The organism is Arthrobacter sp. NPDC058130 (assembly GCF_042884475.1).
Taxonomy (GTDB): domain Bacteria; phylum Actinomycetota; class Actinomycetes; order Actinomycetales; family Micrococcaceae; genus Arthrobacter.
Genome location: NZ_JBHVTV010000002.1, coordinates 328,407 through 384,438, shown reverse-complemented (window position 1 = coordinate 384,438; position 56,032 = coordinate 328,407). Strand labels below are relative to the sequence as shown.

General features: G+C 67.7%; 52 protein-coding genes and 1 tRNA gene (2 of these 53 only partly in view). 23 read left to right on the top strand and 30 right to left on the bottom strand.

Annotated elements, in window-relative coordinates:
* Positions 1-1,064, bottom strand: the 5' portion of a protein-coding gene (locus ACFVTM_RS05875) for a M20/M25/M40 family metallo-hydrolase (protein WP_390202447.1). It extends 253 nt beyond the left edge of the window; 1,064 of the gene's 1,317 nt are visible here — the first part of the coding sequence; it begins with the start codon at positions 1,062-1,064; its stop codon lies beyond the left edge, outside the window.
* A 164-nt stretch (positions 1,065-1,228) separates the two neighbouring features.
* On the opposite strand from ACFVTM_RS05875, the gene ACFVTM_RS05870 reads away from it, so the two are divergent.
* Positions 1,229-1,311 (top strand) — tRNA-Leu (locus tag ACFVTM_RS05870).
* A 276-nt stretch (positions 1,312-1,587) separates the two neighbouring features.
* Here ACFVTM_RS05870 and ACFVTM_RS05865 read toward each other — a convergent pair.
* The 4 genes from ACFVTM_RS05865 to malQ form a co-directional block, all read right to left on the bottom strand.
* Entirely contained in the window at positions 1,588-2,730 is a 1,143-nt protein-coding gene (locus tag ACFVTM_RS05865; protein WP_390202446.1) for an AI-2E family transporter, read from the bottom strand.
* A 30-nt stretch (positions 2,731-2,760) separates the two neighbouring features.
* Positions 2,761-4,281, bottom strand: coding sequence for a CHAD domain-containing protein (locus tag ACFVTM_RS05860; protein WP_390202445.1), 1,521 nt, complete (start codon positions 4,279-4,281; stop codon positions 2,761-2,763).
* A gap of 254 nt (positions 4,282-4,535) precedes the next feature.
* A complete protein-coding gene (locus ACFVTM_RS05855) occupies positions 4,536-5,303 on the bottom strand; it encodes an alkaline phosphatase family protein (protein ID WP_390202443.1) in 768 nt (255 codons plus the stop codon).
* Between the two features lie 409 nt (positions 5,304-5,712).
* Positions 5,713-7,974: a 4-alpha-glucanotransferase gene (gene malQ, locus ACFVTM_RS05850; protein WP_390202442.1), complete on the bottom strand. Its 2,262-nt coding sequence runs from the start codon at positions 7,972-7,974 to the stop codon at positions 5,713-5,715.
* Positions 7,975-8,140: 166 nt separating this feature from the next.
* Here malQ and ACFVTM_RS05845 point away from each other — a divergent pair, with 166 nt between their 5' ends.
* The 4 genes from ACFVTM_RS05845 to ACFVTM_RS05830 all read left to right on the top strand — a co-directional run bounded on the left by ACFVTM_RS05845 (position 8,141) and on the right by ACFVTM_RS05830 (position 11,606).
* Positions 8,141-8,494: a TraR/DksA family transcriptional regulator gene (locus ACFVTM_RS05845; protein ID WP_390202441.1), complete on the top strand. Its 354-nt coding sequence runs from the start codon at positions 8,141-8,143 to the stop codon at positions 8,492-8,494.
* Positions 8,491-9,255, top strand: coding sequence for a M50 family metallopeptidase (locus tag ACFVTM_RS05840; RefSeq protein ID WP_390202440.1), 765 nt, complete (start codon positions 8,491-8,493; stop codon positions 9,253-9,255). Before ACFVTM_RS05845 ends, ACFVTM_RS05840 begins: the two co-directional genes overlap by 4 nt.
* Before the next feature lie 64 nt (positions 9,256-9,319).
* Positions 9,320-10,387 (top strand): glutathione S-transferase family protein, encoded by a 1,068-nt coding sequence (locus tag ACFVTM_RS05835; RefSeq protein ID WP_390202439.1) that lies wholly within the window; start codon positions 9,320-9,322, stop codon positions 10,385-10,387.
* 79 nt (positions 10,388-10,466) lie between these two features.
* On the top strand, positions 10,467-11,606 hold the full coding sequence (locus tag ACFVTM_RS05830) for an aromatic acid exporter family protein (protein WP_390202438.1): 1,140 nt from the start codon (positions 10,467-10,469) through the stop codon (positions 11,604-11,606).
* Here ACFVTM_RS05830 and ACFVTM_RS05825 read toward each other — a convergent pair.
* The 3 genes from ACFVTM_RS05825 to ACFVTM_RS05815 are packed head-to-tail and all read right to left on the bottom strand — an operon-like array spanning position 11,590 to position 15,252.
* Positions 11,590-12,504: a MaoC family dehydratase gene (locus tag ACFVTM_RS05825; protein ID WP_390202437.1), complete on the bottom strand. Its 915-nt coding sequence runs from the start codon at positions 12,502-12,504 to the stop codon at positions 11,590-11,592. The two genes, ACFVTM_RS05830 and ACFVTM_RS05825, sit on opposite strands and share 17 nt — an antisense overlap.
* Entirely contained in the window at positions 12,501-13,841 is a 1,341-nt protein-coding gene (locus ACFVTM_RS05820) for a 3-oxoacyl-ACP reductase (protein ID WP_390202436.1), read from the bottom strand. The genes ACFVTM_RS05825 and ACFVTM_RS05820 overlap by 4 nt, the downstream gene beginning before the upstream one ends.
* 10 nt (positions 13,842-13,851) lie before the next feature.
* The gene (locus ACFVTM_RS05815; protein WP_390202435.1) at positions 13,852-15,252 is read right to left on the bottom strand and encodes an acetyl-CoA C-acetyltransferase; all 1,401 of its coding nucleotides are present in this window, start codon (positions 15,250-15,252) and stop codon (positions 13,852-13,854) included.
* Between the two features lie 61 nt (positions 15,253-15,313).
* On the opposite strand from ACFVTM_RS05815, the gene ACFVTM_RS05810 reads away from it, so the two are divergent.
* Together ACFVTM_RS05810 and ACFVTM_RS05805 are read left to right on the top strand one after the other, a co-directional pair.
* The gene (locus ACFVTM_RS05810) at positions 15,314-16,090 is read left to right on the top strand and encodes a TetR family transcriptional regulator (RefSeq protein ID WP_390202434.1); all 777 of its coding nucleotides are present in this window, start codon (positions 15,314-15,316) and stop codon (positions 16,088-16,090) included.
* A gap of 60 nt (positions 16,091-16,150) precedes the next feature.
* Positions 16,151-18,313 carry an acyl-CoA dehydrogenase gene (locus ACFVTM_RS05805; protein ID WP_390202433.1) on the top strand — a complete coding sequence of 721 codons (2,163 nt, stop codon included), beginning with the start codon at positions 16,151-16,153 and terminating at the stop codon, positions 18,311-18,313.
* 78 nt (positions 18,314-18,391) lie between these two features.
* On the opposite strand, the gene glgA is transcribed toward ACFVTM_RS05805, so the two are convergent.
* Positions 18,392-19,597: a glycogen synthase gene (glgA, locus tag ACFVTM_RS05800; protein ID WP_390202432.1), complete on the bottom strand. Its 1,206-nt coding sequence runs from the start codon at positions 19,595-19,597 to the stop codon at positions 18,392-18,394.
* A gap of 102 nt (positions 19,598-19,699) precedes the next feature.
* Between glgA and glgC the strand changes: the two genes are divergently transcribed.
* The 3 genes from glgC to ACFVTM_RS05785 all read left to right on the top strand — a co-directional run bounded on the left by glgC (position 19,700) and on the right by ACFVTM_RS05785 (position 23,268).
* On the top strand, positions 19,700-21,106 hold the full coding sequence (glgC, locus tag ACFVTM_RS05795; protein WP_390202431.1) for a glucose-1-phosphate adenylyltransferase: 1,407 nt from the start codon (positions 19,700-19,702) through the stop codon (positions 21,104-21,106).
* Between the two features lie 62 nt (positions 21,107-21,168).
* Complete coding sequence (locus tag ACFVTM_RS05790) at positions 21,169-22,707, top strand: SDR family NAD(P)-dependent oxidoreductase (protein WP_390202430.1); 1,539 nt, start codon at positions 21,169-21,171, stop codon at positions 22,705-22,707.
* 93 nt (positions 22,708-22,800) lie between these two features.
* The gene (locus tag ACFVTM_RS05785) at positions 22,801-23,268 is read left to right on the top strand and encodes a pyridoxamine 5'-phosphate oxidase family protein (protein WP_390202429.1); all 468 of its coding nucleotides are present in this window, start codon (positions 22,801-22,803) and stop codon (positions 23,266-23,268) included.
* A gap of 43 nt (positions 23,269-23,311) precedes the next feature.
* Here the strand turns inward: ACFVTM_RS05785 and ACFVTM_RS05780 are convergent, their stop codons facing one another.
* The gene (locus tag ACFVTM_RS05780; RefSeq protein ID WP_390202428.1) at positions 23,312-23,749 is read right to left on the bottom strand and encodes a universal stress protein; all 438 of its coding nucleotides are present in this window, start codon (positions 23,747-23,749) and stop codon (positions 23,312-23,314) included.
* Positions 23,750-24,086: 337 nt separating this feature from the next.
* Here ACFVTM_RS05780 and ACFVTM_RS05775 point away from each other — a divergent pair, with 337 nt between their 5' ends.
* Complete coding sequence (locus ACFVTM_RS05775; RefSeq protein ID WP_390202427.1) at positions 24,087-24,812, top strand: response regulator; 726 nt, start codon at positions 24,087-24,089, stop codon at positions 24,810-24,812.
* A 57-nt stretch (positions 24,813-24,869) separates the two neighbouring features.
* Here the strand turns inward: ACFVTM_RS05775 and ACFVTM_RS05770 are convergent, their stop codons facing one another.
* Complete coding sequence (locus ACFVTM_RS05770) at positions 24,870-26,570, bottom strand: GAF domain-containing sensor histidine kinase (protein WP_390202426.1); 1,701 nt, start codon at positions 26,568-26,570, stop codon at positions 24,870-24,872.
* A gap of 157 nt (positions 26,571-26,727) precedes the next feature.
* Between ACFVTM_RS05770 and ACFVTM_RS05765 the strand changes: the two genes are divergently transcribed.
* Positions 26,728-27,222: a pyridoxamine 5'-phosphate oxidase family protein gene (locus ACFVTM_RS05765; RefSeq protein ID WP_390202425.1), complete on the top strand. Its 495-nt coding sequence runs from the start codon at positions 26,728-26,730 to the stop codon at positions 27,220-27,222.
* A gap of 100 nt (positions 27,223-27,322) precedes the next feature.
* Here the strand turns inward: ACFVTM_RS05765 and ACFVTM_RS05760 are convergent, their stop codons facing one another.
* From ACFVTM_RS05760 to ACFVTM_RS05750, 3 genes are read right to left on the bottom strand one after another with little or no spacing between them, the layout of a single operon-like run.
* The gene (locus tag ACFVTM_RS05760) at positions 27,323-28,174 is read right to left on the bottom strand and encodes a transglutaminase N-terminal domain-containing protein (RefSeq protein ID WP_390202423.1); all 852 of its coding nucleotides are present in this window, start codon (positions 28,172-28,174) and stop codon (positions 27,323-27,325) included.
* Positions 28,171-29,097 carry an alpha-E domain-containing protein gene (locus ACFVTM_RS05755; protein WP_390202421.1) on the bottom strand — a complete coding sequence of 309 codons (927 nt, stop codon included), beginning with the start codon at positions 29,095-29,097 and terminating at the stop codon, positions 28,171-28,173. Before ACFVTM_RS05755 ends, ACFVTM_RS05760 begins: the two co-directional genes overlap by 4 nt.
* Positions 29,090-30,685, bottom strand: coding sequence for a circularly permuted type 2 ATP-grasp protein (locus ACFVTM_RS05750; RefSeq protein WP_390202420.1), 1,596 nt, complete (start codon positions 30,683-30,685; stop codon positions 29,090-29,092). The genes ACFVTM_RS05755 and ACFVTM_RS05750 overlap by 8 nt, the downstream gene beginning before the upstream one ends.
* A 196-nt stretch (positions 30,686-30,881) precedes the next feature.
* Here ACFVTM_RS05750 and ACFVTM_RS05745 point away from each other — a divergent pair, with 196 nt between their 5' ends.
* Both ACFVTM_RS05745 and pepN read left to right on the top strand, forming a co-directional pair.
* Positions 30,882-31,892 (top strand): YeiH family protein, encoded by a 1,011-nt coding sequence (locus ACFVTM_RS05745; protein WP_390202419.1) that lies wholly within the window; start codon positions 30,882-30,884, stop codon positions 31,890-31,892.
* Between the two features lie 34 nt (positions 31,893-31,926).
* Complete coding sequence (pepN, locus tag ACFVTM_RS05740; RefSeq protein WP_390202418.1) at positions 31,927-34,572, top strand: aminopeptidase N; 2,646 nt, start codon at positions 31,927-31,929, stop codon at positions 34,570-34,572.
* Between the two features lie 10 nt (positions 34,573-34,582).
* Here pepN and ACFVTM_RS05735 read toward each other — a convergent pair whose 3' ends face one another.
* The 5 genes from ACFVTM_RS05735 to ACFVTM_RS05715 all read right to left on the bottom strand — a co-directional run bounded on the left by ACFVTM_RS05735 (position 34,583) and on the right by ACFVTM_RS05715 (position 38,657).
* Complete coding sequence (locus tag ACFVTM_RS05735; protein WP_390202417.1) at positions 34,583-35,686, bottom strand: biotin/lipoate A/B protein ligase family protein; 1,104 nt, start codon at positions 35,684-35,686, stop codon at positions 34,583-34,585.
* A gap of 147 nt (positions 35,687-35,833) precedes the next feature.
* The gene (locus ACFVTM_RS05730) at positions 35,834-36,091 is read right to left on the bottom strand and encodes a type B 50S ribosomal protein L31 (RefSeq protein WP_028267311.1); all 258 of its coding nucleotides are present in this window, start codon (positions 36,089-36,091) and stop codon (positions 35,834-35,836) included.
* Between the two features lie 147 nt (positions 36,092-36,238).
* Positions 36,239-37,048, bottom strand: a complete 810-nt coding sequence (locus tag ACFVTM_RS05725; protein ID WP_390202416.1) for a TrmH family RNA methyltransferase — start codon at positions 37,046-37,048, stop codon at positions 36,239-36,241.
* A 19-nt stretch (positions 37,049-37,067) separates the two neighbouring features.
* A complete protein-coding gene (locus tag ACFVTM_RS05720; protein WP_390202415.1) occupies positions 37,068-37,853 on the bottom strand; it encodes a sulfite exporter TauE/SafE family protein in 786 nt (261 codons plus the stop codon).
* Positions 37,854-37,871: 18 nt separating this feature from the next.
* Positions 37,872-38,657, bottom strand: a complete 786-nt coding sequence (locus ACFVTM_RS05715) for an ABC transporter ATP-binding protein (protein WP_390202414.1) — start codon at positions 38,655-38,657, stop codon at positions 37,872-37,874.
* A gap of 132 nt (positions 38,658-38,789) precedes the next feature.
* Between ACFVTM_RS05715 and serB the strand changes: the two genes are divergently transcribed.
* Positions 38,790-39,695 (top strand): phosphoserine phosphatase SerB, encoded by a 906-nt coding sequence (gene serB, locus ACFVTM_RS05710; RefSeq protein ID WP_390202413.1) that lies wholly within the window; start codon positions 38,790-38,792, stop codon positions 39,693-39,695.
* Positions 39,696-39,783: 88 nt separating this feature from the next.
* Here serB and ACFVTM_RS05705 read toward each other — a convergent pair whose 3' ends face one another.
* From ACFVTM_RS05705 to ACFVTM_RS05695, 3 genes are all read right to left on the bottom strand, one after another.
* Positions 39,784-40,560 carry an SDR family oxidoreductase gene (locus tag ACFVTM_RS05705; protein ID WP_390202412.1) on the bottom strand — a complete coding sequence of 259 codons (777 nt, stop codon included), beginning with the start codon at positions 40,558-40,560 and terminating at the stop codon, positions 39,784-39,786.
* 150 nt (positions 40,561-40,710) lie between these two features.
* A complete protein-coding gene (locus ACFVTM_RS05700) occupies positions 40,711-41,130 on the bottom strand; it encodes an Hsp20/alpha crystallin family protein (protein ID WP_390202411.1) in 420 nt (139 codons plus the stop codon).
* Positions 41,131-41,365: 235 nt separating this feature from the next.
* The gene (locus ACFVTM_RS05695; protein ID WP_390202410.1) at positions 41,366-42,091 is read right to left on the bottom strand and encodes a beta-ketoacyl-ACP reductase; all 726 of its coding nucleotides are present in this window, start codon (positions 42,089-42,091) and stop codon (positions 41,366-41,368) included.
* A gap of 150 nt (positions 42,092-42,241) precedes the next feature.
* Between ACFVTM_RS05695 and ACFVTM_RS05690 the strand changes: the two genes are divergently transcribed.
* The 4 genes from ACFVTM_RS05690 to ACFVTM_RS05675 are packed head-to-tail and all read left to right on the top strand — an operon-like array spanning position 42,242 to position 44,334.
* Positions 42,242-42,688 (top strand): DUF3099 domain-containing protein, encoded by a 447-nt coding sequence (locus ACFVTM_RS05690; protein ID WP_390202409.1) that lies wholly within the window; start codon positions 42,242-42,244, stop codon positions 42,686-42,688.
* A complete protein-coding gene (locus ACFVTM_RS05685) occupies positions 42,685-42,978 on the top strand; it encodes a hypothetical protein (protein ID WP_390202408.1) in 294 nt (97 codons plus the stop codon). Before ACFVTM_RS05690 ends, ACFVTM_RS05685 begins: the two co-directional genes overlap by 4 nt.
* Positions 42,979-43,851 carry an SURF1 family protein gene (locus tag ACFVTM_RS05680; RefSeq protein WP_390202407.1) on the top strand — a complete coding sequence of 291 codons (873 nt, stop codon included), beginning with the start codon at positions 42,979-42,981 and terminating at the stop codon, positions 43,849-43,851. It begins immediately after the preceding gene.
* 3 nt (positions 43,852-43,854) lie between these two features.
* On the top strand, positions 43,855-44,334 hold the full coding sequence (locus ACFVTM_RS05675) for a YbaK/EbsC family protein (RefSeq protein WP_390202406.1): 480 nt from the start codon (positions 43,855-43,857) through the stop codon (positions 44,332-44,334).
* 71 nt (positions 44,335-44,405) lie between these two features.
* Here ACFVTM_RS05675 and ACFVTM_RS05670 read toward each other — a convergent pair whose 3' ends face one another.
* On the bottom strand, positions 44,406-46,004 hold the full coding sequence (locus ACFVTM_RS05670) for an ABC-F family ATP-binding cassette domain-containing protein (protein WP_390202405.1): 1,599 nt from the start codon (positions 46,002-46,004) through the stop codon (positions 44,406-44,408).
* A 350-nt stretch (positions 46,005-46,354) separates the two neighbouring features.
* On the opposite strand from ACFVTM_RS05670, the gene ACFVTM_RS05665 reads away from it, so the two are divergent.
* The 3 genes from ACFVTM_RS05665 to ACFVTM_RS05655 are packed head-to-tail and all read left to right on the top strand — an operon-like array spanning position 46,355 to position 48,467.
* On the top strand, positions 46,355-47,002 hold the full coding sequence (locus ACFVTM_RS05665; RefSeq protein WP_390202404.1) for a biotin transporter BioY: 648 nt from the start codon (positions 46,355-46,357) through the stop codon (positions 47,000-47,002).
* Positions 46,999-47,832 carry an energy-coupling factor ABC transporter ATP-binding protein gene (locus tag ACFVTM_RS05660; RefSeq protein WP_390202403.1) on the top strand — a complete coding sequence of 278 codons (834 nt, stop codon included), beginning with the start codon at positions 46,999-47,001 and terminating at the stop codon, positions 47,830-47,832. Before ACFVTM_RS05665 ends, ACFVTM_RS05660 begins: the two co-directional genes overlap by 4 nt.
* On the top strand, positions 47,829-48,467 hold the full coding sequence (locus ACFVTM_RS05655; RefSeq protein ID WP_390202402.1) for an energy-coupling factor transporter transmembrane component T family protein: 639 nt from the start codon (positions 47,829-47,831) through the stop codon (positions 48,465-48,467). The genes ACFVTM_RS05660 and ACFVTM_RS05655 overlap by 4 nt, the downstream gene beginning before the upstream one ends.
* A gap of 57 nt (positions 48,468-48,524) precedes the next feature.
* Here the strand turns inward: ACFVTM_RS05655 and ACFVTM_RS05650 are convergent, their stop codons facing one another.
* The 3 genes from ACFVTM_RS05650 to ACFVTM_RS05640 form a co-directional block, all read right to left on the bottom strand.
* Positions 48,525-49,580 carry a DNA polymerase IV gene (locus tag ACFVTM_RS05650; RefSeq protein ID WP_390202810.1) on the bottom strand — a complete coding sequence of 352 codons (1,056 nt, stop codon included), beginning with the start codon at positions 49,578-49,580 and terminating at the stop codon, positions 48,525-48,527.
* A 519-nt stretch (positions 49,581-50,099) separates the two neighbouring features.
* Entirely contained in the window at positions 50,100-51,362 is a 1,263-nt protein-coding gene (locus tag ACFVTM_RS05645; RefSeq protein WP_390202400.1) for a thiolase family protein, read from the bottom strand.
* Positions 51,355-52,758 (bottom strand): class I adenylate-forming enzyme family protein, encoded by a 1,404-nt coding sequence (locus ACFVTM_RS05640; RefSeq protein WP_390202399.1) that lies wholly within the window; start codon positions 52,756-52,758, stop codon positions 51,355-51,357. Before ACFVTM_RS05640 ends, ACFVTM_RS05645 begins: the two co-directional genes overlap by 8 nt.
* A gap of 58 nt (positions 52,759-52,816) precedes the next feature.
* On the opposite strand from ACFVTM_RS05640, the gene ACFVTM_RS05635 reads away from it, so the two are divergent.
* A complete protein-coding gene (locus ACFVTM_RS05635; protein WP_390202398.1) occupies positions 52,817-53,704 on the top strand; it encodes a neutral zinc metallopeptidase in 888 nt (295 codons plus the stop codon).
* Between the two features lie 48 nt (positions 53,705-53,752).
* Here ACFVTM_RS05635 and ACFVTM_RS05630 read toward each other — a convergent pair whose 3' ends face one another.
* From ACFVTM_RS05630 to ACFVTM_RS05615, 4 genes are all read right to left on the bottom strand, one after another.
* A complete protein-coding gene (locus ACFVTM_RS05630; protein WP_390202397.1) occupies positions 53,753-54,352 on the bottom strand; it encodes a hypothetical protein in 600 nt (199 codons plus the stop codon).
* A 192-nt stretch (positions 54,353-54,544) separates the two neighbouring features.
* A complete protein-coding gene (locus tag ACFVTM_RS05625; RefSeq protein WP_091561601.1) occupies positions 54,545-54,877 on the bottom strand; it encodes a metal-sulfur cluster assembly factor in 333 nt (110 codons plus the stop codon).
* A 13-nt stretch (positions 54,878-54,890) separates the two neighbouring features.
* Positions 54,891-55,688 carry a Fe-S cluster assembly ATPase SufC gene (gene sufC / locus ACFVTM_RS05620; RefSeq protein ID WP_390202396.1) on the bottom strand — a complete coding sequence of 266 codons (798 nt, stop codon included), beginning with the start codon at positions 55,686-55,688 and terminating at the stop codon, positions 54,891-54,893.
* 90 nt (positions 55,689-55,778) lie between these two features.
* Positions 55,779-56,032 carry the 3' portion of a non-heme iron oxygenase ferredoxin subunit gene (locus tag ACFVTM_RS05615; RefSeq protein ID WP_390202395.1) on the bottom strand. The gene runs 106 nt beyond the window's last position, so the window shows 254 of its 360 coding nt (coding positions 107-360); the start codon falls outside the window, past its right edge — the gene reads right to left on this strand; the stop codon is at positions 55,779-55,781.

The window sequence follows — 56,032 nt, the reverse complement described above, 5'->3', positions numbered from 1 at the left end:
TTGCCGGCGAAGGGCACCTCCAGCGAGACATCGTTGTGCACGTAGCTGATGTCCACACCGGTCCCCGCAAGTTCACGGACGATCTCCAGCACGTGCTCTTCCTGCCCGGGCAGGGTGCGGCAGTCGATGAGGGCCTCGGCGGATTCCGGGATGACGTTGTGCTTGTAGCCGCCCTTGAGCAGGGTGGGGTTGGTGGTGTTCTGCAGCGTGGCGCCGACAAAACGTGCCACGGTGCCGAGCTCCTTGAGGATCTTGTCCGGGTCGTCGGGATCGAATTCGACGCCGGTGAGTTCGGTGACGCCGTCGAGGAACTGCCGGGTGGTCGGTGTGAGCTCGATGGGCCAGTTGTAGGCGCCGATCCGGGAGACCGCGCCGGCGAGCCGTGTCACGGCGTTGTCGGTGTTGATCTGGGAACCGTGGCCTGCGCGGCCGTGGGCGACAAGGCGGAGCCACGAGAGGCCCTTTTCCGCCGTCTGGAGCAGATAGGTGCGCTGGCCGCCGATCGTGGCGGAAAAGCCGCCTACCTCGGAGATCGCCTCCGTGGCGCCCTCAAAGAGTTCCGGCCGCTTGTCGACGGCGTAGCGGGCGCCATAGGTGCCGCCGGCTTCCTCGTCGGCGAAGAACGCGAAGATGAGGTCCCGCTTTGGTTTGCGGCCGGTGCGGGCGAAGTTGCGTAGCACGGACAGGATCATGGCGTCCATGTCCTTCATGTCCACGGCGCCGCGACCCCAAATCAGGCCGTCCTTCAGTTCGGCGCCGAAGGGGTCCACCGACCACTGCTCGCGGAGGGCCGGGACGACGTCCAGGTGGCCGTGGACCACGAGGGCGCTGGCCGAGGGGTCCTCCCCTGCCAGCCGGGTTACCACGCTGGCGCGGCCGGGGGCGGCCTCGAAGATTTCGGCGTCCAGCCCGACTTCCGCCATGAGCCCGGCGGTATATTCGGCGGCCGCGCGTTCACCGGGGCCGGAGCCGTCTCCGTAGTTGGATGTGTCGATCCGGATCAGCTCTTGGCAGATCCTGACGACCTCGTCCTCGGGCCTGGGTTCGGTCCGGTTGTCAGTCATTGCGGCTCCTCGTGGCGGGTGGCTCAATTGCTTGCTTCAGCCTACCCACACCACCCCCGCAGACCCCGATTATTTGTTTCCGGAAAAGTCGTGCTAGAGTCTTTCTCGCTGCTTCCGAGAAAAGCAAAACGCTGAGAGGCGAAACGAACTCGGAATTACCACCTGCGCGGGTGGCGGAATGGCAGACGCGCTAGCTTGAGGTGCTAGTCCTCGAAAGGGGGTGGGGGTTCAAGTCCCCCTCCGCGCACAAGGGAAAACCCCTGGAATCCACGGATTCCAGGGGTTTTTTTGTGTCTTCACCCATGCGGGGGCCGCGCCGCCGTCGGGCACTCCACCGGCGTCGGCATCACCACCCGTCAAATACAACTGTCTACTGGCCACGGGCTTACCCGCGTTCGGCGCCCTGCGCTGCATCGATTCCGGCACCTCCCCTCGCGCCGCTGCCCGGAATGCGCTGAATCACGGACATCCGGAGTGTGACTTCGCACACAATTCCGCGATGACCAAAAAATGCGTAGCGCCGTCAGTCGACAGGGTCGCCAGCCGGCAGCTCAGGCTCAGGCAGGTCAGGTTCGGGCAGCTCAGGTTCCGTCAGTTCAGTATCGGCCAGAGGATCGCGGGCTGTCCACGTCTTGAGGACAGTCCAGGCCCCGGCCGTGATCGGCACGGCCAGCAATGCTCCGACGATGCCTGCGAGCAGAGTGCCGGCCGCCAGGACCAGCAGGATGGCGAGTCCGTGGATGCTGAGCACTTTGCCCATCAGGACCGGTTGCAGGAAGTGGTGTTCGAGCTGATTGACGCCGATGACGACGGCAAGGACGATGAGCGCCTGGATGAGGCCGTTGGAGATCAGGGCGACTGCGACGGCGAGCGTGCCCGCAACGGTGGCCCCGACGATCGGGATGAAGCCGCCCATGAAGACAAACACACCCAGCGGGAGGGCCAGGGGTACTCCCATGATGGCGAGGGTGATCCCGACGACGAGACCGTCGATGGCAGCGACAATGGCGGTGCCGCGGACGTAGCCGCCCAGGACCACAGTGCTGCGGTCAGCTGCCAGGCGTGCCCTGGCGCGGTGGTCGGCGGGAAGGAAGCCGATGAGAAACGTCCGGATCTCGGGCCCGTCCTTGAGGAAGAAGAACAGCGTCACGACCATCAGCACCGAGCCGGCGAAAATTTCCCCCACGGTGCGGGCGCCTGTGAGGGCCTCTGCACCGAAGGAGCTGGTGGTGAAGAACGCCCGCACCGAGTCGATCGCGGCCGTGATCTGTTGGTCGCTGACGGGGACTGGTCCGGTGTTGAGGAATGAGTGCAGCTGGTCAACCCCTGCCGCGGCGCGGGCTGAGAGCTCCGCCCACTGGCGGGAGACCAGGATCACGATACCGGCGATGACGCCGCCGACAACAGCCAGGATGGCCACGAACGAGGCGACGACGGCGAGGGCACGCGGCCACGAGCGCCCTGTGAGCCAGCGGACCAGCGGGGAAATTGCGGCGGCCAGGATGACGGCGATCAGGACCGGGATGACGACGAGGGACACGCGGGTCGCGGCCCAGATGATCACCCACGCGAGGGCGGCCACCGTGAGGGCCTGGACGGAACGGATGCTGGCGCGGCCCAGTCCGTCCGACCAGATGGCCGCAAAACCGGTGCGCAGTTCGGTCATAGGTGTCCCTCTTTCGCGCCGCCGTAGCGGCTAGTCCCAGTGCAGGGGCTTCGGCCTGGACTTGTGCCACGCGTCCAGGAAGTGCACCCGGGCCTCGTCGCCGCGCTGCTGCTCCATGGCGTGGAGCCTCCCGTAGGTGAATCCGCTGCCCGGGCCGGCCTCTGCGTGCGCGGCCAGCACCAGCAGGGTTTCCCGGGTGACCACGCTGTCCTGGAAGTCTCCCAGTACCTCCTGGATGTCCTCCGCGGCGCGGGCGAGGGCAGTTGCTTGTTTGCCGAAAATGGGAGAAGCCGCTTCGGCTGCGTAGCGCAGCCGCTTGGCGCTCTTCCGAACGTTGTGCAGCGCGGCATCCTGCGGCGTCCCATCCGCTCCATCGTGCAGGGAACGGACCGCTGCCTTCAGGCGTTTGCGGTCCGCCGAGACCAGACGGCCAATCGTCTCCAGCGCTTCGTTCCGGGAACGGCCGGAGAGCGGAGGTGCGGCGAGGAAGGCATCGAGCGAATCGAGGAGACGGAAGTAGCGGTCACTGTCCAGCGCCTCTAGACCTGCGGCGCGGCCCTGAAGCTGGGTGGTGCCGAGCTGCTCCTCGATTTGCTGAACCACCGGACCGATCAACAGCTCCGGCGGCTCGGCGTCGATCATTTCCTTCAGCCTCGCGCGGATTACCTCTGCGTCCCGCGCCTGGCCGACGGTGCCGGCGAGCCACTGCAGTTCGGTACGCAGGAGCTTGGACGACGACGTATCCGTGAGCTTCCGGAAGGTCGCCAGTGCCGAGCGGAGCCGGCGCGCGGCCACTCGAAGCTGGTGCACGGCATCGGGCGCGTCGCCGCGGACTCCGGGGTCATGGACCTTCAAAGCCCGAACCTGTTGGAAAATGTAGGCCAGCATGACATCCGACGCCGGGCCGCGCCGTTTCGGCTGGGGCGCCGGAGCCGGTTCCCCCGGGCAGCTGGAAGCGAGCGCCCTGGCGAGCTTGGAGGGCAGTGCGGAGACGGGGACGCCCCCTGCGGCCAGCACTTCGTCGGCGTCCTGGAGCAGCGCCCTGGGACCGTCGGCGAGTTCAATTTCCCATTCCCGCCACCGCGACGGTTCAACCGGCTGCAACAGGAATTGCGCCTCGACGCGGTCGTCGCTGAACCGGGCCAGGACTGCGCCGTCGGCGGCGTACAACAGAGTCGAGCTCCGGCTGGTCTTGATCCGTGCCACAGGCACGAGCACGTGGCTGCGTGTGTGAACCAGCACTAACTGGCGCAGACGCTCCGGCACGGCCTCCTGATCGGCTCCCAGCGGCTCCGTGATCGCCCGCCGCTCCCCCGCGGCGACGGGGAGCTTGAGGTGCCAGCCGGCATCCGGGCCTCCGGACCGGCGGCGCAGGGTGATCCGCTGGGCGGACAGCGCCAGCCCTTTGGTGTCAAAGTAGACCGCGTCCAGCTGTTCGCTGACGGGCTGCCCTACGCGATCTACGCCCTGGATTGATGCCAGTCTCGGAAGGGCGTCGGATTCGGACGGGCTGTATTTGTGTTCCACCTCAATGACTTCGGAACCAGCCATGTTCCATTCTAGGAACCGTCCAACACGGACGGCCCGTGTCCAAAGCCCCTTTATCGCAATACCCGGGCGCTCCGGTTCCGCCGGCCACGGTGCACGTGGCGAAGCTCCGGTCAAATAGCGGCTGACCGGAGCTTCGGGACCATTATGGGCACCGTTTCCTGTGTGCTCGCCGGGAAGGGGCCGGGAAGTGACCGCCGCCGTCAGGCCTCTGTGCACCGCGGTGCACAACCCGGCTGGCCGCGCAGGCAGCAGCGCTATTGGTTGAGCAAGTCGCTCATGAGGGGTGCATTGCGGACGTTCTCGGTCAGGGGCGGCAGCCCCCACGCGTCTTCGATCGTGTGCAGCAGAGAGTAATGCGAGTAGGCGGCATTGGAAGTGAAGCCTCTCCGTGCGGCCGGGCCGGCAAAGACGGTGGCGACCCGGTTGTCGTCTTTGCTTCCCTCATCCCATGTGACCACCAGCAGGGAGTTCTGCGTCATGAAGGCCGGTGACCCAAGGATCCTTGGCACTTCGCGGGAGAGCCAGTCGTCTCCGGTGCCGATGGGACAGTCGTGGGTGTCGTTGCACATGTCAGGGCTGATGAACGAGTAGTCCGGCAGGGTCGACGCCGACTGCAGGTCCTGATCCAGCCGGCCAAACGGCACAACGTGTTCTGAGCAGGAGCCGCTGTCGCCGGTCACGGCGGGGTAGTACATGAATGGATTGTGCTTCACCGCATACCGCCGGGAATCCTGCGCGGCGCAGGGTGCCGGCATGCCCTCGGCATACATTTTCCAGGTCCGGCCGGATTGCTGGATCTCCTCGGCGATGGACCGTACATCGGCGGTGCAGGACTTCGGTTTGCAGTCGCTGGTGATCCCCGCGTTGGTCCCGCTGGTCAGGACAAGGTAATTGGGAAGGCTCGGGTGCATGATCGCCCGGTAGTTGGCGGCCACTGAGAACTCTGCCGCAAGCGTGTTGAAGTAGCCCGCCTCGCTGGCGCCCATGATCTCGGAGGCCGCCTTGTTTTCCTGGACGATCACCACGATGTGCTGGATGCCGCCGCTGCCCTGCGGTCCCGGCGCGGGGTGGGGCGGCGGCTGGGCGAAATACGGGGATGGTGGCGGGGTCGCAGCGGGAGGTGCGGCTGGGCTCGACGGCCCAGGCGGCTCGGCAGGCGGGGATTCAACGGGCGCCGATTGCGTAGCTGTGGCTGCAGGAGGCGGGGCTTCAGAGGGCACAGCCGGGCCCGCCCGGAAGGGCTGCACCGAGGTGCACCCCGCCAGCATCATCGCCAGCGCCCATCCGCCGGCCAAAAAACCTCGGCCGATCCGCGTCATCGGACCATGCTAGCTCCCGGTATCGGCCCAGCCAATGCTGTCCGCAGTTCCGGTCTCAGGCCCCGCTCAGGTCGCTGGGCTTATCGTTCAGGCTTCAACTGAGGTGCCCGCGTCAGACCCCTGGATGCAGCGCCGCCCGTACCGTGCCCAGCAGGGACTGGAACCGCTCGTTCCCGGGCAGGTCATCGATCAGCACCGCGCCCTCCGGAGCGGCGAGCGGGATGCGCCAGTTTGGGTACTCGGTGCTGGTGCCTGGCTGGTTCTGGGTCCGGGTCTCCCCCACGGCGTCCACGAGCGCTACGCCCAGCAGCGAGGACGGCGCGAGCGCTGTGTACGCGTACAGCGCCTCCACTGTGGTCCGGACATCCAGGCCGTGTCTGTCCGAAGGGCAGTGCGTGTCCGTGAGCAGGCCGCGGGCCCGGACCTGGGCCAGCACGGCCTCCTGCTCGGCCGCCGCCTCGGCGCGTTCTTCCTCCACGGGGCGCCGCAACAGCCCGAGCGATTCCCGCAAGGTGACGTGTTCACCAGCGAGGTAACCGGCTGTCGGGGGCAGATCGTGGGTGTTGACGCTGGTCAGGCACTGCTGGCGGTAGTGCTCCGGCGGGATCGGGCCGCCGGCGTCGTGCTCGAACCAGAGGATCGAAGTGCCGAATATCCCCCGCTCGGCCAGGTAGTCGCGGACCCACGGCTCGAACACGCCCAGGTCCTCGCCGATCACGATCGCCCCGGCCCGCTGGGCTTCAAGGGCCAGGATGCCGATGAGGGCTTCATAGTCGTAATGGACGTACGTGCCGCTTTCCGGACCGGCGCCCTCAGGAATCCACCACAGCCGGAACAAGCCAAGGATATGGTCCACCCGGATGCCGCCGGCGTGCCGCAGCACGGTGCGGAGCATGTCCCGGTAGGCGGCGTAGCCGGATTCGGCGAGCCGGCCCGGATGCCATGGCGGCTGGGACCAGTTCTGTCCCAGCTGGTTGAACATGTCCGGCGGTGCGCCCACCGTCACGCCGCGGGCCAGGACGCCGGCCAGGGTCCACGCATCGGCACCCCCCGGTTTCACGCCGACGGCGAGGTCATGCACGACGCCGATCCCCATGCCCGCCTGGTGCGCCGAACGCTGGGCCGCCCCGAGTTGCTGGTCGCAGAGCCACTGGAGCCAGCAGTGGAAGTCGATCCGGCCTGCGAGCCTCGGCCGCTGCTCGAGGCAGTACGGCGATTCCGGGGTTGCCGCCGCCCCGGCCCATTCCGGCGCCGTCGGCGGCAGCTCTTCGGCGAGCGCACACCACAGCGCAAAGTCCTCGAGCCCCTTGCCCTGCTCGGCGCGGAAGTCCTCGAACTCCCGGGTGCGGGCCGGACCGCGGCGGACCGCAAACACGAGTTCCAGGGCAGCGAGCTTGGCCGCGTAACTGGCGTTGCGGTCAAGCAGGTCCCGGGACCGGTTGGCCGCGTGCATACCGTCAGCCAGGCGAGCTGCCTCGGCCCGGCCGGCGGCGTCGAGGTAACCGTATTCGGGGATTTCCTCGACGCGCAGGTAGAGCGGATTGAAAAAGCGCCGTGTGGTCGGCAGGTATGGGGAGTCTTCTACCGGCGGGCCGGGTTCTGCGGCGTGCAACGGGTTGACCAGCACGAAACCGGCCCCCTGCTCACCAGCAATGGTCGCGAGGTCGCTTAGATCTGCAAAGTCACCAATCCCCCAAGACCGGGAGGACCGCACAGAGTACAGCTGGGCCGTCAGCCCCCAGGTGCGGCGTCCCTCGAGCGGGGCAGGAGTCCGGAGCTGGCCGGGCGTGACCACCAGCGGACACTGCGCCGCGGCGCCGTCGGCCTCGGCTTTCAGGGTGTGCCAGCCGAGGCCGAGGTCGCCGGGAATGGCGAACGTGGCACGACCCGTGAGGACGCCGTCGACGTCGACCGGCTGGTCCCAGTTCTCCTGCTGGGTGGCCTCATGCCTGCCCCCGTCCTCGGCGTCGATCCAGACGCGGACCCCACGGCCGTGCGGGACGTGGACATTCACCTGGAACTCCTGCCCCTCCCTCAGCACCAGTACCGGGGGGAGGATGCGCCGCCAGGGTGCCAGCCGGGACTCCGCCAGTGAGCGTTGCTGCTCCTGGAGCCCGTCGGCGGGGACCCCGAGGGCCGCCAGCACGTCCCGGAGCGTGCCAGCGGCCACGGAGCGCTCAACACCGTCCCAGCCCCAGTAGCTCGTGTCGACTCCATGGGCCGCGGCGAGTTCGCGCAGGAGCGCATCGCCGGCATCAGGGTGCCCGGGGCGCCCGGGTACTCCCGCCACCGACCCCCCGATGTTCGCTGAGACGTCAAAGTTGTCGGGGTTCTCGGAGTTCTCGGAGTTCTCGAGGTAGGTGCGGTCCGCCATGCGCCCACTCTAGACGCTGCCTCCACGTCCCGCGCCTCCTCCGTGGAGATGGGATTCATCTACCAGTTCGCGGGATTCCTTCGAGGTGTTCCACTGCCCAGAAGCCCGGACGGGCCGCTCGGCCTGTTTAGGCGCCGCCGCGGCGTCCGCGCTAGCCTTGCAGTCTATGGTTGACGTCGAACGGTTCCGGATCCTCCTGCTGGAGGAACGTGACCGGAAGCTTGCCCTCCTGCCCGCCCTTCGCGGGGACATCGCCTCGGTCAGTGCCGCCCGCCGGGACTCCAACGTCGACGACGAACATGACCCCGAGGGCACAACGATCGCCTTCGAGCTGTCCCAGGCTTCTGCGCTCCTTGAGCAGAGCAAGGCCGGCCTGGCGCAGATCGACGCCGCCCTTGCCCGGATGGACGCGGGCACGTACGGGACCTGCGAGGTGTGCGGTACCCCGATTCCGGAGGGCCGGCTGGAGGCAAGGCCCTGGACCCCGTATTGCATCGAGCACGCCTCGGGCCAGGCATGACCCGGATCGGCCTGCCCGCGGAACCGAACCTTGCCGTGACGTGGTGGGAGCGGATCGTTGCGGGTTTCTCGCACGCTCCCAGCCCGCAGGTGACCAGCACCGAGCTCGTCGTCGTGATCCTGCTGGCCGTCGCCGTGTCCCTGCCCCGCCTGACCTGGCGCTACTTTGGCCTGCTCGCCACCGTGACCCACGAACTCGGCCACGCGTTTGCCGCCCTGACCACCGGCCAGCGGCTCGGCGGCATCCGGCTGGGCCTGGACCACTCCGGCACCACCACCACGTACAGCAGGAGCCGCCTCTCCGCCGCCTGGTCGACTTTCTGGGGGTATCCGGTGCCCGCCGTCGTCGGCGCCCTGATGGTGTGGTGCGGCTTCAACGGCTGGGGTCCGGCCGCGATGTCGGTGGGCACGCTGATCCTGCTGGCCTCATTCCTGTTCCTCCGCAACGGCGCCGGGCTCCTCATCACCGCGGCCGCAGTGCTGGCCGCCGCCCTCCTGGTGTTGTTTGTGCCGCCCGTGTTCAACGGACACGTGATGATCGTGCTCGGCCTGGCGCTCCTGGTCGCTGCCGTCAGAGACCTCGGCAAACTCGCCAACGTCCATCTGCGGCACCGTGAGAGGCTGCCGACATCGGATGCTTTCCTGCTGGCCCGGGCTACGTCCGTCCCGGCCGCGATGTGGATTGTCCTCTTCGCCGCCGTAGTGGCCGGCGCGTGGTGGTTTGCCTGGCAACCGATGGCGCCGCTGTTCACGGCGCTGTAGTTCAGAACAGCGTTCGGTCAGAACAGCGTTCGGACCGTTCATTGCCCGGCCTTAGGCTGGGACCATGAGCCAGAACACCCACACGGACGATCCGGGATTCAGCACCAAGGGCGCCTACGTGACCGGCGGCGCCGAATTCACCCGGGACACCAACTACATTGAGGACCGGATCACCCGGGACGGCGGCCCGGGCAGCAACGGCGAGCCGGGCTGGCCGGTGGAACCTGGCCGCTACCGCCTCATCGCGGCGCGCGCGTGCCCGTGGGCCAACCGCACGGTGATCGTGCGGCGGTTGCTTGGCCTGGAGGAAGTCATCTCGCTCGGCCAGCCCGGCCCCACCCACGACGTCCGGTCCTGGACGTTCGATCTTGACCCGGACGGGAAGGATCCTGTTCTCGGGATCGAGCGCATCCAGGACGCCTACTTCCGCCGCTTCCCCGCCTACCCCCGCGGGATTACCGTTCCGGCGATCGTGGACGTCCCGAGCGGGCAGGTGGTGACCAACGACTTTGCCCAGATCACGCTCGACTTTTCCACGGAGTGGGCACAGTATCACCGTCCCGGCGCGCCGGAGTTGTACCCGGAGCATCTGAGGGAAGAGATCGACGCCGTCAACAAGCGGGTCTTCACGGAAGTGAACAACGGCGTCTACCGGTGCGGTTTTGCCGGTTCGCAGGACGCGTACGACGCCGCCTACGACCGGCTCTGGACGGCTCTGGACTGGCTCGAGGATCGCCTGGCCGGCCAGCGCTACCTGGTGGGCGACACCATCACGGAGGCGGATGTCCGGCTGTTCACCACCCTTGCCCGCTTCGACGCCGTGTACCACGGCCACTTCAAGTGCGGCCGGCAAAAACTCACCGAGATGCCGGCCCTGTGGGCCTACGCCCGCGACCTGTTCCAGACCCCCGGATTCGGTGACACCACCGACTTCGTCCAGATCAAGCAGCACTACTACATCGTTCACGAAGACATCAATCCCACCGGCGTTGTCCCGCGCGGCCCCGAGTTGGGCAACTGGCTCTCCGAACACGGCCGCGAAGCCCTGGGCGGCCGGCCGTTCGGCGACGGCACACCGCCGGGACCGGTCCGCGCCGGCGAAGAGGTCGCCCCCGGACACGGCGCAGCCTGAGCGGTTCCGCCGCGCTCCCCCCGCCGCCGCGGGTTCGTCCACTTGTCGCAGCAACCTCACGGCCCTAGGGTGAGCCGGGATGGTCAATCCAGAAAAGACTGCCGGCAGCCCACCCTCCGCGCCGCGCCGATGGGCCCGCCATGTTTCCCGTGCCGTCTCGGTGGCGATCCTGTGGCCCCGGCTCCAGCTGGCCCTGAAGGCGGGACTGGCCGCGGGCATCGCCTTCGCGATCGCTCCCTTCATGCCCGGCTCCGCTGCCGAGTATCCGTATTACGCACCGCTCGGCGCCCTGGTGGCCATGTACGAAAACGTTGCCGGTTCCATGCGCCAGGGCCTGCAGACGCTCGTCGGCCTGGCGATCGGCGTCGGGCTGGCGTTCATGCTGTTCAGCCTCGGTTCGCCCACTCCGCTGACGGTCGCGCTGGTCATGGCCCTGGGCGTGGTCCTGGCCGGACTGCCGAAGATCGGCTCAGGCCGGGACTGGATCCCGACGGCGGCGCTCCTGGTGCTGCTGGTCGGCGGACATAATCCGGACACGTTCTCTTTCGGGTACCTCTTCCAGATGGGCGTCGGCGTCACGGTGGGCATCGTCGTGAACCTGTTGGTCTTCCCGCCACTGCATTTCCGGGCCGCGGCCCTGAGCATCGCGGAACTGCGGCAGGCCCTCGCCCAGCAGCTCTGGGACATGGGCAAGGCCCTCAGGGAAAGCTGGCCGCCGGAACACCAGGACTGGTCCCGCCGCTCCGAAGCGCTCGCAGCACACGCCCGCTCCGTGCGCCTCGCCGTGGAGAAGGCCGATGCGAGCCGCCAGGCCAATCCCCGCCGCCATCTGCATCCGCGCGACATAGACCTCGACTACCAGAGCCTGAGGGACCTCGAGCGGCTGACGTTCCACATCCAGGACGTGACGCAGGTGCTCTCCGAGGTCATCTGGGCCGACGATACCCCTTTCGTGGTCCCGGACGCTTACGCGGCGCCCCTCGGGGACGCCCTGTCCTCCGTCGGCGACGTGCTGCTTGCCATGGAAGAGGAGAACCCCGAACGCCAGGCCGAGCTGGCCGGCACCGCCGACGCGGCGATCAGCGGCCTCACCGCCCGGCTTGGCTCCGAAGAGCACATCAAGGATGCCCCGAGCGCGGTGGAATCCATCCTCCTGAGCCTGCACCGCATGCTGCGTGTGGCCAAGCCCGGCCCGCCGGCGGCTACGGCAGCGCCGTGACAGAACCGCTGAAGTGCCGGCGTCCGGACAGCGGGTTCCACGCCACGTAGTTGCAGCGCTGCCATGCGCCGCCGTCGGCCTGCACGGTGCTGATGTCCAGCGCCACGCGGGCCGGCAGGAACACCGGTGCCTCGAAGGCCACGTCCCAGCTGAACGAGTCCCCCCTGACGGCGCCGACGTCGGCCAGCGCCCGCGACGCCAAGTACATGCCGTGGGCAAGGGAACGGCGGAGCCCCAAGGCCTTGGCAGTGAGGACGCTGAGGTGAATGGGATTGAAGTCGCCTGACACGGCCGCGTAGGCCCGCCCGGTGTCGACGCCAAGCTGCCACAGGGCCGTGGGATCCGGCACCGAGAACGGCGGCGGCGTCACGGGCACCGAGGGCTTGTCGATCCCCGGCAGGAACACACCCTTGGCCAGGTAGGTCGAGACCCCGCGCCAGCGGAGGGCATCCTGCCCGGCGGCGCGGACCTCCGCCACGACATCAAATTGCGTGCCCGCCCGGTGCCCGCGGAGGTTCTCCACCCGTGCCCGGACATCCAGGGCCTGGCTGAACAGGACCGGCGCGGACTGCACCACCGTGTTGCTCAGGTGGATCATGCCCAGCAGGGGCAGCGGGAAATCGTCCCGGTTCATCACGCTCATGGACAACGGAAACGCCAGGGCATGAATGAACCCGGCGGGGAGGACATCGCTCGCGCTCTCGCCAATCAGGTGCTGGTAGGCGGTCAGATTGGCAACGTCCGCCTTCACGCCACGGACCTCGTGGGTGTAGGCCGGCAGTTCGGTGCCGCCGTGGGTGCCCAGGACCCGGCGACGTGCCGCCGAGGCCGCCGCGTTGACGTAGAGCCTGGACAGGGCAGGCATCTCGCCCAGGATGACGGTCTGGGTACCGCTCATGCGCCGACCAGGTTCTGCCCGCAGACCCGCAACACCTCTCCGGAGATTCCGCCCGCTGCGTCGCTGGCCAGGAAGGCGATGGCCTCGGCGACGTCGCCTGGCTGGCCGCCCTGCTGCAGGGAATTGAGCCGCCGGGCCACTTCGCGGGTGGCGAAGGGCATCCTGGCGGTCATCTCGGTTTCGATGAAGCCCGGGGCCACGGCGTTGATGGACCCGCCGCGCTCGCCGATCAGCGGCGCCGTGGCGCGCACCATGCCGATCACGCCGGCCTTGGACGCGGCATAGTTGGTCTGGCCGCGGTTTCCGGCAATGCCGCTGGTAGAGGCCACGGACACTATCCGGGGCGATTCGTGGAAGTGCGCCCAGGCCAGGAGTGCCTCATTGATCCGCAGCTGGGCAGCGATGTTGACGGCGATCACGGAGTTCCAGCGGCCCGGGTCCATGTTGGCCAGGAGTTTGTCACGGGTGATTCCGGCGTTGTGGACGATGATGTCCAGCCGGCCGTGGCGTGCCGCGGCGTGCTCGATCATCCGCTGGCCGGCGTCGTCACGGCTGATGTCCAGCTGCAGTGCGGTCCCGTGGACCTCGTTGGCCACCGCCGCAAGATGGTCCCCGGCAGCCGGGATGTCGACCAAGATGAGCGTGGCGCCGTCGCGGTACAGGGTGCGGGCGATCGCTGCACCGATTCCCCGGGCGGCGCCGGTCACCACCGCTACCTTGCCGGCCAACGGCTTGTCGACGTCGTCGGGAAGCTGCCCCGCGCCGGAGCTGACGGTCAGGAACTGTCCGTCCACGAACGCCGAGCGGCCCGACAGGAAGAAGCGCACTGCACCGAGTACTGCGGGGCTGGTGGTCCCGGCGCCGTCGGCGAGCAGGATGCCGTTACCGGTGGCGCCGGCACGGAGTTCCTTCGCCACGGACCGCAGGAGACCGTCCACGCCCTGCCGGGCCGCCGCCTCGGCCGGGTCGGCCGCGGAGTGGGCAGTGCGGGACACGGTGATGACGCGGCCATTCCGGGCGAGATCACGCAGTGAGGCGGCGGCGGTGAGCACCGGTATCTCCAGGTCGCCGGGGTGGGTGAGTTCGTCCAGGACCAGGATGATGGCGCCGAGTTTTTCCTTGGGTATCGCGTGGCGGCGGACGTCCAGGTTCCAGGCCAGGAGGGCGGCGGCGAGGTCGTCGGCGCCGCTGGTTGACCCCTGGATCAGGACGGGCCCTTCGATGAGGGGACGGCCGGGCTGGTACCGCCGGAGGGCTACCGGCTGCGGGAGGCCGAGCCGCTTCGCAAGGTCTTTGCCCAGGCCGTGGCTGACGAACTGCGTGTATTTGTCGCTCATCCGATGCTCCTTAGAGTGCTTCGAGGATCGCGACGACGCCCTGGCCGCCGGCGGCGCAGATGGAGACAAGGCCGCGGGCCGGGCGCCCGTTGACCTGGCCCGTGGTGTGTAGGGTCTTGGCCAGCGACGCCACGATCCGGCCGCCGGTGGCAGCGAACGGGTGTCCGGCGGCGAGCGATGAGCCGTTGACGTTCAGTTTGGCCCGGTCGATGCTGCCGAAGGCGCCGTCCAGGCCGAGGCGGGTACGGCCGAAGTCCTCGTCCTCCCATGCGGCCAGGGTGCTCAGCACCGTGCCGGCGAAGGCCTCGTGGATCTCGAAGAAGTCGATGTCCGCTAGCGTGAGGTTGTGGCGTGCGAGCAGCCGGGGCACCGCGAATGCCGGCGCCATGAGCAGCCCGTCCTTGCCGTGGACAAAGTCGACGGCGGCAGCCTCGCCGTCGACGACGGCGGCGAGCTTGGGGAGGTCGTGGGCGTCGGCCCATTCCTCGGAGGCGAGCAGCACGGTGGAGGCGCCATCGGTCAGCGGAGTGGAGTTGCCAGCCGTCATGGTCGCTTCGGCGCCAAGGTTCTTGCCGAAAACGGGCTTGAGCGTGGCCAGCTTCTCCAGGCTCGTATCGGCACGCAGGTTCGAGTCCCGGCTCAGGCCCCGGTAGGGGGTCAGGAGGTCGTCGAAGAAGCCGGCGTCGTACGCCGCGGCCAGGTTCCGGTGGCTGTTGAAGGCGAGCTCATCCTGGGCCTCGCGGGTGATCTTCCACTGCGCGGTAGTCAGCGCCTGGTGTTCGCCCATGGACAGTCCGGTCCGCGGCTCCCCCGTGTTCGGGGCATCGGGGGCCAGGTCCTTGGGGCGGAGCCGGCTGAGCACCTGCAGCTTCCGGGACACCGTCTTGGCGCGGTTAAGGTCCAGGAGCACCTCGCGGAGTCCTTCGCTGACGGCGATGGGGGCGTCGGAGGCTGAGTCGACGCCGCCGGCGATCGCGGATTCGATCTGGCCCAGCTTGATCTTGTTGGCCAGGCCGAGAACCGTTTCCAGGCCGGTGGCGCAGGCCTGCTGGAGGTCGTACGCCGGGGTTTCGGCCGAGAGGGCCGAGCCGAGCACCGCTTCCCGGGTGAGGTTGAAGTCGCGGGAGTGCTTCAGGACGGCTCCGGCAGCGACTTCGCCGATCCGCTCGTCCTGGAGGCCGAAGCGGGCGATCAGTCCGTCCAGGGCGGCGGTGAGCATGTCCTGGTTGGAGGACTTGGTGTACGCGCCCCCGGTCCGGGCGAACGGGATGCGGTTGCCGCCCACCACCACGGCCTTGCGGAGCTGCGCCGAGGCGGTGCCGGCATCGGGCACCTTCGCCGCTGCGGCAGGTGCGGCGGCTGATTCGGCAGCTGGCTGGGGGCGGGGCACTGACTGTCCGTTGACGGACATGGGCTGTCTCCTTCAATCAAAACGGTTACCGATACCCAGCGTACCTGATACGATGGGTATCGTGAACATCTCCGACGCAACCGCGCCCGACGGGAACGCCGCCGTTGACGGCCGTGCCTCCCGCTGGCAGTCCCACCGCGAGGAACGACGGCGGGAGCTCATCAAGTCGGCCCGGCGGGCGGTGCATGCCCTGGGCAGTGATGCGTCGATGGAGGACATTGCCGCTGCCGCGGGAACGTCAAAGTCCGTGTTCTACCGCTATTTCGGCGACAAAGCCGGACTCCAGCAAGCCGTCGGGGAGGTGGTCCTGAGCCAGATGCAGCGGCGCATCCAGGAGGCGGCCCAGAGCGCCCAGACTCCCCGCGAAGGCCTGCTCGCCATGGTGTCCGCGTACCTGCAGATGGCCGAGACCAGCCCGAATGTCTATACCTTCGTCACGCGCCACGCCCCGGGCGAGCCGGATGCCGCCGGCCCGCCGATTTCCACCGCCGGGGCGTTGAGCCACTTCTTCGCCGCCATCAGCGACATGATTGCCCGGCCCATGCGCAGCCACCTGGGCGGCGGTCAGGACAAGGAAGCCGTGATCGGCTACTGGCCGAACGCCGCGATCGGCCTGGTCCGGAATGCCGGAGAGCAGTGGCTGGCCAGTCCGCCCGGACCCACCAGGCCGGACCAGGAAGCCATGGCGCGGCAGATCACCGACTGGCTCTGCTTCGGAATCGCCCCCGAGCTGCAGTCAGCGGCCCCGGCACAGGCCGGTCAAACGAACCAGGCCTTTCAAACGAACCAGGCCTTTCAAACGAACCAGACAGACCCGGCGGGCCAGGGCACGGTTTAGCTCAGGCATACCGGTCCCACGCCTACGAACTGAATTGTCAGAACCAAAGAAGGAATCGACATGACTGAACTAGCCGACCGCACCACCGGCAACGGGCCCCGTCGCACCACGACATCGGCGGAACCCACAGCAGCCGTCCGTGCCGGCGCCCACGCCGGCTCCCCCGAGGCGCCCGCCGTCGACGTCGCGGCCCTCGGCGACCAGCTGCTCGGCAAGTGGGCCGACATCCGGCTGGCGTCCAGGGCCCTCGCCGGCCGCCCTGACCTGCACAAGATCGAGGGCCTGACCCACACCGAGCATCGCCAACGCGCGTTCGGCCAGCTCAAGATCCTCGTGGACAATGGCGCCGTCCACCGCGCCTTCCCGTCGTCCGTGGGCGGCTCGGATGATCACGGCGGGAACGTGGCCGGCTTCCAGGAGCTGGTCATCGCCGACCCGTCGCTGCAGATCAAGGCCGGCGTCCAGTGGGGACTCTTCGGCTCCGCCGTGAACCACCTCGGCACCGCCGACCACCACGCGAAGTGGCTGCCGGGCATCATGAGCCTGGACATCCCGGGCTGTTTCGCCATGACCGAAACCGGGCACGGATCCGACGTGGCCAGCATCGCCACCACCGCCACCTACGACCCCGCAGCCGGGGAGTTCGTGGTCCACACACCGTTCCGGGCCGCGTGGAAGGACTACATCGGCAACGCCGCCACCGATGGCCTGGCCGCCGTCGTGTTCGCCCAGCTGGTCACCAAGGGCGTCAACCACGGCGTGCACGCGTTCTACATGGACCTCCGTGACCCCGGGACCAAGGAGTTCCTGCCGGGCATCGGCGGAGAGGACGACGGCGTCAAGGGCGGCCTGAACGGCATCGACAACGGCCGGCTGCACTTCACCCACGTCCGGATCCCGCGCACCAACCTGCTGAACCGGTATGGCGACGTCGACGCCGAGGGCAACTACACCTCCCCCATCGCCAGCCCGGGCCGCCGCTTCTTCACCATGCTCGGCACGCTGGTCCAGGGTCGGGTCTCCCTCGACGGAGCCGCCGTGACGGCGTCAAAACTGGCCCTGAAAACCGCCATCCAGTACGGCACGGAACGCCGGCAGTTCAATGCTTCTTCCCAGACCGACGAGGAAGTCCTGCTGGACTACCAGCGGCACCAGCGCCGGCTCTTCACGCGGCTGGCCAGCACGTACGCCGCGAGCTTCGCCAGTGAGCAGCTGCTGCAGAAATTCGACGACGTCTTCTCCGGCCGCAACGACACCGACGAGGACCGCCAGGACCTCGAAACCTTGGCAGCCGCCCTGAAACCGCTCAGCACCTGGCACGCCCTGGACACCCTGCAGGAATGCCGCGAGGCCTGCGGCGGCGCCGGTTTCCTCATCGAGAACCGCTTCGCCTCGCTCCGCGCAGACCTGGACGTGTACGCCACTTTCGAAGGCGACAACACGGTCCTGCTGCAGCTGGTCGCCAAGCGCCTGCTGGCCGACTACGCCAAGGAATTCCGCACCGTGAACTTCGGCGTGCTGGCCCGCTACGTCGTGGGTCAGGCAACCGGTGTCGCGATCCACCGCACCGGGCTGCGCGGCGTGGCCCAGTTCGTGGCGGACTCCGGATCCGTGCAGAAAGCCGCCCTGGCGATCAAGGACGAAGCCAGCCAGCGGACCCTGCTGACCGACCGCGTCCAGACGATGGTCGCGGACGTCGCAGGAGCCCTCAAGGGCGCGAACAAACTCCCGCAGCAGCAGGGCGCCGCCTTGTTCAATGCCCACCAGCACGAGCTCATCGAAGCCGCCCAGGCCCATGCGGAGCTGCTGCAGTGGGAAGCCTTCACCGAGGCCCTCGGAAAAGTGACCGACCCCGGCACGCACAGGGTCCTGACCTGGCTGCGTGATCTCTTCGGCCTGTCCCTCATCGAGAAGAACCTGGCCTGGTACCTCATGAACGGCAGGCTGTCGATGCAGCGCGGACGCACCGTGGGTGAATACATCAACCGCCTGCTCGTGAAGATCCGCCCGCACGCCATCGACCTGGTGGACGCCTTCGGCTACGGTCCGGAGCACCTCCGCGCGGAGATCTCCACCGGCGCCGAGAAGGCCCGCCAGGACGAGGCACGGGACTACTTCCGGAAACAGCGGGCCAGCGGACACGCGCCCCTGGATGAAAAGATCCTGCTCGCCCGCGCGGCCCGCGGGACAAAAACCACCAGCGCACCAGTCCGCGGCGCCTGACCCGGGCCGCAGGACGAACGACGGCGCCGCCCCCTCAGCCGGGGCGGCGCCGTCGTCGTTCTGCCGTTTGGACGCTTGTCAGGAGTCCTTGTTGAGCACCGAGTGGTAAACCTCGAGCGTGGTCTCCGTGATGGATTCCCAGGAGAAGTGTTCCTCGGCCCGGCGCCGGCCGGCCACGCCCATGGCGCGCGCCCGGGCGGGATCGGACACCACGTCGATGAGCGCATTGGCGAAGTCGGTGACGAACTTCTCCGGGTCCAGCGGGATGCCCGTACCGTCGGTGACCTGCTCGATCGGAACCAGCAGCCCGGTCTCGCCATGCTCAACCACTTCGGGGATGCCGCCGGTGGCGCTTGCGACGACGGCGGCGCCGCATGCCATCGCCTCGAGGTTCACGATGCCCAGCGGCTCGTAGATGGACGGGCACGCGAACGCGGTCGCGTGGCTCAGCACCTGGATGACCTCCTTGCGGGGCAGCATCCGCTCGATCAGGATCACGCCACTGCGCTGGCTCTGCAGTTCCTCGATCAGGCGTGCCGTTTCGGCCGCCAGTTCCGGAGTGTCCGCGGCACCCAGGCACAGGACGAGCTGGACGTCGGCCGGCAGCTTGGCGGCGGCCCGCAGCAGGTACGGAACGCCCTTCTGCCGGGTATTCCGGCCCACGAAGACAACGCTCGGCCGCTCCGGGTCGATGCCGAGTGCGCGGATGATGTCATCGCCCTCGTCCCGGGTCCAGTGGCTGACGTCGATGCCGTTGTGGACCACCCTGACCTTGGCCGGGTCAACGTCCGGGTAGCTTCGCAGGATGTCCTGGCGCATCCCTTCCGAGACGGCGATGATGGCGGCGGCGGCCTCGTAGGCGGTCTTTTCCACCCAAGAGGAGACAGCGTAGCCGCCACCGAGCTGTTCGGCCTTCCACGGGCGCAGCGGCTCCAGGCTGTGGGCGCTGAGGACATGCGGGATGCCGTGGAGCAGCGAGGCGATGTGCCCGGCCATGTTGGCGTACCAGGTGTGGGAGTGGACCAGGTCCGCGCCTGCGATGTCCGGAACGATCCTCAGGTCCACCCCGAGGGTCTGGATGGCGGCGTTGGCTGAACCCAGGTCTTCGGGCACAGAGTACGACGTGACAGTCGCACCGTGATACCCGGGCTCGCGGGGCGCGCCGAAGGCACGCACCTGTAGGTCCACATGTTGGGCCAGCACCCTGCTGAGCTCGGCCACATGGACTCCGGCGCCGCCGTAGATTTCCGGCGGGAATTCTTTAGTCACAATGTCTATTCGCACATGCACCAAGGTAGTCGTTACGGTGGAACTGATCTAGTGTGAAGACGTTCGGGCTTGCCGGACTGTATTGGGGAGTAACGAAGGCGTTCAGGAGCGATCACCATGCCGCATCAAAAGAGAGTTTTGGCAATTGTCCTCGCAGGTGGCGAGGGAAACCGGCTCATGCCGCTGACGGCGGACCGGGCCAAGCCTGGTGTGCCCTTTGCCGGAAGTTACCGGCTCATTGACTTTGCCCTTTCAAATCTTGTGAATTCCCGCTATCTGCAAATTGTGGTGCTGACGCAATACAAGTCCCACAGCCTTGACCGGCATATTTCCGAAACATGGCGCATGTCCACCCAATTGGGCAACTACGTGGCCTCTGTGCCGGCCCAGCAGCGCGTCGGCAAGAGCTGGTTCCTCGGCAGCGCCAACGCGATTTACCAGTCCCTAAACCTGATCCATGACGCCAACCCGGACATCGTCGTCGTGGTCGGCGCGGACCACGTCTACCGGATGGACTTCTCCCAGATGGTGGCGCAGCACGTGGCCAGCGGGGCCAAGGCCACGGTGGCCGCGGTCCGCCAGCCGCTGCACATGGCGGACCAGTTCGGCGTGATCGAAACGGACGCGGACAACCCGGACAAGATTGCCGCTTTCGTCGAAAAGCCGTCCTCGACGCCCGGCCTCGCGGCTGACCCCAGCCAGTTCCTGGCCTCCATGGGCAACTACGTGTTCGACGCCGACGCCCTGGTCGAGGCCCTCCACGTCGACGCGGAGCGGCTCGACACCAAGCACGACATGGGCGGGGACATCATTCCCTACTTCGTGAACCAGGGTCAGGCCGGCGTCTACGACTTCACCCTCAACGACATCCCGGGGTCCACCGAACGGGACCGCACCTACTGGCGCGACGTCGGCACCATCGACTCGTTCTACGACGCCCACATGGACCTCATCTCCCCCGTTCCGGTGTTCAACCTCTATAACTCCGAGTGGCCGATCTACACCCGCCAGAGCATCTCGCCGCCGGCCAAGTTTGTCCGCGGCAAATCCAACACGGTGGGCACAGCACTGGATTCAATCGTGGCCAGCGGCGTCGTGGTCTCCGGCGGCATCGTGGAGGGGTCGGTGCTCTCCAACGATGTCTATGTCGGCACCTCCAGCCGGGTCCTGGACTCGGTCCTGATGGACAAGGTCAATGTCGGCGAAGGCGCCGTCATCAAACGCGCCATCATCGACAAGAACGTCAAGGTTCCTGCGGGGGCCGCGATCGGCCTCGACCCCGAACTGGACCGTGCCCGCGGGTTCAAGGTCACCGACTCCGGAATCACGGTGCTGTCCAAGGGGCAGCTTGTCCCCGATCCCAGCGACGCAGAACGGGCGCTTTCCGCGGCCAACCTGCGGCTGGTGCCCAACGCCGTCCGTACCGCCACGGAAAAGTGGCCGGAACTGCAGGAGTCGGTGGACAGGGTGGCCGACGTACAGGCGGCCGCGGTAGGCGCTGACAAGCAGTCGCCCACGGCGTAGTCCGGCGGGGGGCCCGGAACTGGCGTCAGGCCGGGCTCCCCGCACCCTGTAAAATTAGGGCAATGAGCGCCCCCGATCTGTCCTCCGATCTCCCCCCTGCCGAGTCTGGTCTTGACGAGTCTGGTCCTGCCGGACTGAGTCATGCCGGGTCCGGCCTTGCCGAGTTGACCCCGGAGGAGATTCGGGCCTGCCTGAAGGTCCTGAACACGATCCACGCCTACGACGAGGAACACCCCGACTACGTTTCGGTCCGGCGCGCCACCGGGAAGATGTTCAAGGCCGTCAAGCGCCACCGGCGGGTCAGCAAGCGCGACGAGATCGCCGAGGCGGACCGCGCCGTGATCGCACAGACGGCGACGGCGGCACCCGACAGGATCGACGACGAGACGCGCGGCAACAAGCTTGCCCCGTCCGCAACCGGCGAGATCGCCGGCCATCTGATCAGATCCCGCCCGTGCTACATCTGCAAGCAGCACTACACGCAGGTGGACGCCTTCTACCACCAGCTGTGCCCCGAATGCGCATCGTTCAGCCACACCAAGCGCGACGCCCGGGCCGATCTGACCGGCCGCAGGGCGCTCCTTACCGGCGGGCGGGCCAAGATCGGCATGTACATCGCGCTCCGGCTCCTGCGCGACGGCGCCCACACCACCATCACCACGCGGTTCCCCAAGGACGCAGCCCGCCGCTTCGCCGCGATGGAGGACAGCGCCGACTGGCTGCACCGGCTCCGGATCGTGGGCATTGACCTCCGCGACCCGTCCCAGGTGATGGCCCTGACGGATTCGCTCGACGCAGCAGGCCCGCTGGACATCATCATCAACAACGCGGCCCAGACGGTGCGCCGCTCCGGCAACGCCTACAAGCCTCTCGTCGACGCCGAGGACGAGCCCCTGCCCGCCGCCCTCCAGGCTGCCAACGGGGGCCCGGAGCTCGTCACGTTTGGCCACGCCCATGACAAGCACCCGCTTGCCCTGGCCAGCAGCGTGCTCGACCATCCCGTGCTGGCCGGGGACGCAATCACGTCCCTCGCCCTGTCCACCGGTTCCGCCTCCCTGGAGCGCATTGCCTCGGGCACCGCAATCGACGCCGGCGGACTCGTCCCGGACCTTGCCACCATCAACAGCTGGACCCAGGTGGTGGACGAGGTGGACCCGCTCGAGATGCTCGAAGTTCAGCTGTGCAACGTCACAGCTCCGTTCCTCCTGGTCAGCCGGCTCCGCGGTGCCATGAAGCGTTCCACCGCGCGGCGGAAGTACATCGTCAACGTCAGCGCCATGGAGGGCCAGTTCTCGCGCGCCTACAAGGGCCCCGGGCACCCGCACACCAACATGGCGAAGGCGGCGCTGAACATGATGACCCGCACCAGCGCCCAGGAAATGCTCGACGCCGACGGCATCCTCATGACGGCCGTGGACACCGGCTGGATCACGGACGAGCGGCCCCACTTCACCAAGGTCCGCCTTATGGAAGAGGGCTTCCACGCCCCCCTGGACCTGGTTGACGGTGCCGCCCGCGTGTACGACCCCATCGTGATGGGCGAGGCCGGCGAGGACCAGTACGGCGTGTTCCTGAAGGACTACAAGCCCAGCCCCTGGTAACCCGGCGGCCCGCAGGGCGCTGAGCACGCAGGTGCGCACCGCGGGCCTTATGGCCCTAATCGAGGTCCGGGACGATACGTAACGTGGCTCCCCATGGACACCACCACGCCCCCGCCGGACTACTCGCTGACCATGGACCAGTGCTGGGGCCTGCTCGGCACCGAAGTCGTGGGGCGCGTGGCACTGATCGTGGACAGCCATCCGGAGATCTTTCCGGTGAATTTCGTACTGGAGCGGCGGACGATCGTCTTCCGCACCTCCGGCGGGACGAAGTTGTGGGGCGCCATCACGGGCAAGCCGGTGGCATTCGAGATTGACGGCTACGACGCCAACGACGAGTCGGCCTGGAGCGTGATGGCCCGCGGCGAAGCCGGACTCATCGAAAGCCAGGAAGAGAAGGACGCGGCGGACGCCTTGCTCCTGGAGCCTTGGCAGCCGGGCGAGAAGGCCTACTACGTCCGGGTGGCGCCCAAGGCGCTGACCGGTCGACGCTTCAAGGTCAACAGGCCTGATGTGTGGACCACCCGTCTCACCGATCCGCGGCGCAACTCATTCGAGTAGCACTGGGTTCGAGGAGCGCAGGGCGCAAGGCACCGGGCCAGGCCTACTCCGGTGCGTGGACCACCAGCACGGGGCAATGCGCGTGCGCAACACAGGCGGAGCTGACCGACCCCAGCAACAGGCCGCCGAACCCGCCGTGGCCGCGGCGGCCGAGCACGAGCATGTCCGCAGACTTGCTCTCCTCGATGAGGGTAGAGCGGGGATGACCCTGGACGAGGCGGATCTCGACGTTGGCAGGAGTCGACGGGCCGAAAGCCTTCGCCACGGCCTCGTTGAGGATCTCCCCGGCCCGGACGTCGAAGTCGTCGATGCCGACGGCGACGTAGCCGTCATACACGGGCGGATAGTCCCAGCACGCCAAGGCGACCACTTTGGCGGACAGAGGCAGCGCGAGGCCTTGCGCCTGCCGCAGCGCCTCCACAGACGCCTCTGAGCCGTCTACGCCTACAACGATCGTGCCCACGTCCCTGACTGCGTTCATCGGTGATCCCTGCCTTCGTGCCGGCCGGACAACATGCCGCGCATGGCGCCGCTCCCATAATTTCGCCCCGCCCGCCAGGCGGCTAGGGCCAAAAGACATCCAGCCAAGCGTCCGGCACTGACCCGGGGCATAGCGGAAGGCAGACGGAGACACTGCGGAAGGCAAGCGGAGATACTGCGGAAGGCAGGCGGAGACACTGCGGATGGCGGGCTGGATCCGGCCAGCTGGGCACTATGACCCTTGTTCGTGGCCCCACAGTGCAGAAGAATGGCAGGGCTGGGGTAAGTCGATGCACTACAGGATCAAGCGGTCCACCACGCGGCCGGACGGGAGAATCATGATTGCCTGGGCAGACGCAGGTCTCACTGCATCCGATGGTATGCAGGCGGTGATGCGCGTCTTTATCCTTGATGACCACGAGCTCGTCAGACGCGGGCTCCAGGAACTACTCGAAGGCGAAGGGTTCGTGGTGGTTGGCAGTTCCGGATCCGCCGTGGAGGCGACCCGCCGGATTCCCGCCCTGCATCCCGATGTCTGTGTGCTGGACGCCCGCCTTCCGGACGGGACCGGCATTGAGGTCTGCCGCGACGTGCGATCAGTGGACCCGTCACTGAACTGCATCATCCTGACGAGCTTCGACGACGAACAGGCCCTGCGCGGCGCCGTCCTCGCCGGCGCGCGGGGCTACGTGCTTAAGGAGATCGGCGGCACTGACCTGATCGGCGCATTGCGGCGGGCAGCAGCAGGCGAGTCTCTCTTCGAGGAAGGCGTCGCCGCCGGCGTCGTGGACAGCCTGGTGGAGGCCGAGGAAGTTGACCCGCGTACATCTTCCCTCACACCCCAGGAACGCAAGGTATTGGAACTGGTCGGCGGCGGACTGACAAACCGGCAAATTGCTGCCGAAATGTTCCTGGCGGAAAAGACCGTCAAGAACTATGTATCCTCGCTGCTCGCCAAGCTCGGATTCGAACGCCGCACCCAGGCCGCTGTCTTCATTGCCAGCCCGGCATATCCGGTGGCCTCCGCTGGGAGCGACGGGACCCGGCCGCACAGCGTCCGGTAGCCTCGGGCCGCGCCGGCTAAACGCGCCGGCTAAAGTGGCCGGCTGCAGAGGCACGGATTAAAGTGGCACCGACCATTCAAGGTTGGTACCGACGTCGGGCTCACTCGTGATGATGCATTCGCCGTCGAGCATCCGCGCACGGTCCTCGAGATTGCTCAGCCCGTTGCGTTTTCCGGGGTGCGCGAATCCGGCGCCGTTGTCGCTGATCACCACCGTCACCCGGCCTTTGACCACGGCAACGGAGACGGAGATCGTGTCCGCCCCGGAGTGCCGGATGGCGTTGCTGAGCCCCTCTGAGACCACGGCCACGACGTTGTCCGCCTTATCCGGCGTCACGGCATCCACGGGTCCTGTGATGGTCAGGCGCGGGGCGAAGGGCATGGATTTCGAGGAACTTCGGGTGACCCGACGGATCCGGCCGCTCAGCAGTTCGGTAACGCCTGTGTTGCTCTTCAGTGAGTAGATGGTGTCGCGCAGGCTGCGGATTGCCTCGTCCAGTTCGCCTGTGATGTTGCGGATGCGCTCCGTCGCCAGCTCCTCCCGGGTGAACCGGGTGAGGCTTTGCACGCTCAGTCCGGCGGCGAACAGCCGCTGGATGACGAGGTCATGGAGGTCGCGGGCGATCCTGTCCCGGTCGGTGAAGACCAGGAGCTCTTCACGCAGCCGGTGCACGCGGGACAGTTCCAGGGCCAGGGCCACGTGGGACCCGAAGACGGCGCCCATTTCGATGTCGGTCCGGGCATAGCGTACAGAATCCTTGTTCCGTGCCAGCAGCAGCAGGCCATGGTGGGCGCCCTGGGTGCTGAGGGCCACGGCCAGCAACGGCCCGGTCACTCCGGCGCCGACTTCCCCGACCACCGCCGAAGCGTCGTCGAACAGCACCGGCTCACCGCCGTCGAGAACTTCTTCCAGGAGTTCTGAGTCCAGGTGCAATGACTTTCCCGAAAACGCAGTGCCCCGCTCACCGGCAACACCGACCACCACGTGGGCCACGCCGTTGGCCGCGGGCGCCACCAGCAGGGCGAGGTCCGACGCGGACTCCTGGAGCGCGCGGCCGGCAATGGGATCCAGGCCGCCGGAGGTGTAGTCGCGGTCGGTGCTCAACATCAGCCCCGAGACGTCCATGCAGGCCTCCAGCCAGCGGGCCCTGCGGCGGGCGTCATCATAGAGCCTGGCGTTCTCGATGGCGACGCCGGCGGCTGCCGCCAATGCGACGGCCAGGGCCTCGTCTTCGGCGCTGAAGTCCTCGCCGCCTATTTTTTCCGTGAGGTACAGGTTCCCGAACACCACGTCGCGGACGCGAACCGGGACCCCCAGGAATGACTGCATGGGCGGGTGGTGCGCCGGGAACCCGTAGGCCTCAGGGTGCTGGCGAAGATCATGCAGCCGCAGGGGCCGCGGGTCCGTAATCAGGAGGCCGAGCACGCCGTGTCCGGTGGGCAGCGGACCGATCCGACGTGCCAATACGCCATCGATACCGACGGTGATGAAGTGGCTCAGCGCGTGGTCATCACCGATGACGCCCAGTGCACCGAACCGGGCATGCAATAAACGACAGGCCGACTCGACGACCCGTTCCAGGACGGCATCCAGGCTCAGGTCTTCGGCCAGGGCGACGACCGCTTCCAGCAGGCCGGCCATGCGTTCCTTGGATTGGAGCAGTTCTTCCGCGCGGGCGCCGAAACCCTTCAGCAGTTCCTCAACGGCAGAACTTGGCGCGGAGACGGTATGGCCTGGACTCTCACCCGTTGAATGCATGTCATTGCCCCCAATCGTTCCGGCCAATGTCGACGCTGACGGCCCTATGCCAGAATACCGTGAACTGCTCAGGAAGGCCCCGGATTTCGCAGTTTTTCCCGGGTTTTGGGTCCATTTGCCCTAGCCGCCGTGAGGCCGTCCGCGTACTCTCTCCGGCATGACTGATTCGAATCCGGGCGGTCACGAGTCAAAGGACCAAGCCCACACAGTAGAAAACCTCGACCGTCACGAATGCTGGGAGTTGTTGCGCAGCGTCTCGGTCGGCAGGCTGGCGGTCTGGGTGGGTGATCATCCGGATATCTTCCCCCTCAACTACAAGGTGGACCACGGTTCGCTGGTTTTCCGGACCGCGGAGGGCACCAAGCTGCAGGCGGCCACCGGGGACACGCCCGTGGCGTTGGAAGCGGACGGCGTGGACGCCGACACCGGGATCGCCTGGAGCGTTGTGGTCAAAGGCCAGGCCGCACCCGTGCAGAACCCACAGGAAGTCATGGACACCGTAGGCCTGCTGCTGTTCCCATGGCAGGCCGGACAAAAGGAACGCTTCGTCCGGATCACACCTGACACCATCACCGGCCGGCGCTTTAAGGTGGTGCCCCCGATGACGTGGTGGACACCGCTGGACGACTCCACCCGCTCCGGCCTGGAATAACCCAAAACCCCACTTGCGCTATCAGATACGGCTGCTCTAAGGGGTTCAGAGCAGCCGTATCCGATAGCGCAAGTGGGGTCGCAACGGGGATGTGGGCCGGTCAGGCGACCCGGGTGATCTCCACGCTGACGCTCAGGGCCGATCCCCCGCCGCCGGACAGGATGCCCTTGAGCGGCGGAACGTCGCGGTAGTCGCGGCCCCGGGCCACGGTGACGTGGAAGTCCCCCGCCGGCTTGTGGTTGGTCGGGTCCCAGCTGCGCCATTCGCCGTCCCACCACTCGAGCCACGCATGGGACTGGCCGGCCACCGTCTCGCCGAGCTCCGCCGTCGAGCGGGGGTGCAGGTAGCCGGAGACGTAGCGGGCCGGGATCCCGCAGCTGCGCAAGGAGCCGATGGCGAGGTGCGCCAGGTCCTGGCAGACGCCCTGCCGTTGGGTCCAGGCCTGCTCGGCGTTGGTGGTGACGCCGGTGGAACCCTTCATGTACGTCATCTCACCGCGCATCCACTCAAAGACCGCCATGGCGGCCTCGTGCGGGGTCTTTCCCTCGACGACGCCGGGAATGATGCCGAGCACTTCGGCGCCGGGACCCGTCAGCTGGGACTGCGGAATCCAGTCGCTGAACTGGTTGAGCGTCTCCGGTGCGGCCAGGACATCCCATCCGACGATGTCGGCCTCGGCTGCGATCTTCTCGACCCGGTGCACCTCAACGGTGGTGGTGGACAGGACTTCGAGGTGCTCGTGCGGCATCTGCATGTCGAAGGCCGTCACGCGGGTGCCCCAGTAGTCGCGGTAGCTGCTCAGGGCCGCCTGCGAGGGCGAAACCTTCATGGAGGACTCGAGTACCACCTGCTGCGGGTCCGTCAGCGGGGTCATCCGGGCCTCGTTGTAGGACAGCGTGACGCGCTTGTTGTACTTGTAGGCCGTCTTGTGGACGATGTTCAGCCGGGTCATGAAACTTCTCCCACCCAGGCCAGTTCGTCTGCCTGATTGAAGTACTTACGGGATATGGCGTCCGAGGCCTGCGACACCGCCTTTTGCACACGCTCCATGTGCTCGGGCAGCTCTGCCATGAGGTCATCGGTGCGGTGGAATTCCAGGAACGTGCGGGCCTGCCCCACAATCCGGCGGGCGTCGTTGATGAACCCGACGCGCTGGGCCGAGGGATCCAGCTTGGCCAGGCACTCGTCGGCGTCGCGCAGGGCGTAGACGATGGAGCGCGGGAACAGCCGGTCCAGGAGCAGGAATTCGGCCGCGTGCTGGTCGCCGAAGGCCGCCCGGCGGGTCCGCAGGAAGGATTCGTACGCGCCGGCGCAGCGCAGCATGTTCACCCAGGACATGCCGGCCGAGAGGACATCGCGGGTGGAGAGCATGCGGGCAGTCATGTCGGCACGCTCCAGGGACCGGCCCAGGACCAGGAACTGCCAGCTCTCGTCGTGGCTGACAGTGGTGTCGGCGAGGCCGCTGACCATGGCCGTGCGTTCCAGTACCCAGTTGCAGAAGCGGTAAGTGCCCACCACGTCCTTGCGGTGCTGGTTCAGCCCGTAATAGGTGGTGTTGAGGCTTTCCCAGAGGCCGGAGGAGACGGTCTCGCGGGCGCGGCGGGCGTTTTCCCGGGCCGCGCCGAGCGACCCGGCAATGGAGGTGGCACTCTGCTTGTCGTAGGCGAGGGCGTTGAGCAGCTCGGGGAGGCCGAACTCCTCATTCTGCGCACGGGCACCCATGACGGCCAGGAGTTCCTGCGCCACGCTGCGCTGTTCCTCCATGGGCAGATGGTTGAGGCGCTCGAGGTGGACGTCCAGGATCCGGGCGGTGCCGTCTGCCCGTTCCACGTAGCGGCCGATCCAAAACAGTGACTCAGCAATACGGCTAAGCATTCGCGGTTACCTCCTGCGCCTCAGAAATCTGCTGCTGCTGCTGCTCTTTCTGGCTGTCACGCCAGTTGCTCTCCACGGGCCAGACCGAGACCCGCTCGCGGACCGCGATGGTGGGCCGCGGGATGACTTCGACCGGGACCTGCGGGGAATCCGCCAGGACCCAGGTGTCCTTGGATCCGCCGCCCTGGCTCGAGTTGACGATCAGCGAGCCCTCCTTGAGGGCCACACGGGTCAGGCCGCCGGGCAGGACCCAGACGTCCTCGCCGTCGTTGACAGCGAACGGGCGAAGGTCCACGTGCCGGGGGCCGAACTTGTCGCCGCTGAGCGTGGGCACGGTGGACAGCTGCAGGACCGGCTGGGCGATCCAGCCGCGGGGATCGGAGACGACGCGCTTGCGCAGCGCCTCGAGCTCGTCCTTGGACGCGTCCGGACCGATCACGAGGCCCTTGCCGCCGGATCCGTCGACGGGCTTCACCACGAGCTCGTCCAGGTTGTCCAGGACGTACTCCCGCGCTTCCTTCTCCTCGAGCCGGAACGTGTCCACGTTGGCGATCACGGGCTCTTCGTTCAGGTAATAGCGGATGAGGTCCGGCACATAGCTGTAGACCAGCTTGTCGTCGGCGACGCCGTTGCCCACGGCGTTGGCGATCGTGACGCCGCCGGCGCGGGCGGCGTTGACCAGGCCGGGGCAGCCGAGCATGGAATCGGCGCGGAACTGCAGCGGGTCCAGGAATTCGTCGTCGATGCGTTTGTAAATCACGTCCACGCGCTGCTCACCGGCCGTGGTGCGCATGTAGACCCGGTTGCCGCGGCAGATGAGGTCGCGGCCCTCGACGAGTTCGACACCCATCAGGCCGGCCAGCAGGGTGTGCTCGAAGTACGCGCTGTTGAACACGCCGGGGGTCAGGACCACCACGGTGGGATCATCGACGCCAGAGGGGGCCGTCTTCCGCAGGGCCGACAGCAGCCGGCGGGGGTACTCCTCGACCGGGCGGATGAGCTGCTGGCCAAAAGCTTCCGGCAGGCCCTTGGCCATGGCCCGGCGGTTCTCCAGGACGTAGCTGACGCCCGAGGGCACGCGCACGTTGTCCTCCAGGACGCGGAAGGTGCCTGCGGCGTCGCGGACGACGTCGATGCCGGAGATGTGGACGCGGACGCCGCCGGCGGGCTCGAAGCCGTGCACCTGGCGGTGGAAATGCGCACTCGTGGTGACGAGCTGGCGCGGGATGACGCCGTCGGAGACCACTGTCATCTTGTCGTAGACGTCATTGAGGAAGGCTTCGAGGGCGCGGACGCGCTGGGCCACGCCGCGTTCCAGCACGCTCCACTCGTCGGCGGGGATCACCCGGGGAACGATGTCCAGCGGGAAGGGCCGCTCTTCGCCTGCGAAGTCGAAAGTCACGCCGCGGTCCAGGAAGGTCCGCGCCATGGAATCGGCGCGGGCGCTGACGTCAGCAAGCGACAGTTCACGCAGGGCCAGGGCCACTTGCCCGTAGGACTTCCGGGCCTGCTGGCCGGGGGCAAACATCTCGTCGTAGGCGCCGGAGCGGCCGGCGGCCTCGGAGTAATCCTGGAATAGGTCAGACATGGTGACTAGCCAACCACTTTTTCGTTACGAAATCATTTCGGCGGCCCCCGCCGTGGCCCCGCCGGCCCAATCCCAGGGGCGCGACCCTGCGGCGCATTCCTGCGGCACGGTCCCGCGGCGCAATCCCGTGTGCGCGGGCCGCCTCCGGGATGGCCGCGGTTACGGCTTTTCCGGCCGCGTACGGCAAGGTAGGGGCGTGTCCCCCAAAAGATCCGTGTCCGAGGCCGCGCCCGGCCTGATCGGCGCCGCGGCGGCCGTCGCCGCCGCCGTCGCCGTCCATCTGATGCTCCCCGCGCTGCCGGTGATGACCCTTGCCGTGCTTCTCGGGCTGCTGGCGGCCAACCTGCCGGGTGTGGCGGGGTGGACGGCGGGGCCGGCGCGTCCCGGGCTCGACTTCGCCGGCAAACACCTGATGCGCGCAGGGATCGTGCTGCTGGGCCTGAAAGTCAGCCTCGGCGATGTCATGGGACTGGGCTGGGCCGCGCTGCTGCTGATTGTCGTCGTCGTGCTGGCCGCCTTCGCGGGCACCTACGGGATCAGCCGGCTCTTCCGGCTTCCGCCCCGGGTATCGCTGCTGGTGGCCACGGGCTTCGCCATCTGCGGGGCCTCGGCGATCGGGGCGATGGCCGCGGTGCGCCGCATCCGGCAGGAGGAAACCGTGCTGCCCGTGGCGCTCGTGACGCTCTGCGGAACGTTGGCGATCGGCGTACTCCCCCTGCTCGCGCACCCCCTGGGTCTCGGGCCGGAGGTCTTCGGGGCGTGGACCGGCGCCTCGGTGCACGACGTCGGGCAGGTCGTCGCCACAGCCCAAACCGCGGGCGCGGCTGCCCTCGCCGTCGCGGTGGTCGTCAAACTGACCCGGGTGATCCTGCTGGCGCCGATGGTCGCCGCCGCCGGGTTCCACCACCGGCTGGGCACCGTACCCGACGGCGCCGCGCGTCCGCCGGTGATCCCGCTGTTCGTGATCGGGTTCGTTGCCCTGGCGGGCCTGCGCACCACCGGCTGGCTCTCCCCCGCCGTCCTGGACGCGGCCGCCGCGCTGCAGGACCTGTTGCTGGGCATGGCGCTGTTCGGACTGGGTTCCGCCGTCCGCGTGGGCCAGCTGCTGCACACGGGAGCCCGTGCACTGCTGGCCGCGCTTGCGTCGTGGCTGCTGATCGCCCTGCTGGGCCTGGCGGCCGCCTTTCTGATGTTCCCGCCGGCGTGATTGGGCACACACGCTGCCGTGATTAGATAGCTGGGTGTCGAATCAGAATCTGAGCCGCGACGAGGCCGCGGCCCGCGCCGCCTTCATCACCACGCACAGCTACGACGTCTCCCTTGACGTCCGGCAGGCGGCGGACCCGAGCGTCGCCGGCTACACCAGCCGCAGCGTCATCAACTTTTCGGCCAACGAACCCGGGGCCTCGACCTTCGTGGACTTCATCGCGGGCAGCGTGCACAGCGTCTTCCTCAACGGCAAGGGCCTCGCCGTCGCCGACGTCGTGGACGGTTCCCGGATCCGGCTGGACAACTTGCAGGCGGAAAACCAGGTCACGATTACCGGTACAGCTCTCTACAGCACCTCCGGCGAGGGCATGCACCGCTTCGTGGACCCCGCCGACGGGCAGTGCTACCTGTACACCCAGTACGAACCCGCCGACGCCCGCCGGGTGTTCGCGAACTTCGAGCAACCCGACCTGAAGGCCGAGTTCACCTTCCACGTCATGGCCCCGTCAGACTGGCAGGTGTCCTCCAACGGGGCGGAGGTCCTGCGCACCCAGCTGACCAGTGATCCGGCCACGAGCCGCTGGGACTTTGCCCCCACCAAGGCGATGTCCACCTACATCACCACCGTCCTCGCCGGACCGTACTTCAAGGCCGAGGACGCCTGGAGCGGCACGCTGGGTGACGGCACGGCCTTGCACGTGCCGCTGGCGCTGTACTGCCGCGCCTCCATGGCCGCGTCCTTCGACGCCGACGCCCTGTTCCGCCTCACCCGGAACGGACTGTCCTTCTTCAACGAGCTCTTCGACTTCCCCTACCCGTGGGGCAAGTACGAGCAGGCGTTCGTGCCCGAATACAACCTCGGCGCCATGGAAAACCCTGGACTGGTGACCTTCACCGAAAGCTACGTCTTCACCTCGCGGGCCGCGGACTCGCAGTACCAGGCCCGCGCCAACACCCTCCTGCACGAAATGGCGCACATGTGGTTCGGGGACCTCGTCACCATGAAGTGGTGGGACGACCTGTGGCTCAAAGAATCCTTCGCTGACTACATGGGCACCCTGGGCGTGGACCGGACCACGGACTGGGACACAGCCTGGGTGAATTTTGCCAACAACCGCAAGGCCTGGGCCTACGTCCAGGACCAGTTGCCCACCACGCACCCGATCGTCGCCGACATCCCGGACCTGGAAGCGGCGAAGCAGAACTTCGACGGCATTACCTACGCCAAGGGCGCCTCGGTGCTCAAGCAGCTCGTGGCCTACGTCGGGTTCGACGCGTTCATTGCCGGGTCCCGCCAGTACTTCCGGGACCACGCGTACGGCAACACCACCCTCGCCGAACTGCTGGCGGCACTCAGCGCGGCGTCCGGCCGCGACCTCGGCGAATGGGCCCGCCAATGGCTCCAGACCTCCGGCATCTCCACCCTTTCCAGCGAGATCACCGAGTCCATTGGGATCACCGCGCACGCGGGCGCGCTCAGTTCGGTCGCCGTCCTGCAGGACGCCGTGGATCCCGCCACCGGCCGGCAGGAGCCCCGGCCGCACCGGCTGCGGATCGGCCTCTACGACTTTGACGACGCCGGCGCGCTGGTGCGCACGGACAGCGTCGAGACCGACGTCAGCGGCCCCCGGACCGAGGTGGCCGAACTTGCCGGCAAGGGGCGGCCCGCCCTGCTGCTAGTCAACGACGAGGACCTCAGCTACGCCAAGGTCCGGCTCGACCCGCAGTCCGAGACCACGGTGCGCGGCTCCCTGGACAAGCTCAGCGACCCGATGGCGCGGGCGTTGTGCTGGACTGCCCTGTGGGACTCGGCCCGCGATGCCGTCACGCCGGCTTCCCTCTATGTCGACGCCGTCGAGCGGTTCGGGCCCGCCGAACCCGGAATCGGCGTCCTCCTCAATGTTCTCGGCAACGCCTCAACGGCGGTCGAACGCTACGTGCCCCGGGGCCAGCGGGACGCCGTGCGCCGCGGCTTCCTCACCGCCGCCGCCGAGCAGTTGCAGGCCGCGGCGCCGGGCTCAGACCAGCAGCTGGCCTGGGCCCGGACCCTGGCCTCTACCAGCCGGTACGACGCCAGCGGGCTGGGGCTGCTCCAAGGCGTCCTGGACGGCAGCATCGTGATCGACGGCCTGGCCGTCGACGCCGAACTGCGCTGGAACTTCTGGCATGCCCTCGCCGCCCACGGCGAGGCCTCACAGGAGCAACTCGACCAGGAGCTCGCCCGGGACAACACGGCGGCAGGCAAGTCCGGGCACGCCACGGCCCTCGCCGCCCGCCCCGATCCCACCGTCAAGGCGGCCGCCTGGGAGGCCGCGGTCCACGGCACTGCGCTGTCAAACCAGCTCCTGAGCGCCACCATCGCCGGGTTCAACACCGGCGCGGCGTCGCTGCTTGCCCCTTTCATTGACCCGTACTTCGAGTCCCTGGAGCAGATCTGGACCGACCGGAGCATCGAGATCGCCAGCCGGATTGTCCGCGGCTTCTATCCTGCCGGCCAGGACCTCGACGGCCACGGCGGAACGCCGGAAACCCACGCCGTGATCGTCCGCACCGACCACTGGTTGACGGCCCATCCCGACGCGCCGCGCGCGCTGCGCCGGATCATCATCGAACAGCGCAGCCAGCTGCACCGTTCCCTCAAAGCACAGGCCCTGACCGCACAGGCCATCGACGATTAAGCCGCCGTTCTTAAGGCACCCGGTGCAGCCACTCCGCGGTGCCGAACTTGGTCTCCACCCGGCGGCCGGCGGCCTCAAGCTCGGCGTCGGTGAGCACGGACGGCGTCGCGCCATAGCGTTCGGCGAAGACGTCCATCATGGCTGCAACGATCTCGGCGCGGGCCAGGCCGGTCTGGCGGCGGAGCGGATCCACCCGCTTCTTGGCGCTCCTGGTGCCCTTGTCGGAGAGTTTCTCCTTGCCGATCCGCAGAACGTCCACCATCTTCTCGGCGTCGATGTCGTAGCTCATGGTGACGTGGTGGAGCATCCCCCCGTTGGCGAGCCGTTTCTGCGCGGCGCCGCCGATCTTCCCGTGCTCCGTGGCGATGTCATTGAGCGGCACGTAGAAGGCGCTGATGCCGACTTTTTCCAATGCCGCCATCACCCAGGCGTCGAGGAACGGGTAGGAGTCCGCGAAGCTGATGCCGTCCACGAGGGTTTGCGGAAGGTAGAGCGAGTAGGTGATGCAGTTGCCCGCCTCCATGAACATCGCTCCTCCGCCGCTGATCCGCCGGACCACGCTGATGCCGTGCCGGGCCACGCCTTCGGGGTGGAGCTCGTTGCGGACCGACTGGAAGCTGCCGATCACCACCGAGGGCTCCTCCCAGTCCCAAAAGCGTAGGGTGGGATTGCGCCGCCCGGCGCCGACTTCCTCGGTCAGGACCTCGTCCAGGGCGACGTTGATGTGGGTGGGCAGGACGGACGGGGCGATGATGTTCCAGTGGTGGTCCGCCCAGCCGGTCGCCTTCGCGAGGGCGCGGCGCACGGTGACCGCGACTGCGTCGGCGGAAAACCCAAACAACACGGCGTCCTCGGGCAGGGCGGCTGTCACGGCGGCGGCGATGTCGGCGGCGCCTGCTTCTACGGGCAGCCCGGTGAGCGCCCGGTTGATCTCCGGCAGCGCCTCGTCCGGTTCCAGGAAGAAATCCCCGCTCAGCGAGACACCGGCCAGGACGCCGTCCACGACGTCGAAATCGGCGACCACGAGTTTACCGCCCGGGACCTTGTACTCACCGTGGTGACGGGCGCCGTCGTCGTCAGTACTGGGAACGGTGGCCACGGGATGGGATGTCATGACATCCATCCTGCCGCATGCCTCCGGGAACCCGCGACACCGGGACCCGCTGTGAGGCGAAACCGCCGTGAGGCAAAAACTGCCCAGACGCAGAAAGCCCGCACCGTTGCCGGTGCGGGCTTTCTGCAAGACCTTGGGGGCAGAAAGTTACTTCTTGCCGCCGAAGCCCTTGAAGCGAGCGTTGAAGCGCTCGACGCGGCCTGCGGAGTCCATGATGCGCTGCTTGCCCGTGTAGAACGGGTGGGACTCGGAGGAGATTTCGACGTCGATAACCGGGTAGGTGTTTCCGTCTTCCCACTCGATGGTCTTCTTGGAAGACACGGTGGACTTGGTCAGGAACTTGACGCCGGAAGCCAGGTCGTTGAAAACAACAGCTTCGTACTTCGGGTGGATATCAGACTTCATAATTGGACCTTTGTTCGCACAACTGGATTTTGCCAGTTGCCAGGTATGAATGGGATGGCCGGCGGAAAGCACCGGACGGCCAGCTATCAATCATAGCCGATTGCCGGCGCACTGACGAACACCGTCGGCGCACGTCAGCAGCCCGCCTCAGTCCCTCGGGCGGAGTTCCCAGAAGGCAACCGCCGACGCCGCGGCGACGTTGAGCGAATCGACGCCCGGGCGCATGGGGATCTTGACGGCGAGGTCGACGGCGGCGAGGGTTGCCTCGCTCATGCCCGCGCCCTCCGTGCCCAGCACCAGTGCCAGCCGTTCGGGCTGGCGGGCCGCGAGCTCGTCGAGGTCGACGGCGTCATGCGTGAGCTCCATGGCCGCCACCGTGAAGCCCTGCCCCTGAAGCGCGGCCAGGCCTGCGGTCCAGTCCTCGAGCCGGGCCCATGGCACCTGGAAGACGGTTCCCATGCTGACCCGTACGCTGCGGCGGTAGAGCGGATCCCCGCAGCGCGGCGATACCAGGACGGCGTCAACGCCGAGCGCAGCCGCGGAGCGGAAAATGGCCCCGACGTTGGTGTGGTCCACGATGTCTTCCAGCACGGCCACCCGGCGGGCTCCGGCGAGCAGTTCCGCCAGCGGCACCGGGGCAGGCCGGTGCATGGCGGCCATGGCGCCGCGGTGCAGGTGGAATCCGGTGATCTCCTCCAGCAGCGCCGCGGAGCCGACATAGGCCGGGACGTCGGGGTACTGCTCGAAGACATCCGCGAGGTCCTCGGCCCACTTCTCGGCCAGGAAGAAGGACCGCGGCCGGTGCCCCGCCGCCAGCGCACGGCGCAGGACGCGGGAGGACTCGGCGATGTACAGGCCCTCGGCAGGTTCCCGGAGTTTGCGCAGGTGCACGTCCGTGAGCCGGGTGTAGTCGGAAACCCGCGGGTCGTCGGCGGATTCAAGAAAGTAAAAGGTCACGGGCAGGTCTTTTCGGGGGCTATTTGAACAGGTTGGCGATCATGAATCCCAGTGCCACCAGGCCCAGGGTGAAGATGACGCCGCGCAGGACCACCGGGGAGAGCCTGCGGCCCACCTTGGAGCCAATCACGCCGCCGATCAGGGAGCTCACGGCGATCAGGCCGACCACGCCCCAGTCGATCCGGTCGAACGCGAACAGGAGGTAGGAGCCGGCGGCGACCACATTCACGCCCAGGACCAGGATGTTCTTCATCGCGTTGGCGTTCTGGATGGTTCCGGTCATGAAGACGCCCAGGATGCCCACCAGCAGGATGCCCTGGGCCGCGACGAAGTACCCGCCATAGACGCCGGCCAGGTACACCAGCACGACAAGCAGGACGCTGTGGCGCCGGTCCCGGATGGCGTGCTCGGGGTTTTCCTCGCGGTTCTTCACCCAGCGCTGGAGCCGCGGCTGGAAGACCACCATCAACAGGGCCAGCACGATCAGGGCCGGAGCGGCGTAGTAGAAGACTTTCTCGGGCAAATGCAGCAGCAGGTAGGCGCCCGTGACGCCGCCCAGCAGCGATGCCGGCAGGAGCCGGAGCAGCTGCCTGCCACGGCCGGCGAGCTCCCTCCGGTAGCCCCAGGCGCCGGTGGCGTTGCCGGCCACAAGCCCCATGGCGTTGCTGATGGAGGCGGTGACGGGGGGATAGCCGAGGGCGATCAGCACCGGGAAGGTGACCAGGGTGCCGGATCCGACGACGCTGTTGATGGTGCCCGCCCACAGCCCGGCGATGAATATGAAGGCGCTATTGAGGAGCTCCACGCGTGGTCAGCGGCCCCGTCAGCGGCTGGCGGTGGCGGTGTACCGGCCTGCGTTGACGGTGACGTCCAGCGGCAGGCCGAACGTTTCGCTCAGGTTTTCGGCTGTGAGGACTTCCGGCAGCGGACCGGAGGCCACCACACCGCCGTCGCGCATGAGCATCGCGTGCGTGAAGCCCGGCGGCACTTCTTCAAGGTGGTGGGTGACCAGCACGATCGCCGGGGCGGCGTCGTCGCGGGCGAGCTCGCTCAGGCGCTGGACCAGGTCCTCGCGCCCGGCGAGGTCGAGCCCGGCGGCCGGCTCGTCGAGGAGCAGGAGTTCCGGATCGGTCATCAGGGCGCGGGCAATCTGGACGCGCTTGCGCTCTCCCTCGGACAGCGAGGCGAAGGGGCGGTTGAGCAGCGGGCCCATCCCCCAGTCGTTCAGCAGGCCAAAGGCGCGCCGCTCGTCGTTCTTCTCGTAGCCTTCGCGCCAGCGGCCGGTCACCCCGTACGCGGCGGTAACCACGACGTTGAGGACCTTTTCCTGCTCGGGAATCTGGCTGGCCAGGGCGGCGGAGGACAGGCCGATCCGGGGCCGGAGCTCGAACACATCAACCGAGCCGAGGACTTCCTCGAGGATGCCCGCCACTCCGGACGTCGGGTGGATCCGGGCGCCTGCCAGCTGGAGGAGAGTGGTCTTGCCGGCGCCGTTGGGTCCCAGGATTACCCAGCGTTCGCCTTCCTTGACCTGCCAATCGACCTTGTCCAGGAGGGTTTTAGCCCCACGTACAACGCTGACGCCGGCCATTTCAAGAACATCACTCATAGGAGTAGACACTAGGACAAAAAAGCGGAGGACTGATAACCGGCGCCGCGGGCCGCCGTGGAGCGTCACGCGGCGGCGGCCGGGGCGCAACGAATTCGGGCCGTCCACCGCGTGCTCGCTAGGATTGAGGCCATGAGTTCGAACGTGACCGCGGTCAGCTATGGCCTGAAACTTTCCCTTCCCGACATCCAGCGGCTGCGTTCGCTCCTGACGGCCGCGGGGCTGGGCGTCGGGGTCGAAAACCGTACCGGCGACGCACGCTTCGAGGTGCATGCGGCGGACTGTACTTTGGACGATTCCGTAGACGGTTCACTGGATGCTTCACTGACCGGGGCGCGCCGTACCCTGGCTGCCTCCGGGATCGACGGCGTGGACACCGCGCTGGTTCCCGCGGGACTGCGCAATGCGCCGCGAAAGTTCCTCATCATGGACGTCGATTCCACCCTCATCCAGCAGGAAGTGATCGAACTCCTGGCCGCCTATGCCGGCAAGCGCGAGGAAGTGACGGCCGTGACCGAGGCGGCCATGCGCGGGGAACTGGACTTCGCCCAGAGCCTGCACGCCCGGGTGGCTGTCCTCGCGGGGCTGCCGGCGGACGTCGTCGAATCGGTCCGCGCCGAGGTCAGGCTGACCGCGGGCGCTGCCGAACTGGTGGCGGCCTTCCGGGCCGCCGGCCACGCCGTGGCCGTGGTGTCCGGCGGGTTCAACCAGATCCTGCGGCCGATCGCCGAAGACCTGGGGCTGGATTACTGGATCGCCAACGAACTTGAAATCGTCGACGGCGCACTGACCGGCAAGGTGCTCGGCGACGTCATCGACCGGGCGGCGAAGGAGAAGTACCTGCGCGAGTGGGCCGCCGCAGAGGGTATCCCGATGGAGCACACGATCGCCGTGGGTGACGGCGCCAACGATCTGGACATGCTCGGCGCCGCCGGAATCGGCGTCGCCTTCAACGCGAAGCCGGCCGTCCGTGCGGCTGCGGACGCCGCCATCAGCCTGCCTTATCTCGACGCTGTACGGTACATCGCGGGGGTCTGAGGCGTTAACCGCGGGATGGCACGTCGCGGCAATGTTTGGAAAACATTGCCGCGACGTGCCATCCCGGTCGGGCCGGGGGCCTGCGCTGCTAGTGGGAGCCGGTTTCGGCAGTCGTGTCTGCGGTCTTACCGAAGTAATCCGCACCGCCGACGTATTCGGTGTGGCCGGTCTCGACGTCGGCGGTGGCCATCTTGGCGACCTCCGCGGCGAACTCCTTGACCGAGTACAGCTTGCCTGCCTCGGCGCGGCGGGCCTCGATGGCGCCGGGGTTGGACCGGTCAAGCAAAGTGGCCGTGACGGTGCCCTCGATCATGTCGCCGGAAACCACCACGAGCGAGATGCCCTTTTCCGCCAGGGCCGGCACGAGTTCGCGCAGGGCGTCCTCGCCGGCACGCTTGCTGCGGGCCACGGGCTCGTACTCGGGCATGGTGGGAACCGTGCCGATGAAGTGGGCCTGGTGGCTGGTCACGAACACCACGCGGGAGCCTTCGGGCATCAGCGGCACGGCGGCGTTGAGCATGTTCACCTGGGCGTCGCGGTTCAGCTTCAGCGCGTAGCCCTCTTCCATTCCGCTCTCCATGCCGCCGGAGGCGTTGAGGACCAGGAGGTCCAGCGAACCGAAGTTCTCCATGGCGGCGCTGGCGAGGGCCTGGACGCCTTCCTGGGTGGTGAGGTCCGCCCCGACGGCCGCCGCGCGGCCGCCCTCGGCTTCGATCTCCGAGACGACCTTGTTGGCGCGCGGCGCCTTCTGGCGGTAGTTCACGACCACGGCCGCACCTTCGCCGGCCAGGATCTTGGCGACGTCGGCGCCGATTCCGCGCGACGAACCGGTAACGATCGCAGTCTTGTTGTCCAGCAGTCCCATACGAGCTCCTTTTGTTCCAAACGTCCAAACACTGTGGGTCTGCAATCCATCATGCCAGCGGATCGTGCCTTTGCAGTTGTTGAGCGTCCACAAAGAAGCCCCGGCAGCGTAGTTCCCGAGGTGTCATGGCCGGGACCCGCTGAAGGTGGGTCAGCTGCGGTCGATCCTGATCTTCTTCGAAGTTTCCCCCGTGAGCACCTCGGGAGCCGGTGCGCGGACCTCCAGCACGCCGTCCTTGTACGTGGCGGTGATGTCTTCTTCCTTCGCCCCCGCGGGCAGCGCAATGCTCCGGGAGGACCGGCCGTAGCGGAACTCTGAGCGATATCCGGCCTTGCTCTTATGCTCGGATGTTTCCTGCCGCTCCACCGCGATGTGCAGCATGCCCTCGCTGACCGAGACGTCGACATCCTGGTCCGGGTCGATCCCGGGCACCTCTGCCCGAACCACCAGGGTGCTGCCCTCCTGGAACTGTTCGATTTTGATCCCGGGAGCTATGGACAGATCACCGTCGAGGAAGCGGCGGACCGGCTCCAGCATGTCCGAGGGCATCCACTTGCTGAGATCACTCATGATTTTCCTCCTGCGTCCACGCCCCGGCCATGGCATGGGTTGGGGCTGTGAGGCCATTAGACGCTCCCGGGGTTCGGGTGCCAAGGGCAAAAAGGCCCGGCAAAAGGCCCGGCACGGAGGATCCGCGGCGGCGAACTAAGGCGGCGGACGGAGACAGCGGACGACGGCGGTATCCGCCGTCGTCCGCTGCCTCAGTCGCGTGCGCCGTGTCCGGCGTCGTTCTGGCTCTCCTGAGTCAGTGGCCCATTCCGAGGCCGCCGTCGACCGGAATGACCGCCCCCGAGATGTAGGACGCCTCGTCGCTGGCGATCCAGCGAACCACGTTGGCGACCTCGGAGGCCTCGGCGAAGCGACCTGCGGGGACCTTGGTCAGGTAGTCCTTCTGCGTGGCCTCGGGCAGCTCGGCCGTCATGTCCGTGTTGATGAAGCCGGGTGCGACCACGTTCGCGGTGATCCCGCGCCCGCCGAGCTCGCGGGTGAGCGAACGGGCGATGCCTACAAGGCCGGCCTTCGAGGCCGAGTAGTTGATCTGGCCGGGCGCGCCGTACAGGCCGGAGACAGAAGAGATCAGCACCACGCGGCCCTTGCGGGCACGGATCATGCCCTTGGACGCGCGCTTGATGACCCGGAAAGCGCCCGTGAGGTTGGTATCGATCACCGAGGTGAAATCGTCCTCGCTCATGCGCATCAGGAGCGTGTCCTTGGTGATGCCGGCGTTGGCGACGAGTACTTCGACGGGACCGTGGGCGGCTTCGACTTCCGCGAACGCGGCGTCCACCGAGGACTCATCTGTAACGTCCGCCTTGACGCCGAGGATGCCCTCGGGCAGCGCCGATTCGCTGCGGAAGGTCACCGCCACCTTGTCGCCGTTAGCCAGGAAGGACTCGGCAATGGCCAGGCCGATTCCCCGGTTTCCGCCGGTGATCAGAACGCTGCGGCCGGTGGTGGGTGTTTCAGACATATGGGGCTCCGGGATTCTGCGGCAGGGAAGGCCGCGCTGGGGGCTGGATTTTTCCTGCCTCCGATCTTAGCGCCCGGTTCGCTTGCGTTTGGGCGGCTCCGCCGATGGTGAGAGAATTGGAGTAAGCCTTGGGAGCGTGATCTGACAGCCGTGACACTCAAAAACCGACCCGGTGCGCCTGTGCCCGGGAGGCCGGACGCCGAGTCCGGCGGTACCGAGGTGCACAGCATCACAGACGCCGCTGCTGCGCATTCGGACGAGATGCACCAGCGGATGGTCAAATACGCCGTCGCCATGGGCATCCGCATGGTCTGCCTCATCCTGATTTTTGCGGTAGATGGCTGGTTCAGGCTCATCCCGGTGCTGGGGGCCGTCTTCCTGCCCTGGATTGCCGTGGTGATCGCCAACGGCAGCGACAAAGCGGAAATCCACAGTGACTCCCTCCTGGACTACGCTCCGCTCGCAGAGCTGGACGCCGCGGCTCCCACGGGCGCGGCCGAGCCGTACGCCGGAGATGACGCCTCGGGGACGCTGCTGCAAGGCGAGCTGATCGATGATGAAAACGACGACGACGACCACGGACGGGCAGCTTCATGAACCTCTTTGACCTGGCCGGGGGCGGCGGGGACACCCCGGCGGGCCCCGGTACCGTCTGCTCCCGGAAGGCCTGCCGCGCCGCGGCCCAATGGCAGCTGCTGTGGAACAACCCCAAGATCCATACCCCGGAGCGGCGCAAGATCTGGCTGGCGTGCGGCGAGCACCGGGCGTGGCTTGAGGACTACCTCCAGACGCGCGGGCTGTGGAAGGAGACGGTGGCCCTCGCTGCGGACGCCGTCACCCTCGACGAAGGAACGCTCCCTCTCGACCCGTCAGGCAGGATCGGCTGAATGTACCGCTTTCTCTTCTCCAGTAAATGGCTGGGGTATTTGTTGCTGGCCGCGATCTTCGCCGCCGGCTGCGTCGGACTGGGTCGGTGGCAGATGGACCGCCGCGCCGAGACGCTGGCCGAAATCAACCGGGTGGTCTCCAACTACTCCGCAACGCCCGTGCCGTTCGCGGATGTCCGAGACCAGTTCAGCCGGCTGAATCCGGAGCGCGAGTGGACCCAGGTCGAGCTCAGGGGCAGTTATGACGGCGCCGGGCAGCGCATCGTCCGCAACCGCCCCCTCAACGGCCAGCCCGGCTACGAGGTGGTGGTTCCGTTCAAACTCGAGACCGGCGAAACCGTCGTGATTGACCGCGGCTGGCTGCCCATCGGCAACAACACGCCGGGCCGGCCCGACTCCGTTCCTGCGCCGCCGCAGGGTCCGGTCACGGTTGTCGCCCGCCTCAAGCCCGCCGAGCCGGAGCTTCAGCGCGGCGCCCCCGACGGCCAGCTTGCCTCGATCGATCTCGCCGCCTATTCCACGCAGCTGGGCTATCCGCTGCTCACGGGAGCCTACGGCCAGCTGGCATCCGAGTCGCCCTCGGTGCAGGACATGCCGTTCCCCTTCCCCAAGCCCTCCACGGATGAAGGTACGCACCTCTCCTACTCACTGCAGTGGTTCGCGTTCGGCATTCTGATGTTTGTCGGGTTCGGTTATGCGGCCCGGCAGCAGGCGCGCAACGCCGCGATTGACGCGGAAGACGCCGAGGCCGCCGACGGCGGTTTCCTGCACTCCAGCGGCCCGACGGTGCGGCGCCGTCCCGCTCCCCGCAAGCGGAAGAACGCGACGGCGGAAGAAGAGGAAGACGCCATCCTCGACGCGCAGGGGTTCTGAGCAGTGCGCCCTGATTCCATTCCCGGTCCGGTGGCCAACGTCAAGCGCGCCCTCACCGGGCTGGGCGTCGAGGACACCGTGACGGTGTTCCATTCGAAAGTCCCGACGGCGGCCGCGGCGGCCGCCACACTGGGCTGCGACGTCGCCGCGATCACCAACAGCCTCATCTTCGACCACGAAGGCGCCCCGCTGCTCATCCTGGCCAGCGGCGCGGCCCGGGTAGACGTCCACAAGGTCGCGGAGCAGCTGGGCGGCGGGAGAATCCGCCGCGCCTCCCCCGCTTTCGTCCTGGAACACACCGGCCAGGAAGTGGGCGGCGTGGCCCCGGTCGGCCATCCGGAAAAGATCCGGACGCTCCTGGACTCCACTCTGAAGAATCACGAGGTCCTGTGGGCAGGCGCGGGCGACCACAACTCGATGTTCTCCATCGGCTACGAAGACCTGCACCGGATCACGGGCGCGGAAGAAATGCCTGTCCGCTAACCCAACTGACTCGCAGCAGGGGCCGTTTTGAGCGCTGAAAACGGCCACAAGTGCGAGTCAGTTTGGTGGCCCTACGCCAGCGTGATCAGGTCCAGGTAGTCTTCGTTCCAGTGGTCCTCGACGCCGTCGGGCAGCAGGACCACACGCTCCGGGTTCAGTGCCTCCACGGCGCCCTCATCGTGGCTCACCAGGACGACGGCGCCGGTGTAGTTCCGCAGGGCGCCGAGGATTTCGGAGCGGCTGGCCGGGTCGAGGTTGTTCGTGGGCTCGTCGAGGAGCAGCACATTGGCGCTTGACGCCACGATCGTGGCCAGGGCAAGTCGGGTCTTTTCGCCGCCGGAGAGCACCCCGGCGGGCTTGTCGACGTCGTCTCCGGAGAACAGGAACGATCCCAGGATGCCGCGGACCTCGGAATCGTTCATGTCCGGGGCGGCCGAACGCATGTTCTGCAGGACGGTGCGATCGACGTCGAGCGTCTCGTGCTCCTGGGCGTAGTAGCCCACCTTCAAGCCGTGGCCGGCAACAACTTCGCCGGTGTCCGGCTTGTCCACGCCGGCGAGCATGCGCAGCAGCGTGGTCTTGCCGGCACCGTTCAGGCCCAGGATGACCACCTTGGAGCCGCGGTCGATCGCGAGGTCGACGTCGGTGAAAATTTCCAGCGAGCCGTAGGACTTGCTGAGGCCGTCCGCGGTCAGCGGGGTCTTGCCGCAGGGCGAGGGGTCCGGGAAGCGCAGGGCCGCCACGCGGTCATTTTCGCGGACCGCCTCAAGACCGCCCAGGAGCCGCTCGGCGCGTTTGGCCATGTTCTGCGCGGCGACGGCCTTGGTGGCCTTGGCGCGCATCTTGTTCGCCTGGTCCATGAGGACCTGGGCCTTCTTTTCCGCGTTGGCGCGTTCGCGCTTGCGGGCACGCTCGTCGGTTTCGCGCTGGGTGAGGTAGCGCTTCCAGTCCATGTTGTAGAAGTCGATCTGGGCGCGGTTGGCGTCCAGGAGGAAGACCTTGTTCACGGTCGCTTCGAGCAGTTCGGTGTCGTGGCTGATCACAATCAGGCCGCCCTGGTGGTTCTTGAGGAACTCCCGGAGCCAGGCGATAGAGTCGGCGTCGAGGTGGTTGGTGGGCTCATCGAGGAGCATGGTCTCGGCATCCGAGTACAGGATCCGCGCCAGCTCCACACGGCGCCGCTGCCCGCCGGACAGGGTCTTGAGCGGCTGGTTCAGCAGGCGGTCCGGCAGGGCCAGGTTTGAGCAGATCGCTGCCGCCTCAGCTTCGGCAGCATAGCCGCCGGCGGCCAGGAACTCGGACTCCAGCCGGTCATAGCGGTTCATCGCCTTGCGCTGGACCGCAGGGTCCTCGCTGGCCATCTCATCGTGGGCCTTGCGGAGCTTGCCGACGGCGATGTCCAGGCCGCGGACGGACAGGATCCGGTCCCGCGCAAGCTGCTCCATGTCCGGGGTGCGCGGATCCTGCGGCAGGTAGCCGATTTCACCGCTCCGGGTTACCTTGCCGGCGGCGGGCAGGCCCTCGCCCGCGAGCACCCGGGTCAGTGTTGTCTTGCCTGCACCGTTACGGCCGACCAGACCGATCTTGTCTCCCTTGTCGATCCGGAAGCTCACCTGGTCCATGAGGAGGCGGGCGCCGGCGCGCAGTTCGAGATCCTGGACGGTAATCAATGCAGCTAAGGCCTTTCACAACAGGGAATGCCGCGGCACGACGGGTGGAGTCTGGGCGGGGCCGGGGCAGGGCGGTGCGAGAGCACGGCCTCTACAAGTCTACCGGCACGGCTCCCGCTCCATGACATGCGCCCCCCGGTGGCCGACGGACGCCCGACCGCCGCCCGACCGACCTCCTTCAGTGCGTTAGTCAGGGCGGCGGGCCGCCAACATTGGCCGCGCCCTCCAGCAATGGGGCTGCCGGTTAGTGGGGCGCCTACAAAAAACCCCACCCGCCGCGACCGTACAGTCAATACCAGGATTCGAAAATCACGATTCCAATATCCGCCGCAGCATCCGACAGGAACATCATGACGCAGACCGACCGTCCCGCCACAGCCACGACCCCGCACCGGCGGATCCGCTGGAATGCCACCGATCTTGGCCTGATCGCCGTCTTTGCCGCACTTGTGGCCGCCTCCGCGCTGATCGCCGCCATTCCCGTCGGCGGGCTCGGCGTACCCATCACGCTGCAGACCCTCGCCGTCATGCTCACGGGGCTGGCCCTGGGAGCGGGCCGAGCCTTCGCCGCCGTCGGCCTGTACCTGCTCCTGGGCTTCGCGGGCCTGCCGATCTTCAGCGGCGGCCGCAGCGGGCTGGGCATCCTCGCCGGACCCTCCGCGGGCTACATCATCGGGTTCCTGCTGGCCGCCACGGCGGTAGGCTGGCTGGCCGCCGTCGTGCTCGCACGCACCGCCAACCGCACCGGAAAACTGCGCGCCGTCCTCCTGTTCGCCGCGGCCATGGTGAGCAGCATCGTCTTCATCCACGGCCTCGGCATCCTGGGCATGATGGTCAACGCCAAGCTGGACTTCTCGAAGGCCTTCATCGCCGACCTCGCGTTCTACCCCGGCGACATCATCAAGAACGTTCTGGCTGTCAGCATCGCCCTGGCACTGCACAAGGCCTTCCCGGACCTGCTGCTGCGCCGCGTCCGGACGGCTGACACCCGCCCGTGAGCAGCATCGTCCTGGACCGGGTGACGGTGCGGGTGTCGGTTGACGGCCGCCCCGCACCCAAGACACTGCTCCAGGAGCTATCGCTGGACCTCACCGAACGGCGGATCGGGGTGATCGGGGCCAACGGCTCAGGTAAATCCACCCTCCTGCGGCTCCTCAACGGGCTCGTGGCACCGAGCGATGGCACGGTGGCAGTCGACGGCGCCGATACCGTCCGCGCCGTGCGGGAGGTCCGCCGGCGCGTGGGCTTTGTCTTCACGGATCCGCTCTCCCAGCTCGTCATGCCCACGGGTCGCGAGGACGTGGAACTGTCGCTGCGCCGCTCCATCCGCAACGCCACAGAGCGCCGGGCCCACGCCGAATCTGTCCTGGAACGGTTTGGCCTCCTGCTGCTCGCGGACCAGAGCATCTACGAGCTTTCCGGCGGCGAACGCCAACTCCTGGCGCTGGCTGCGGTCCTCGCCGTGGACCCGGACGTGCTGGTCCTGGACGAGCCGTCCACGCTGCTGGATCTCCGCAACCGCGAACTGCTGCGGCGCACGCTGGCCGGACTCCGCCAGCAGGTCATCCTCTCCACCCACGACCTCGAGCTCGCCCGCGACATGGACCGGGTGCTGGTGGTCGACGCCGGGAAGGTCGTGTTCGACGGCGAACCGTCCGCCGCCGTCGCGCACTACCGCGCCGTGAGTTCCGCCGGCCTGCCCGCGGCTGGAGGCCGGCCCGCCGGCGGGATCGGGGACGGTATCGGTGGCTCGGTCGCTGGTGGCCGGGACGGGGGCGCCGTGGCCGATCGGACCGGCACGGGGCAGACCCGCCTGGAGCAGACATGAGCAGCCACGGCCTCCTTCTGGCCACGTACGTGCCGGGCTCGTCCGTGATCCACCGCACGCCGCTGTGGCTGAAGTTCGTGCTGGTTGTTGGCTGCGGAATGGCCTCGTTCCTGATTGCCGACTGGGCCGTGTCCGCCGCTGTGCTGGCTCTGCTGTGCGGCCTGTTCCTGCTCAGCGGGGCAGGCCCCGCCCGGCTGTTTCGCGCAGTGCGCCCGGTCCTGCCGGTCCTGCTGGCCATCGGCCTCTTCCAATGGTGGCAGCTGGGTGCCCCGACCGCCGCGCGGATCGTGCTGAACGTCCTGGTCTGCGTCGTCGCGGCATCAATCCTGACCGCCACCACGCCGGTGCAGGCGCTGCTCGACGGCGTGGCCTCCCTGGCCAGGCCCTTCCGGCGGGTCGGCGCGGATCCGGAACGCTTCGCCCTGACGATTGCCATCATGCTCCGCAGCATCCCGTTCGTTGCCGGGGCGTATGCTGACGTGCGCGATTCTGCCCGTGCCCGCGGACTCGAACGCAACCCGCGGGCCCTTGTGCTGCCCGTCTTCATCACCACGGTGGCCTTTGCCCGGCAGACCGGTGAAGCCCTGGCCGCCCGCGGGCTGGGCGAACCGGAGGATCCGGAGGATCCGGAGTAAGCCCCTCCGTGCCGGGCCGGCGCCGGCTCCCGCTCCGGAGGTGACGGAGCGGCGCCGTCACCAACCGCCGCGCGTCGGCGTATGTCCCTTGCGGGCATCGTCGGGCATTGCCATTTCGGCCCGCAGGCCCAGGAGCCGGATCGGGCGCCCTGCTTCGATGCTGGCGGCGAGGTCCAAGGTCCGCGCGAGGATTTCGTTCCGGTCGAATGTCTCCGGAATTTTCCGCGCGTGGGTCGTGGTGAAGAACGGTGCGTACCGAACCTTCAGGGTCAGTCCGATCACGGGCCGTCCTTCGGCCACAACATCCTCAAGGACACGCGCTGTCAGCTGCCTCACGGCGTCGTCCACCTGGGCGGGCTCGGTCAGGTCCCGCTGGAACGTGGTCTCCCGGCTATGCCCGCGGGCAACCCACGGGGTGTCGTCCACGACGCTGGCGCCGTCCCCGCGTCCGAGCTCCGCGTACCAAGGACCCATCCTGGGGCCGAACTCCGGGACCAGGTCCTGGGGGTCGGACGCGGCGAGCTCGGCGACTGTGTTGATGCCGAGTTTGGACAGCCGGCCCGACACTTTGGTTCCGACGCCCCACAGGTCCTTGGTTGGCCGGCTGCCCATGACCTCGAGCCAGTTTCCGGCAGTGAGACGGAAGACGCCGGCCGGCTTGCCGAAACCGGTGGCGACCTTGGCTCGGACCAGCGTGTCTCCGATGCCCACGCTGCAATGCAGCTGTGTTCGCTCCAGGACAGCGGCCTGCACCTGCCGGGCGTAGGCTTCCGGATGCTCTGTCTCAGTGCCTACAAAGGCCTCATCCCAACCCAGCACCTGCACGGTGGCGCCGGGCTGCGCGCGCAGGGTGGCCATCACCGTTTCAGACGCCGCGAGGTAAGCCTCGTGATCGACGGGCAGGATCACAGCGTCGGGCACTTTCCGGGCCGCAATGCGTAAGGGCATTCCGGACCCCACACCGAACGCCCTGGCTTCGTAGGATGCGGTCGACACCACAGCCCGTTCCGTGGGGTCGCCCCGGCCGCCGACAATGATCGGCCTGCCCGCAAGCTCCGGCCGCCGCAACACCTCGACCGCCGCAATGAACTGGTCGAGGTCGACGTGCAGCACCCACCGGATTCCGCTCACGCCACCAGTCTGCCCTAAACATCCGTGGCAAGCATCGGCACATGCCCTCGCGTGGCCGCTGCCACTGGACATATGCCTGCCATGCCCATCCTTAGTGCCCAGGAAGGGACATGTCCGGATCTGAGAGCCCGCGGGAAACTCCGCCTGCCGCGTCGTCCAATGGACATGCCCTCGCCCGCCCGCAGCCACTGGACATATGCCTGCCATGCTCATCCATAGTGCCCAGGAAGGGACATGTCCGGATCTGAGAGTCCGCGGGAAACCCCGCCGCCGCGTCGTCCAATGGACATGCCCTCGCCCGCCCACAGCCACTGGACATATGCCTGCCATGCCCATCATTAGCGCCCAAGAATGGACATGTCCCTTCCCAGGAGCCAGAACGGGGTATGCCCCGCAGCGGGAAAGTGGATATGCCCTCCGCTGCCCGCGGCCAGTGGACATGTGCCCCATATGTCCACTGGTTGCAACGAAGAATGGGCATGTCCCGCGGGGGCCGGTGGGTTAGTCGAGCCGGGTGTACCCCATTAGCGCAGCCGTGCCCATACCGCCTGCGATGCTGATCATCGCCAGGGCAAGCCGGCCTTGCTCTGGGGATCTGCGCGCTTGTGCCAGCAGCCTGGTAACCAGGACCGCGCCCGAGGCTCCGTAGGCGTGACCAAGGGCCAGGGCGCCGCCGTCGAGGTTCGCTTGCTCTGGGTCAATCCCCAACTGATCAAAACAGGCGAGAGTCTGGGAGGCGAAGGCCTCGTTGAATTCCACCAGGCCTAGATCCGCTGCCGTCACGCCGTGGGCCGCGAGGAGCCGTTCGGCGGCTGCGGCCGCGCCGATGCCCAGAAGCTGCGGGGCTACCCCGGCCGTGTCGGTTCCGAGCACCAGCAACCCGTCCGCAGCGCCCAGCCGCCGGGCCCGTTCCAGGGACGTGACAACGACGGCCGCCGCGCCATCAGCGTCGAAGCACGAATTCCCTGCCGTTACCGTGCCCGCGCTGGCAAACACGGACGGGAACCGGGCCATGAGGGCCGGGCCAAGGCTCGGCCTCGGACCGTCGTCGGCCCAGGTGCCCGCTCCGGAGTCAGCAGCGAGTGGCACGATCTCGCCGTCGAACCGCCCGGCAGCGGCGGCGGCCAGGGCGCGTTGGTGGCTGCGGAGCGCGAAGGCGTCCTGGCGTTCCCGGCTGATGCCGAAGTGGGCGGCGACGTTCTCGGCCGCCACGCCCATGTCCGGATCGCCAAGGCTCAGCGGCGCGAACTGGGCCCGGCTGTAATAGTCCGGGCTGCCGTCCTCGTTGCGGTGTGCCCGGAGCGGCGCCGTGCTGATGCTCTCCACGCCGCCTGCGAGGTAGAGGCCAGCGCCGCCGGCAGCGACCAGCCGCGAGGCCAGGACGATCGCGTCCAAACCGGAGCCGCATTGCCGGTCCACGGTAACGCCGGGAACGGTGACGGGCAGGCCCGCCTCCAGCGCCGCCAGCCGGGCCACGTTTCCGCCGCCGCCCACGGCGTTTCCGATCACGACGTCGGTCACGGACTCGGGCGCGGCACCCACGCCACCAACAGCACCACGCTCGGCGCCGAGCTCGGCAAGCAGGCTGCGGAGCACCGGAGCCAGGAGTTCGTGGGCGCGCAACTTCTTGAGTGCACCGTTGGCCCGGCAAAGCGGCGTCCGCCGCGCGGCGATGATCACGGGTTGCCGGTCCTCCGGCAACAGCCCAGGAAACTGCAGGCAGCCAGGGACCACCGGCCCGGTGTCGTCGTGTGGCTCAGCCAAGGCGGCGGATCCTGGGATCATTCCCGGCCACCCAGTCGAGCATCAGCTGCCGGCTGATCTTCCCGCGGTCTGTCACGGGCAGCTCCGCCAGCGCGAAGTACTCCAGGGGGCGCTTGTTGCGTGCCAGGACATCGTCAATCCCGGACCTGAGCTGAGTGGCGGTGACCGCGCCGTGCGAGGGCACAACGCCGGCCACGACGCGCTGGCCGCGAAGGTCGTCGGTCATGCCGGCAGCCACGGCGGCGGCGACGCCGGGGACGGACGCCAGCGCCATTTCGACTTCGTGCGGGTAGACGTTGGTGCCGGCGGTGATGATCATGTCGGAGCGCCGGCCCAGCATGTGCAGCGTCCCGCCGGAGAGGTACCCCTGGTCTCCCACCGTGTACCAGCCGTCGAAACAGCGCAGGGCCTGGCCGTCGTCACCCCAGAGGTAGCCGTTGCTGACCATACCGCTGCGGACGCAGATGTTGCCGTCGCTGCCGTCCGGTAGTTCGGCCCCGTGATCGTCCAGGATGCGGATGTCGACGCCGGGAAACGGCTTCCCGATGCCGGTCCCGCCCGGCTCTACGGGTTCGCCCGGACCCAGCCCGGCGCCGGAGACGAAGCTGAGCTCGGAGGCGCCGTAGTACTCGAAAATGGTGGCGTTGGGCGCCCAGCGCCGGGCCGCCTCCAGTGTCCGGGCGTCCAGCTTGGAACCGGCGCAGATGATGCTGCGGATGCCGGAGGCATCGACGCCGCCGGCCAGGCCGCGTTCGCTGAGCAGCCGGAGCATCGTGGGGACCAGCACCAGGCGGGTGATGCCGTCGTGGCTGACAGCCGCGTGGGCGGCGCCGACGTCGAAGTGCTCCAGGGTGTGGAATTCGGCGCCGGCGTACAGGCATTCGGCGAGGGCGTAGAGGTTCAGGCTCGCGGCGAGCGGGCCGGGGGCCAGGGACTTGTCGTCCTGAGTCAGCCCGAAGAATTCAATGGAGGCGTCGAACGATTCCTGCCAGGACCGCCGCGAACGGGTGAACGCCTTGGGGACCGAGGTGGTGCCGGAGGTCAGGCCGATCAGGAACGAGGTGTCCGGCGGCCCGTCCGCCAATGCCGCTGCCACTGACGGCGGCAGCGCCGGTTCCGTCAGGGCGATGCGCGCGGTGATTCCGTCCTGCAACTGCTGCGGCCAGGCTGGATCCAGCACGGCGCACTGCCGCTCCCCCGCGACGGCCGCCGCGAACTCTACGGCGAAGCGGATGGAATTGTGTTCGGACAGCACAGTTACGGCGGGCGCCGCGGACACCAGCGCCGCCGCTTGGTCCCGCAGGCCGGACCAGCTCAGGTGCTCTCCGGCCACGACGACGGCTGTTTCGTCGGGACGGTCATCGGCCCAGCGCTGGAGTCTGTCGAGAAAAGGCATCGAACCAACTTTACCGTTGCCGGGCGCCGCCGCGGCCCGTGCGGGATATTGTGACAGCATGAGCTTCAACGACGACGCCCCGCTGGATCCGTCACAAGTCCAGGACCGCCGCGGGAGGGGCCGTGGCACCATGATCGGCGGCGGGATCGGCGGCGGGATCATCCTGCTGCTCGCCGCCCTGTTTGGCATCAACCCCCAGCTGCTCGAAGGCCTGGCCGGCCCCGCCCAGGATGCCCAGTCACAGAACCAGGGCTCTGCCCCCGCCTGCAAGACGGGCGCCGACGCCGACGCCCGCCTCGACTGCAGGATTACTGGCACGGTCAACAGCCTGAACGCCTTCTGGCCGGCCTATCTGGCCCAGTACAACGTGAAATATCCGCGGCCCCAGGCCGTGATCTTCACGGGCGGAACCAGCACCGGCTGCGGCGCCGCGACCACCGAGGTCGGACCGTTCTACTGCCCGGCGGACACCACGGCGTACTTCGATCCCGGCTTCTTCCAGGAACTCGTGGACCGGTTCGGCTCGTCCGGCGGGCCGCTGGCCCAGGAATATGTCGTGGCCCACGAATTTGGCCACCATGTGCAGAACCTGCTCGGCAACCTGGACCGGGCGCAGCAGGACCCCCAGGGGCCCGGGTCCGGCGGTGTGCGCGTCGAGCTCCAGGCCGACTGCTACGCGGGGCTGTGGGCCCACTATGCAACCACGCAGGCGGACCCCAAGACCGGCCAGCCCTACCTCGAGCCTTTCACAAACAAGGACCTCCAGGATGCCCTGTCGGCCGCCTCGGCCGTGGGCGATGACCGTATCCAAAAGGCCGCGACGGGCCGTGTCTCACCCGAGGCGTGGACCCACGGGTCAAGTGCCCAACGGCAGAAGTGGTTCTATCAGGGGTACACGACCGGAGACATCAACAAGTGCGACACGTTTGCGGTGGCGGCCCCGTAACCTCGGGGGTACCCCAGACCCGCCGGCATTAGCCTCGCTGCCCTGGCCTCACCCGCGTGGCGGCCTGCGCCGGACCGGGATTTCGACGTAGCTGAGGAATCCGGCGTGGCCGAGGTGCCGGTGTTTCGGGTGCCACACCGGGCGGTACTGGTGCCCGAACGGGTCGGTCACCCGGACGGTTTCCAGCCTGCTGTTCCCGGCAAGGAGGCGGTCGACGTCGGCCAGCAGGTTGCGCCGCGTCGCGAGCCCGTCGATGTCCAGGCTCCACAGCCCCAGCTCGGCATCCGTTCCGCGTTCCAGCTGGAGCGTCTCGAACAGTCCGGCCACGAGCCCGGCGAGCCCGGCGGTGTCGGCGCGCTGCAGCCGGTGGCCCTCGGGATGCACTTCGCGGGCGTCGGCCAGGGCCTGCCGAAGCCAGTGAAGTTCCACTGATCCCAGGGGCGGCCCCAGGCGCAGGTGGCGGTGTTCGTCCAGCTCCAGCCGGTACGAGGTGGCGCCGCGGTCAATGATGCAGGGAGCCTCGCCGACGTATTCAAAGTCGGCCAGGAGGTCTTCCCGGGAACGGTAGTAGGAGAACTCGCCGCTGTCCTCGACCACCACATAGTCCCCGACGGCGGTGGCGGGCCGCGGCGCTGGGGTGGCATCCATTGCGGTGTGCCTCCTGTCGACGTAGGCCGAGTCCGAAGAGTGGTGGGCTCCTTGTCTTTATGAGACCACCGCCACGGCGATATGGGAACGGCGGTTAGGAAGACAACGGCGGCCCCGCCTCGGTGAGGTGGGGCCGCCGTCGTTCACAACCTGGACCGCGGCCCGTTGGTGTGTGGAGCTATGCGTGGGGACCTAGATGTTGAAGCCCAGCGCGCGCATCTGGTCGCGGCCGTCTTCGGTGATCCGTTCCGGACCCCATGGCGGCATCCACACCCAGTTGAGCCGCCATTCGTCGACGATCCCGTCGAGGGCCTTGCCGACCTGTTCCTCGATGACATCGGTCAGCGGGCAGGCGGCGGTGGTGAGCGTCATGTCGATCAGCAGGGCGCCGTCGTCGTCCGAGTACTTGAGGCCGTACAGCAGGCCCAGATCAACGATGTTGACCCCGAGTTCCGGGTCGATCACGTCCTTGAGCGCCTCCTCCACGTCCTCGAGGCCCGTGCGGGCCACATTGAGTTCGGTCATGGCGGACTCCTAACTATGCCTGGGCTGCAGCCGAGGCGGCAGCGATGGTGGCCGCCCCTGCGCCGGTGGCGTAGCGGTCGTAGCCTTCTTCTTCGAGGCGGTCGGCGAGCTCCGGACCGCCTTCTTCAACAACCTGGCCGTCGACGAACACGTGCACGAAGTCCGGCTTGATGTAGCGCAGGATCCGGGTGTAGTGCGTGATGAGCAGGGTACCCATGTTGCCGCCCGCGTGGGCGCGGTTGACACCCTCGGAGACGACCTTCAGCGCGTCGACGTCGAGGCCGGAGTCGGTCTCGTCCAGGACGGCGAACTTCGGCTTGAAGAGCTCCAGCTGGAGGATTTCAACGCGCTTCTTCTCGCCGCCGGAGAAGCCCTCGTTGACGTTGCGCTGGGTGAAGTCGGCGTCGATGCGCAGCTGCGCCATGGCCTCCTTGACGTCCTTGGTCCAGGTGCGCAGCTTCGGGGCTTCGCCGTCGATCGCGGTCTTGGCAGTGCGCAGGAAGTTGGTCATGCTCACGCCCGGTACCTCGACGGGGTACTGCATGGCGAGGAACACGCCCGCGCGGGCGCGCTCGTCCACGCTCATCGCGAGGACGTCTTCGCCGTCAAGGGTGATCGTGCCGGAGGTGACGTTGTAGCGCGGGTGCCCGGCGATCGTGGACGCCAGGGTGGACTTGCCGGAACCGTTCGGCCCCATGATGGCGTGCGTCTCACCGGTCCTGATGGTCAGGCTGACGCCCTTCAGGATTTCCTTGGTGCCCTGCTCGGTGTCAATGCTGACGTGCAGGTCCTTGATCTCAAGAGTCGACATATGTCTTGTTCTCCTCTGCACCGTGCCCTCAGGCAACTGTGCGTTTTCTTGGCGATAAGTTTTTCTGTGCGGGTTGCCGGCTGCAGGCAGCTAGCTGAAGTTTGGAGCCTCGGCGCCGTTCAGGACGTTGGTGACGTCAACGTAGACCTCGTCATCCTGGACGGTCACGGCGAACACGGGAACAGGATCATAGGCTGGCAGCTGGAGCGGCTCGCCGGTGCGCAGGTCGAACTGGGAACCGTGGCCCCAGCATTCGATCTTGCAGCCTTCAACTTCTCCTTCGGAGAGGGAGATGTCCGCGTGCGAGCAGGTGTCGCCGATCGCGTGGATCTCCCCCATCGAGT

Coding starts and splice junctions, on each gene's coding strand:
- ACFVTM_RS05760 (WP_390202423.1), bottom strand. CDS start 28,174: ATGACCCGGCTGAACATCGTCCACAAGACGGCCTACAAGTACAACAAG.
- ACFVTM_RS05735 (WP_390202417.1), bottom strand. CDS start 35,686: ATGACATCCCATCCCGTGGCCACCGTTCCCAGTACTGACGACGACGGC.
- ACFVTM_RS05715 (WP_390202414.1), bottom strand. CDS start 38,657: ATGAGTGATGTTCTTGAAATGGCCGGCGTCAGCGTTGTACGTGGGGCT.
- ACFVTM_RS05665 (WP_390202404.1), top strand. CDS start 46,355: ATGACGCAGACCGACCGTCCCGCCACAGCCACGACCCCGCACCGGCGG.
- ACFVTM_RS05730 (WP_028267311.1), bottom strand. CDS start 36,091: ATGAAGTCTGATATCCACCCGAAGTACGAAGCTGTTGTTTTCAACGAC.
- ACFVTM_RS05695 (WP_390202410.1), bottom strand. CDS start 42,091: ATGTCTGAAACACCCACCACCGGCCGCAGCGTTCTGATCACCGGCGGA.
- ACFVTM_RS05835 (WP_390202439.1), top strand. CDS start 9,320: ATGAGCCAGAACACCCACACGGACGATCCGGGATTCAGCACCAAGGGC.
- ACFVTM_RS05815 (WP_390202435.1), bottom strand. CDS start 15,252: ATGTCCGTCAACGGACAGTCAGTGCCCCGCCCCCAGCCAGCTGCCGAA.
- ACFVTM_RS05785 (WP_390202429.1), top strand. CDS start 22,801: ATGGACACCACCACGCCCCCGCCGGACTACTCGCTGACCATGGACCAG.
- ACFVTM_RS05820 (WP_390202436.1), bottom strand. CDS start 13,841: ATGAGCGACAAATACACGCAGTTCGTCAGCCACGGCCTGGGCAAAGAC.
- ACFVTM_RS05830 (WP_390202438.1), top strand. CDS start 10,467: ATGGTCAATCCAGAAAAGACTGCCGGCAGCCCACCCTCCGCGCCGCGC.
- sufC (WP_390202396.1), bottom strand. CDS start 55,688: ATGTCGACTCTTGAGATCAAGGACCTGCACGTCAGCATTGACACCGAG.
- ACFVTM_RS05750 (WP_390202420.1), bottom strand. CDS start 30,685: ATGTCTGACCTATTCCAGGATTACTCCGAGGCCGCCGGCCGCTCCGGC.
- ACFVTM_RS05790 (WP_390202430.1), top strand. CDS start 21,169: ATGAGCGCCCCCGATCTGTCCTCCGATCTCCCCCCTGCCGAGTCTGGT.
- ACFVTM_RS05840 (WP_390202440.1), top strand. CDS start 8,491: ATGACCCGGATCGGCCTGCCCGCGGAACCGAACCTTGCCGTGACGTGG.
- ACFVTM_RS05680 (WP_390202407.1), top strand. CDS start 42,979: ATGTACCGCTTTCTCTTCTCCAGTAAATGGCTGGGGTATTTGTTGCTG.
- ACFVTM_RS05805 (WP_390202433.1), top strand. CDS start 16,151: ATGACTGAACTAGCCGACCGCACCACCGGCAACGGGCCCCGTCGCACC.
- ACFVTM_RS05705 (WP_390202412.1), bottom strand. CDS start 40,560: ATGGGACTGCTGGACAACAAGACTGCGATCGTTACCGGTTCGTCGCGC.
- ACFVTM_RS05765 (WP_390202425.1), top strand. CDS start 26,728: ATGACTGATTCGAATCCGGGCGGTCACGAGTCAAAGGACCAAGCCCAC.
- ACFVTM_RS05825 (WP_390202437.1), bottom strand. CDS start 12,504: ATGAGCGGTACCCAGACCGTCATCCTGGGCGAGATGCCTGCCCTGTCC.
- ACFVTM_RS05685 (WP_390202408.1), top strand. CDS start 42,685: ATGAACCTCTTTGACCTGGCCGGGGGCGGCGGGGACACCCCGGCGGGC.
- ACFVTM_RS05845 (WP_390202441.1), top strand. CDS start 8,141: ATGGTTGACGTCGAACGGTTCCGGATCCTCCTGCTGGAGGAACGTGAC.
- serB (WP_390202413.1), top strand. CDS start 38,790: ATGAGTTCGAACGTGACCGCGGTCAGCTATGGCCTGAAACTTTCCCTT.
- ACFVTM_RS05860 (WP_390202445.1), bottom strand. CDS start 4,281: ATGGCTGGTTCCGAAGTCATTGAGGTGGAACACAAATACAGCCCGTCC.
- ACFVTM_RS05780 (WP_390202428.1), bottom strand. CDS start 23,749: ATGAACGCAGTCAGGGACGTGGGCACGATCGTTGTAGGCGTAGACGGC.
- ACFVTM_RS05770 (WP_390202426.1), bottom strand. CDS start 26,570: ATGCATTCAACGGGTGAGAGTCCAGGCCATACCGTCTCCGCGCCAAGT.
- ACFVTM_RS05755 (WP_390202421.1), bottom strand. CDS start 29,097: ATGCTTAGCCGTATTGCTGAGTCACTGTTTTGGATCGGCCGCTACGTG.
- ACFVTM_RS05640 (WP_390202399.1), bottom strand. CDS start 52,758: ATGCCTTTTCTCGACAGACTCCAGCGCTGGGCCGATGACCGTCCCGAC.
- ACFVTM_RS05635 (WP_390202398.1), top strand. CDS start 52,817: ATGAGCTTCAACGACGACGCCCCGCTGGATCCGTCACAAGTCCAGGAC.
- ACFVTM_RS05630 (WP_390202397.1), bottom strand. CDS start 54,352: ATGGATGCCACCCCAGCGCCGCGGCCCGCCACCGCCGTCGGGGACTAT.
- ACFVTM_RS05775 (WP_390202427.1), top strand. CDS start 24,087: ATGATTGCCTGGGCAGACGCAGGTCTCACTGCATCCGATGGTATGCAG.
- malQ (WP_390202442.1), bottom strand. CDS start 7,974: ATGGCGGACCGCACCTACCTCGAGAACTCCGAGAACTCCGAGAACCCC.
- ACFVTM_RS05700 (WP_390202411.1), bottom strand. CDS start 41,130: ATGAGTGATCTCAGCAAGTGGATGCCCTCGGACATGCTGGAGCCGGTC.
- ACFVTM_RS05865 (WP_390202446.1), bottom strand. CDS start 2,730: ATGACCGAACTGCGCACCGGTTTTGCGGCCATCTGGTCGGACGGACTG.
- glgC (WP_390202431.1), top strand. CDS start 19,700: ATGCCGCATCAAAAGAGAGTTTTGGCAATTGTCCTCGCAGGTGGCGAG.
- ACFVTM_RS05625 (WP_091561601.1), bottom strand. CDS start 54,877: ATGACCGAACTCAATGTGGCCCGCACGGGCCTCGAGGACGTGGAGGAG.
- ACFVTM_RS05655 (WP_390202402.1), top strand. CDS start 47,829: ATGAGCAGCCACGGCCTCCTTCTGGCCACGTACGTGCCGGGCTCGTCC.